A 57,671-nucleotide genomic window follows, 5' to 3' on the forward strand; every position below is an offset into this window, starting at 1 on the left:
GCTGACCCGCACGCAGATCCTGCAGCAGGCCGGTACCGCGATGCTGGCCCAGGCCAACCAGTCGCCGTCCAGCGTGATGAGCCTGCTGCAGGGCTGATCCCCTACGCCGGTTCATGCAGTACGCAAAGGCCGCCTTCGGGCGGCCTTTCTGCGTCTGTGGCGTCGGCCGGCATCGATCGGGCACCCCGGCTGGCACGGGCCTTGCAGCGGCGCATGCATCGGCGCACGCGCGTGCGCTCAAGCTTCCATTCCGGCGGCCGATAGCCATTGCAACGGCAGTGGCTCCGCCCGCCCACAGCACAAGGAACCCTCATGGCCATCGGAACCGTCGGCACTGGTCTCGACATCCCTACCCTCGTCGCGCAGCTGGTTGCCAAAGAGCGCGAGCCGCAGGAAAACCAGATCAACGCCCTGGGCACGGCCGCCACGTCGAAGCTGTCGGCCATCAGCACCATCAAGAGTGGCCTGGCCAACCTGCAGACCGCGCTGGCCACCCTGGTCAAGAGCGCCGACAACCCCGGCTACAAGACCACCCTGGGCACCGATGCCACCTTCACCGCCGCGGTGGATACCGGCGACAACGCGACCAGCCCGGTGGCCGGCACCCACCAGGTGCAGGTGCAGCAGCTGGCGCAGAACCAGAAGCTCAGTTCCAAGGCCTTCGACAAGGATGCCGCGATCGGCGGCGGTAAATTGACGATCGGCTACGGCGACACCAGCCTGGAAGTGGATATCGCCGCCGACAGCAAGCTGGCCGACGTGGCCAAGGCGATCAACAAGGCCTCGGCCGGCAAGGGCGTGGTCGCCTCGGTGGTGACCGCCGACGATGGCCAGCACCTGGTGCTGACCGCGGTGGACTCCGGCGAAGCCGGCGCGATCACGGTCACCCCGTCGGGCGGCAATGGCACCCTGGATGACTTGGCCTACGACGGCACCGCGGCCTCGAAGATGGAAGTGATGGTGGAGGCCAAGGACGCGATCGTGATCGTGGACGGCTTCACCCGCACCTCCAGCTCCAACACCATTTCCGACCTGGTGCCGGGCGTCACGCTCACGCTGACCAAGGCCAACCCGGACGTGAAGCAGACCCTGACCGTCGGCCGCGACAACAGCGCGCTGAAGGCCAACCTGACCGCCTTCGTGACCGCCTACAACGCGATCAACACCACGCTGAAGTCGGCCACCGCCTACAACACCGAAACCAACACCGCCTCGGCACTGACCGGCGATGCCATGGTGCGCGGCCTGCAGCAGCAGCTGCGCGGGCAGATGAGCCCGAACGTGAACGAACTGAAGGCGCTGGGCATCACCCTGGCCACCGACGGCACCATGAGCCTGGACAGCACCAAGCTGGACGCGGCCATCGCCAAGGACCCCGAATCGGTCAGCAACCTGTTCGGCGCCGACGGCAAGGTCGGCAAGTCGATGACCGACATGCTGAAGAGCAACCTGGATGCCACCACCGGCACCATCACCCAGCGCACCAACACGCTCAACAAGCAGATCAAGGATCTGGAAAAGCGCCTGGATGATCTGGATGCGCGCATGGAACAGGTGTCCACCCGCTACACCAAGCAGTTCACCTCGATGGAATCGCTGGTCAGCCAGATGCAGACCACCAGCGACTACCTGACCCAGCAGCTGGCCAAGAAGACCAGCAGCTGAACCCGCACGGCGGCGCTCAAGTTTGGCGCCGCCGGCGCCGATACAAACAGCAACACAATGCAGGGCCCGTGGCGGGCCCTGACGCCACCGACCGGCCACGCGCCGGGTGGCCAACCAGGAGACTCATTCAATGTACGGTTCCAGCCGTCAGTACGCAGAGCAGTACCGCAAGGTCGGGGTGAACACCGCCGTGTCCGACGCCGACCCGCACAAGTTGGTTGCACTGCTGCTGACCGGAGCGTGCGAACGCATCCGCCTGGCCGAGGCCTGCATCGAGCGCAACGACCAGGCGCGCAAGGGCAAGGCGATCGGCGAAGCCTGCGCCATCGTCGGCCACCTCAATGGTTCGCTGGACCATGAGGCCGGCGGCGAGATCGCCGGCAATCTGTCGGCGCTGTACGACTACGTGCAGCAGCGCCTGACCGAGGCCAACCTGCACAACGACGTGGTGGCCCTGCAGGAAGCGCTGCAGCTGCTGACCGAGATCGACGCGGCCTGGAATGCGATTCCGCAGGACCAGCGCCAGCGCGCTGCCGGGGCACCTGCCTGATGGACGCCGTGCTTGCCCCGCTGCATGCCGAACTGGACGCGCTGGATGCCGCACTGACCACCGCTTCGGGCGAAGACTGCGCCACGCTGCTGGGCCAGTACGACGCCAACCTGCGCAAGGCCATGGACGTGCACGGTGCCATCCTCGGCGCCGACGCACTGCAGGGCCTGCTGCAGCACCAGCACGACCTGAGCGCACGCATGCGCCTGCTGCGCGACGAAGCGGCCAGCCACCTGCAGCAGAACCGCACCTCCCTTCGCGCGGCCCATGCATATCTGCAGGCAGAATCGCTGGCATGACCCTGCTGCCGACCACCTCGCTGCACCACCCGGCCGAAAGCGAGCTGTTCGACGAAACGCTCAGCTGCGAACTGGCCCTGCCTGCCGAGTTCCAGCCCGGCAGCGGACTGGGCCGCACCGGCAGCGCCGAGGCCCTGCTGCGCAGCCTGGCCCTGGTGGAAGACAGCCGGGTGGACGAGCACGAGGAGCGCAGCGAGGCCACCCTGCAGCTGCAGCGACTGGAAGCAAAGCTGGACCTGACCATGGTGCTGCTGGGCCGTTTGGTGCGCCAGCAGGGCCACGACCTGCCGCTGCGGCCGGTGCGCTGGTCGCGCCGCGGCATCCGCCTGCAACTGGGCCCGCGCAGTGGCGCCACCCCCGGCCAGGCCGGCCTGGTGCGGCTGCAGCCCAGCGACTGGCTGCCCGACCATATCGACCTGCCGGTGGAGGTGGTGGCCGAAGCCGCCGATGGCAGTGGCGGGCATTTCCTCTGGCTGCGCTTCAGCCGCCTGGGCGATGGCCTGGAGATGGCCATGGAACGCCACCTTTTCCGTCTACACCGTCGACAGGTTGCCGAAGCGCGCCGGGCGCGCTGAACGCTGTCACGGTAGTGCGTGGCCGACGGGCCTTGGCGGGCCCGTTCAGCTAAGTTAAGGTGGACTCCCCTCACGGACCTGCTGCGTGCCTGTGCGAGTTCTCATCGTCGACGATCACACCCTGGTTCGCGCCGGCCTGGCGCGGCTGCTGCAGGGGTTTGCCGACGTGCAGCTGGTGGCCGAAGCCAGCAACGCCGAACAGGCGCTGCAACTGGCCCTGCAGCATGCACCGGACGTGGTACTGATGGACCTTTCCCTGCCCGGTCGCACCGGCCTGGAAGCGCTGAGCGACATCCGCCTGCGCGCACCCGGCACCCGGGTGGTGATGATGACCATGCATGACGATGCCGCCCATGTACGCGATGCGCTGGACCGTGGCGCGGTGGGGTTCGTGGTGAAGGATGCCGCGCCGCAGGAACTGGAACTGGCCCTGCGCGCCGCCCATGCCGGCCAGGTGTTCCTGAGCCCGCAGATCTCGGCCAAGATGCTGGCCCCCATGCTGGGCCGGGAAAAGCCCACCGGCATTGCCGCGCTGTCGCCGCGCCAGCGCGAGATCCTGCGCCAGATCGGCAAGGGCGAAAGCAACAAGGAAATCGCCGCCGACCTGGGCATCAGCGTGAAGACGGTGGAGACCCACCGCGCCCGCATGATGGAATCACTGGGCTGCCGCCGCGCCAACGATCTGCTGCTGCTGGCCGCCCGCCACCAGCACGAGCTGGAATGATCGAGCGCCGGTAAACCCGCGCCCAGGCCCGGTAGAGTCGACCGTTGGTCGACTGCTCGTCGCGCCGGTAGAGTCGACCGTTGGTCGACTGCGCTTCGCGTGATAGTCGACTTACAGTCGAGTCTACCCCCGCCCCAGGCGCCGGAATGCCGTCACCCTGACATTCAATGACGGGTTTCCACACACCAACGCCCCGGACGACCGCCCAGCGCCACCAGCAATCAACGATTTAGCCGCGGCCATCGTCAACTTCCCGCGATTGCGTAGGGAATTCCCCTACAGCGTGTCGGGAACTGAACCAAGCGCCTCAGGAACCCCCCGATTCCGGACCTGCCGGATCAAAAGCAAGATGTGTTCCACAAGGCGCCGGGGAGCGGTGCCGGGGAACCACGATGAAGGCTGCACTCTCGACCCAGCTGGGCCAACAACTACACCTGACGCCGCAGCTGCTGCAGTCGATCCGCCTGCTGCAGCTCGATGGCCTGCACCTGGAACAGGAAATCCAGCGCCTGCTCGATTCCAATCCGCTGCTGGAAATCGAAGAGGCCGAAGCCCCCGTTGCCGACGCCAGCGATGCCGCTGCCACCACGCTGGAAACCGCGGCCTTCGACGAACTGCCCGAATCGTCCATGTGGGACGTGGCCGGCACCAGCTGGCAGGACGGCGACGATGACCGCATGGCGCGCATTGCTGCCGGCGAATCGAGCGACCCGCAGCTGCGCGTGCTGCAGCGGCTGGCACTGGACCTGGACGACCGTGGCCTGGCCATCGCCGCGTTCTGGCTGGAACACTGCGACGAGGCCGGCTACCTGCAGGCCCCGCTGGCCCAGCTGCACCTGCTGGCCAGCGCCCAGTTCGATGTGGACGCCGCCGGCGTGGAAGCCATCCGCCAGCAGCTGCTGCATGGCGAACCGGCCGGCATGGCCGCGCAGGACCTGCGCGAATGCCTGCTGGCGCAGTTGTACAGCCTGCAGGGTCTGGTGCCGGCCCGCCACCTGGCCGGGCGCATTCTTGAAGGCGCCCTGGACGCCCTGGCGGCCCACGACTACCCCGCCCTGGCCCGCCAGCACGATGCCGAAGTGGAGGACGTGCGCGAAGCCGTGCGCCTGATCCTGTCGCTGCAGCCGCGCCCGGGCGACTGCCTGCAGGCCGACACCAACGTGGCCGTCGTGCCCGACGTGGTCGCCTGGCATGCCGACGAGCAGTGGAAGGTGGCGCTGAATCCGGCCACCAGCCGCCGGGTATCGATCAACAGCCAGTACGAACAGGCCCTGGCCGACACCGCCGAGGCTGCCCCGGCCCTGCGCGAGATGCTGCAGGAAGCCCGCTGGTTCAGCCGCGGCCTGTCGATGCGCTATGACACCCTGCTGCGCACCGCACGGGTGATCGTCGAGCGCCAGGCCGCCTTCCTGGTCCGCGGCGAAGAAGCCATGGCGCCGCTGACCCTGAAGGAAGTGGCCGAAGAGATCGGCATGCACGAATCCACCGTTTCGCGCATCACCACCGGCAAGTACCTGCAGACCCCGCGCGGCACCTTCGAACTGAAGCACTTCTTCGCCGTGCGCCTGGAAGGCGCCAGCGTCTCCGGGCAAGCGGTGAAGGCCATGGTGCGGCGCCTGATCGACGCCGAACCGGCCGGTCGCCCGCTGGCCGACGAGGCCATTGCCGGCCTGCTGTCGCGCCAGGGAGTGAACATTGCCCGTCGAACCGTCGCAAAATACCGAGAACAACTGGATATCGCCCCGGCCCGCGAACGGCGCCGGCTCAGCGCCAGGCAACCCCAGCTGGCCCGGGTGGGCTGAAAAGGATGTTGGACATGAACAAGCTCACAGTGCTGCTGGTCGATGACCATGAAGGTTTCATCAACGCCGCCATGCGTCATTTCCGCAAGATCGACTGGCTGCAGATCGTTGGCAGCGCCGGCAACGGCCTGGAAGCGATCGAGCGCTCGGAAAGCCTGCGCCCGCAGGTGGTGCTGATGGACCTGGCGATGCCGGAAATGGGCGGCCTGCAGGCCACCCGCCTGATCAAGTCGCAGGACGATGCACCGTACATCGTGATTGCCAGCCACTTCGACGACGTCGAGCACCGCGAACACGCGCTGCGCGCCGGCGCCGACAACTTCGTCAGCAAGCTGTCCTACATCCAGGAAGTCATGCCGATCCTGGAAGGCCTCAGGGAGGATCGATCGTGAGCGAATCGCGCATCCTGGTGCTGGACAACGATGCCGTGCGTGCCGAGCGCACCGTTGCCCTGCTGGAATTCATGGATTTCAACCCGCGCTGGGTCTCCGACGCAGCCGATTTCGACCTGGGCCGCCAGCGCCAGAACGACTGGATGGCGGTGATCGTCGGCAGCCTGGACGAAAGCCCCGCCAGCACCGCGCTGTATGCGTGGCTGGGTGGCAGCAGCCTGCCGCCGCCGGTGCTGCTGGCCGATGGCGATGCCGCCACGTTCGCCCACCAGCACGGCCTGCATGAAGCCAATATCTGGCCGCTGGAAGCACCGCTGCGCCATGCGCAGATGGAAGCCCTGCTGCGTCGCGCCAGCCTGAAGCGGCTGGATGCCGAACACCAGGCCGGCGCCGTGCAGGACCAGGGTCCGACCGGCACGGGCCCGGCGGTGACCACCCTGCGCACCATGATCGAACAGGTGGCCGCGTTCGACACCACCGTGCTGGTGCTGGGCGAATCGGGCACCGGCAAGGAAGTCGTCTCGCGTGCCATCCACCAGCGCTCGCCGCGCCGTGATGGTCCGTTCGTGGCGATCAACTGCGGCGCCATTCCGGCCGACCTGCTGGAAAGCGAACTGTTCGGCCACGAAAAGGGTGCCTTCACCGGCGCACTGACCGCGCGCAAGGGCCGTTTCGAAATGGCCGAGGGCGGCACCCTGCTGCTGGACGAAATCGGCGACATGAGCCTGCCGATGCAGGTGAAGCTGCTGCGCGTGCTGCAGGAACGCAGCTTCGAGCGCGTGGGCGGAAACCAGACCATCCGCTGCAACGTGCGCGTGGTCGCCGCGACCCACCGCGACCTGGAGACCCGCATTGCCGAAGGCAAGTTCCGCGAGGATCTGTTCTACCGCCTGAACGTGTTCCCGATCGACGTACCGGCCCTGCGCGAACGCCGCGAAGACCTGCCCGCGCTGGTGGAAACCATCGCCGCGCAGCTGGCCCGCACCGGCCGTGGCGAAGTGCGCTTCACCCCCGAGGCCCTGCAGGCACTGGCCGGTTACGAATGGCCGGGCAATGTGCGCGAACTGACCAACCTGGTCGAGCGCCTGGCCGTGCTGCACCCGGGTGGCTCGGTGCGCGTGCAGGACCTGCCGGCCCGCTACCGCGGCGACGCCGCGCTGGCCCCGGTGGCGCCCGCCCCCGCCCCGGCGCCCGTGGCCACCAGCGAAGACCGCCTGGACCTGCGCAGTTTCTCCTTCCACACCCCCGGCAGCGGCGGCCAGCCGGCGCTGGAGCATGGCATTGCCGTGAACCGCGGCAACGCGCCGGCGGCCCTGCCCGACGACGGCCTGGACCTGCGCAACCACATGGCCAACATCGAACTGGGCCTGATCAACGAAGCCCTGGAACGCACCCAGGGCGTGGTCGCCCACGCCGCCCAACTGCTGGGCCTGCGCCGCACCACCCTGGTGGAAAAGCTGCGCAAGTACGGCATCGAGCGCGAACCGGCCGAACTGGCCAGCTGACCGCCTGCAGCCGGGTCGGATCCCTCCCGAAGGGAGGGCTCTGACCCCACGCGATCCCAGAGGGGTCGGAGCCCTTTCCGTTGGAAAGGGGTCCGACCCCTTTGCATTTGCACGTTCTCCTCAAGACATCTGCAACCGGGGTCAGACCCCTCCCGCAGGGAGGGCTCTGACCCCGCGCGATCCCAAGAGGGGTCGGAGCCCTTTCCGTTGGAAAGGGGTCCGACCCCTTTTGCATTTGCACGTTTTCCTAAAGACATCGGCATTGCACTGCGGACCATGGCAGGGACACCCTACGGAGGTCCCGCCATGCATCGTTCAGCAATACTCATCGCCCTGCTCTGCCCCACCGTGGCCACCGCCGCCGACTGCACCGTGCCCGCTACGCTGGACCAGCGTCAGTTCACCAACCTCAGCGATCCACTGTATGCGCCGGACAACCCCAACGCCGGACGCGTGGTGCAGGTCAGCTTCGGCACGAGCGCTTACACGCTCGATGTACTGGGCACCGACATCCGCATCGGCGGCACCTACCACTACCAGCGCCTGGCCCCGCATGCCGCGGAAATCCACATGGTCGAAGCCCACCCCGATGGCCCAGCTCGCTACACCTTGCTACTGACCTGCCTGACCCAGCAACAGGGCCGTTTCATCTACACCCAGCACGACGGCCCCATCACGCCCCGGCAGCGCCAGAATTCCGGCCGCTGGACCCTGCAGCCATAGGCCAGAAAACCGACGCCGGTTAAATGGCGCCCTCAATGAGGTCAGAGCCCGTTGCCCCGCAACGGGATCCGACCCCGTGCTGTTCCGACAGGTCGCGGCCAAGTGTCGAAGGCGGGGTGGGTCCGGTTGCGGGGGTATCCGCGCCATGGATGGCGCGGCTAAGCCCCCATGGACGGGTTTACGGCGTCCCCCGCAACCGGACCCACCCCGCCATCCCCAGGAAACCAGCTGTTGACGTTGCTTCAGTCGAGCATGGCTCGACTCTACAGCGGGCGCGGGGTGCAACCCCGAAAAACACACCCCCACCCTCACCACACTGAATCAAAAACCGGTTTCGGCACGCCGCTTGCACTGCTTCCAGACGAACGCCCCCATCCCTGTTTCTGGAACCGTTGCAGATGTCCCACTCCGTCACTTCGATCCTTTCCCAGATCCGCTCCTATCAGACCCAGATGGGACAGCCGGCGGTCAATCCGCTGGCCGAAGCGCCGCGCAGCAATGCCCTGCCCAACGCGGTGCTGGATGCCCCGCAGGTGCAGCCGCCCAGCTTCACCGAAACCCTGCGCGGCGCGCTGTCCAGCGTGAACGACGCCCAGCAGACCTCCGGCGCCCTGGCCAAAGCCTTCGAAATGGGTGACCCCAGCGCCGACCTGGCCAAGGTCATGGTCGCCTCGCAGCAGTCCCAGATCGCCTTCCGCGCCACCGTGGAAGTCCGCAACCGTCTCGTCCAGGCCTACCAGGACGTGATGAACATGCCGCTGTAAGGATCCAACCGCATGGCACTGACGCTCTCCAAGGAATCCCTGAACGCCGAGAAGGCCGGGCAGTGGTTCGATCGGCTGCAAAGTCTGCAGATCACCCGCCGCCTGGGCCTGATGGCGATGATTGCCGTGGCGGTGGCGGCAGGCCTTGCCGTGTTCTTCTGGGCACAGAAGCCGGGCATGGTGCCGCTGTACACCGGCCTGGACCAGAAGGCCACCGCCGAAGCCACCGACCTGCTGCGCGCCGCACAGATTCCGTTCGAACTGGATCCGGCCACCGGCGGGATCGTGGTGCCGGAAAAGAACCTGCACGATGCGCGCCTGAAGCTGGCCGGCTCCGGCCTGACCGACAGCGGCAAGCTGGGCTTTGAACTGATGGAGCGCGATCCCGGCTTCGGCGTCAGCCAGTTCGTGGAAAGCGCGCGCTACCAGCACGCGATGGAAACCGAGCTGTCGCGCACCATCAATACGCTGCGCCCGGTGCGCGATTCGCGCGTGCACCTGGCCATTCCCAAGCCCAGCGCATTCACCCGCCAGCGCGATGTCGCCAGCGCCTCGGTCACCCTGGAACTGCGCGGCGGCCAGCAGCTGGAACGCAGCCAGGTCGATGCCATCGTGCACATGGTGGCCGCCAGCATTCCCGACCTGGCCCCGGAACGGGTGACCGTGGTCGACCAGAGTGGCCGCATGCTGAGCGTCAGCGACCCCAACAGCGAAGCGGCCGTCAACGCCGCCCAGTTCGAACAGGTCCGCCGCCAGGAAACCTCGTTCAACCAGCGCATCCGCGAACTGCTGGAGCCGATGACCGGCCCGGGCCGGGTGAATCCGGAAGTGAGCGTGGACATGGACTTCTCGGTAACCGAGGAGGCGCGCGAACTCTACAACGGTGAACCGCAGAAGCTGCGCAGCGAGCAGATGAGCGAGAACACCAGCACCACGCCGGGCCCGCAGGGCGTGCCGGGGGCGACCAGCAACAGCCCGCCGGGCCAGCCGGCCGCGCCGCCGACCGCGCAGACCCCGACCGAAAGCAGCAAGAACGCCACCCGCAACTACGAGCTGGACCGCACGCTGCAGCACACCCGCCAGCCGGCCGGCCGCATCAAGCGCGTGTCGGTGGCGGTGCTGGTGGACAACGTGCCGCGCGCCGGTGCCAACGGCAAGGTCGCCCCGCAGCCGCTGTCGGCCGCCGAGCTGACCCGCGTGGAAGCGCTGGTGAAGCAGGCCGTGGGCTTCAACGCAGAGCGCGGCGATACCGTGTCGGTGATGAACGCCCCGTTCGTGCGCGACACCACCCCGGTGGAAGGCCCGGCCTGGTGGGAACTGCCTTGGGTGCACGATGCCGGCCGCATGCTGTTGGGTGCGGTGGTGGTGCTGGCCCTGCTGTTCGGCGTGCTGCGCCCTGCCCTGCGCGCCATTACCGGGCAGACCAAGAAGGAAGACGAGGCTGCACTGGAACCGCACAGCGCGGACGTGCAGCTGGTGGATGACGATGGCACCCCGCTGCCGGCGCTGGGCGCCGACCGGGCCAGCCTGGGCGGGGCCGAAGCACTGGCCCTGCCGGTGGATTCATATGAGGAACGACTGCGGATGGCCCGTGAAGCCGTAAAGACCGACTCCAAGCGCGTGGCCCAGGTGGTCAAGGGCTGGGTGGCCAATGACTGAGGCACAACTGACCGGCGTACAGCGCGCTGCCGTGCTGCTGCTGTCCCTGGGTGAGCTGGACGCGGCCGAAGTGCTGCGCCACATGGAACCCAAGGAAGTGCAGAAGATCGGCATCGCCATGGCCACCATGACCGACATCACCCGCGAGCAGGTGGAACGGGTGATGGACCAGTTCAGCCAGGAACTTGGCTCGAAGACCTCGCTGGGCGTGGGTTCGGACGACTACATCCGCAACATGCTGGTGCAGGCGCTGGGCAGCGAAAAAGCCGGCAACCTGATCGACCGCATCCTGCTGGGCCGCAATACCACCGGCCTGGATGCGCTGAAGTGGATGGACCCGCGCGCGGTGGCCGACCTGGTGCGCAACGAGCACCCGCAGATCATCGCCATCGTGATGGCCCACCTGGAAACCGACCAGGCCGCCGATGCACTGAAGCTGCTGCCCGAACGTACCCGCGTGGACGTGCTGCTGCGCATCGCAACGCTGGACGGCATTCCGCCCAATGCGCTGAACGAACTGAACGAGATCATGGAACGCCAGTTCGCCGGCAACCAGAACCTGAAGTCGTCCAACATCGGCGGCGTGCAGTGCGCGGCCAACATCCTCAATTTCATGGACAGCGGCCAGGACCAGGCGATCCTGGGCGAGATTGCGCGCATCGACGCACCGTTGAGCGGCCGTATCCAGGACCTGATGTTCGTGTTCGACGACCTGGTGGACCTGGACGATCGCGAAATGCAGCTGGTGCTGCGCGAAGTGAGCGGCGAGCGCCTGGGCCTGGCCCTGCGCGGTGCCGACATCAAGGTGCGCGACAAGATCACCCGCAACATGTCCCAGCGTGCCGCCGAAATCCTGCTGGAAGACATGGAAGCACGTGGCCCGGTGCGCCTGTCCGACGTGGAAGGCGCGCAGCGCGAGATCCTGGCCATCGTCAAGCGCATGGCCGATGAAGGCACGGTCACCATCGGCGGCAGCGCGGAGGCCATGCTGTGAGCAACGTCGTGCGCTGGCTTGCCCCGGACCTGCTGGCCCAGCCCGAACCGGAGCTGGAACAGGAAGACGTGTTCGAGCTCACCGAGCCCGACCCGGAACACGAGCCGGAGCCGGTGCTGCAGCTGCCCACGCTGGAAGAGATCCAGGCGATCCAGGACAGCGCGGAAAAAGAAGGCTTTGCCCAGGGCCACAGCGATGGCTATGGCCAGGGCCAGGCCGAGGTGCGCCGCCTGGTCGCGCAGATCGAAGGCATCCTGGACAACTTCAGCCGCCCGCTGGTGCGCCTGGAAAACGAAGTGGTCGGTGCGTTGGGCGAGCTGGCCGTGCGCATTGCCGGCGCCCTGGTCGGCCGCGCCTACGAGGCCGACCCGGCCCTGCTGGCGCAGCTGGTGGGCGAAGCCGTGGACGCGGTGGGCGGCGCCACCCGCGAGGTGGAAGTGCGCCTGCACCCCGATGACATCGCCGCCCTGTCGCCGCTGCTGACCCTGTCACCGCAGCAGCGACTGGTGCCCGATACCAGCCTGAGCCGCGGCGACCTGCGCGTGCACGCCGAAGCGGTGCGCGTGGATGGCACCCTGGAAGCACGCCTGCGCGGCGCCCTGGATGCGGTGATCCGCCAGACCGGAGCCAATGCATGAACACCGATTCGCACCTGCCGCCGCCGGCCGACTGGACCGTGGCCCGCAACCTGCGCCTGGCCGGCCGCCTGGACAGCCTGCGGGTGGATACCGCGCACGGACGCGGCCTGATCCGCGAGGGCGTGCTGCGCCGCGCAGTGGGCCTGACCCTGGAAGCGGTCGGCTGCGAGGCCCCATTGGGCGCCAGCTGCAAGGTGGAAGTGGTCGACGGCGGCTGGGTGGATGCCGAAGTGGTCGGCTTTGCCGGCGAACGTACCTACCTGATGCCCAGCGCCGAGCTGCACGGCCTGCTGCCCAACGCGCGCGTGGTACCGTCCGCGCGCCGTGGTGGCGTGGAAGTGGGCGAAGGCCTGCTGGGCCGGGTAATCGACAGTGATGGCGTGCCGCTGGATGGCAAGGGCCCGATCCGCGCCGAAGGCCACGTCGGCATGGCCGGCGTGTCGATCAACCCGCTGGCACGCGAACCGATCACCCAGCCGCTGGACGTGGGCGTGCGCGCGATCAACGCACTGCTGCCGATCGGCCGTGGCCAGCGCGTGGGCCTGTTCGCCGGCTCCGGCGTCGGTAAGTCGACGCTGCTGGGCATGATGACCCGCTACACCGCCGCCGACGTGATCGTGGTTGGCCTGATCGGTGAACGTGGCCGCGAAGTACGCGATTTCGTTGAAACCACGCTGGGCGAAGAAGGCCTGCGCCGCGCGGTGGTGGTGGCCAGCCCGGCCGACCGCCCGCCGCTGGCACGCCTGCACGGCGCCTACCGCGCTACTGCCATTGCCGAATGGTTCCGCGACCAGGGCCTGAACGTGCTGCTCCTGATGGATTCGCTGACCCGTTTCGCCCAGGCCCAGCGCGAGATCGGCCTGTCGGTGGGCGAGCCGCCGACCACCCGCGGCTACCCGCCGTCGGTGTTTGCCAAGCTGCCGGCGCTGGTGGAACGTGCCGGCAACGGCGCCAAGGGGCGCGGTTCGATCACCGCGTTCTACACCGTGCTGACCGAAGGCGATGACCCGCAGGACCCGATTGCCGATGCGGCGCGCGCCATCCTCGACGGCCATATCCTGCTGTCGCGGCGGGTGGCCGACAGTGGCCTGTACCCGGCCATCGACGTGGAATCGTCGGTCAGCCGCGTGGTCACGGAAATCGCCGACGAACCCTGGCGCCTGCGCATCCGCAAGTTGAAGCGCCTGGTGTCGGCCTACTCGGCCAACCGCGACCTGATCGCCATTGGCGCCTACCAGCGCGGCAACGACGCTGCGACCGACGAAGCACTGGAACGCTGGCCGGAAATCATGGAATTCCTCGGCCAGGATGTGGCCAAGGCCGCCGATCTTCCGCACAGCCAGGCCGCGCTGCAGCGCCTGGTGGAACAAGAGAACTAAGCCATGACACAGTCCAAGCGCATCGACCCGCTGTTGAAGCGGGCGCAGGAACACGAAGACGCGGTGGCCCGCGACCTGGCCGAGCGCCAGCGCGTGCTCGATACCCATCTGTCGCGGCTGGATGAACTGCGCCGCTATGCCGAGGAGTACGCCAACGCACAGATGGCCGCCACCAGTCCGGCGCAGCTGCTCAACCGCCGTGCCTTCCTGGACCGCCTGGACAGCGCGGTGGAACAGCAGCAGCAGACCGTGGACGGCAACCGCGAAAAGGTGGAAGCCGAGCGCGCGCGCCTGATCCTGGCCAGCCGTGACAAGGCGGTGCTGGAACAGCTGGCCGCCAGCTACCGCGCCCAGGAAAAGGTAGTGACCGACCGCCGCGACCAGCGCGAGATGGATGACATCGGCGCCCGCCGCGCCCGCCTGGCGCAGGCCACCGACCCGGACAACGACCCGCAGGGAGGCCGCGCGTGATGCCTTCCCTGTTGACCGGCAACAGCACCGCCGCCGGCACCACCGGCTCCACGGGCAGCAGTGCGCGCAGCAACCGCAGCGACGCTGGCAGCGGCAGCGGTTTCGACCAGATGCTGCAGGGCGGCAGCAACACGCCTGCCGCCAGGACCGCGGGCACCCCAACGAAGCCGGCGAGCAAGGCGACCAACGCCGATGCAGGCAACGCCGACGCACGCACGCCGCCGGCCACGTCCGCGGACGCAACCGACGCCGACGCTGCAACGACCGAGGTCGCCGCCAGCACCACCGACAGCACGGCCCCGGCCACCGACAAGGATGCACCGACCGACAGCGACGACGCGCCGTGGCCGCCGCTGGGTCTGGCCGGGCTGGCGCTGATGGTGCCGCCGGTTGCCGACCCCAGCGTGCCTGCAGTGCCCACCGCGGCGGGCGCGGAGGCCGACGCCCTGCCCGGCGCCGCACCCGCTGCACTGCCCACGCTGCCCGCCGCGGCCACCGCCACCAGCACGACGCCGGCCACCGCGCCAGCGGCCACCGGCGTGGCGACGGCCGCCGCAGCCGATTCCGAGGGCGAAGGCATCGAACTGCCACTGCCCGGCACGGTGCTGGCGCAGACCGCGCTGGACGGCGCAGACGATGCAGACAGCCTGTTCGGCAGCGACCGTAGCGTGACCGCACCGCTGCAGGTGGCCCTGCCCGCCGCCCTGCAGGACCTGAAGGCCGCGCTGGCCAGCACCCCGGTGTTCACCGGCGACCCCACGCCCACCCCGGTGCTGGGCGATGAAGGCTTCGACCAGGCCATCGGCGCACGCGTCGGTTGGCTGGCGGACCAGAAGATCGGCCACGCCCACATCACCCTGAACCCGGAAGACCTGGGTCCGGTGGACGTGCGCCTGCAGATGAACGGCGACAAGGTGCACGCCAGCTTCAGCAGCCCGCACGTGGACGTGCGCCAGGCACTGGAAAGCAGCCTGCCGCGCCTGCGCGAACTGCTGGGCGAACAGGGCTTCCAGCTGGCCCACGCCGATGTGGGCCACCGCAACAGCGGTGACGGCGGAACGTCGGGCCAGAACCACGGAGGCGGCAGCGGCCGCATCGGTGACGGAGAACCGTCGCTGGGCGACACCACGGTGTCGGCGGCACAGCTGATCCGCCAGCGCGGATTGCTGGACGCCTACGCGTAACCGGTAGCGCCGGGCCATGCCCGGCGGTACCCCGATAGCCCGCCGGGCACGGCCCGGCGCTACCGACGGAAATCCGTCGCCGCCCTTCCCCACCACTGCGGCACACCCCTTGCATAGCCCTGTGAAGCAACCCCTGAGGAGCTTCACCCCGTGGCCGCAGCCGCTGACAAAACCAAGAAGACCGCCGACAAGGACAAGAGCGCCAAGCCGCGCAGTCCTCTGCTCATCACCGCCCTGGTGGCCGTTCTGGCCGCAGGTGCCGCCGGCGCCGGCGTCTGGTTCTTCACCCAGAGCAAGCACGAACCGGCCACCGCCGAAGCCCCGAAGAAGGGCGCCACCCCGGCCCCGGCCCAGTACTTCGCGCTGGAACCGGCCTTCGTGGTCAATCTGAACGGTCCGATCGACGGCCCGCGCTACCTGCAGGTGGAAGTGCAGCTGATGACCCGCGATGCCGCTGCGCTGGAGGCGATCAAGACCCATGCGCCGGCACTGCGCGCCAATCTGCTGATGCTGTTCTCGCAGGTCAGCCCCGACCAGATTGCCGACGTGGCCGGCAAGCAGAAGCTGCAGGCCGAATCGCTGGCCGCCGTGCAGAAGGTGCTGAAGGCCGAGACCGGCAGCAACGGCGCCGACGATCTGCTGTTCACCAGCTTCGTGACCCAGTAAGGGCCTACCGATGAATGACCTGCTGTCCCAGGATGAGATCGATGCCCTGCTGCATGGCGTGGACAGCGGCGCGGTCGAAACCGATCCGGAGCCGCCGTCCGGCGAAGCGCGTTCCTACGACTTCGCCAGCCAGGACCGCATCATCCGCGGTCGCATGCCCACGCTGGAAATGGTGCACGAGCGCTTCGCCCGCCTGTGGCGCATCGGTCTGTTCAACCTGATCCGCCGTTCGGCCGAGCTGTCGGTGCGCGGCATCGAGCTGATCAAGTTCAACGACTACATGCATTCGCTGTATGTGCCGACCAACCTGAACCTGATCCGCTTCAAGCCGCTGCGTGGCACCGGCCTGATCGTGTTCGAGCCGACCCTGGTGTTCGCCATCGTCGACAACTTCTTCGGCGGCGACGGGCGCTACCCCACCCGCATCGAAGGCCGCGAATTCACCGCCACCGAAATGCGGGTGATCCACCTGCTGCTGAAGCAGACCTTCGCCGATCTGCGCGAAGCCTGGGCACCGGTGATGGAAGTGGATTTCGAATACATCAACTCGGAAATCAACCCGCACTTCGCCAACATCGTGACGCCGCGCGAATACGTGGTGGTGTGCCGCCTGCACGTCGAACTCGACGGCGGTGGCGGTGACATCCACGTCACCCTGCCCTACTCGATGCTCGAGCCGATCCGCGAACTGCTCGACGCCGGCATCCAGAGCGATCGCAACGACCGCGATGCCAGCTGGGGCGTGATGCTGCGCGAACAGCTCAACATCGCCGAAGTGACCCTGTCCAGCGTGCTGGCCAGCAAGCGCATGACCCTGCGTGACCTGACCCAGCTGAAGGTGGGCGACATCCTGCCGATCGAGCTGAACACCCAGCTGCCGCTGTGCGTTGAAAACATCCCCGTGTTCACCGGCGAATTCGGCATCGCCAACGGCATGAACGCCGTGAAAGTCACCGCTACCCATCCGCCGGGGACCCGCCCGCGCGTACCCGTCATCCAGGAAGACCCGCAATGAACGATATCGACGCCCTCGAACCGACCCCGGCCCAGTTCGGCAGCCTGCAGGCCGATGAAACCCCGGGTCCGGACCTGAACCTGGACGTGATCCTGGACGTGCCGGTGACCCTGTCACTGGAAGTCGGCCGCGCCCGCCTGCCGATCCGCAACCTGCTGCAGCTCAACCAGGGTTCGGTGGTGGAACTGGAACGCGGCGCCGGCGAATCGCTGGACGTGTTCGTCAACGGCACCCTGATCGCCCACGGCGAAGTGGTGGTGATCAACGACCGCTTCGGCGTGCGCCTGACCGATGTGGTCAGCCCGAGCGAGCGGATCCGGAGACTGCGTTGAGCCTGCTGCTCGCCACCGCGCAGGCCGCTGCGAAGGCAACGCCGCAGATCGGCCAGCATGCCGCCACCGCACCGAGCCTGTTCGGTGCGGTGCTGGCCCTGCTGGCCGTGCTGGCCCTGGTGATCGGCCTGGGCTGGTTGCTCAAGCGCCTGCCCGGCAGCGGCTTCCGCCCCGCCGAAGGCATGAAGCTGGTGGCCAGCCTGACCGTGGGCGCCAAGGAACGCGTGGTGGTGGTGGAAGTGAACGGCCAGCAGCTGCTGCTGGGCGTCACCGCCGGCAGCATCACTACCCTGCACACCCTGTCCGAGCCCCTGCCGCCGCCGGCGCCGGTGCGCGTGCCGGACCTGAAGAACCTGCCGAATTTCGCCCAGCTGCTGCAACAGCGGCTGCGCAAGGACCCCTGACATGCGCGTGACCCGTTCCCGCTTTGCCACCCTGATGCCGTGGCTGATCCTGATCGCCCTGTGCCTGCTGCCCGCGCTGGCCTTCGCCGCGCCGGGCGCACCGCCGTCGCTGCCCGATGTGAACGTGGGCAAGATCGGCGGCGCGCCGGTCAGCCTGCCGCTGCAGACCCTGCTGCTGATGACGGCGATCACTTTGATTCCGTCGATGCTGCTGGTGCTGACCTCGTTCACCCGCATCATCATCGTGCTGGGCCTGCTGCGCCAGGCGCTGGGCACCGGGCAGACGCCGTCCAACCAGGTGCTGCTGGGCCTGGCCCTGTTCCTGACCGCCATGATCATGCTGCCCACCTGGGACAAGGCGTGGAGCACCGGCATGGCGCCGTACTTGAACGGCGACATCGACTTCCAGACCGCCTGGACGCTGACCACCCAGCCGCTGCGCGCCTTCATGCTGGCGCAGATCCGCGAAACCGACCTGATGACCTTCGCCGGCATTGCCGGCCATGGCACCTACGCCAGCCCCGATGCCATTCCGTTCCCGGTGCTGGTCGCCTCGTTCGTCACCAGCGAACTGAAGACCGCCTTCGAGATCGGCTTCCTGATCTTCATTCCGTTCGTGATCATCGATCTGGTGGTGGCCAGCGTGCTGATGTCGATGGGCATGATGATGCTGTCGCCGATGCTGGTGTCGGCGCCGTTCAAGATCCTGCTGTTCGTGCTTGTCGACGGTTGGGTGCTGACTGTGGGTACGTTGGCGGCCAGCTTCAATCCGGCGTGATTGAAAGACAGTCGAGCGTGGCTCGACTCTACAGAAGCAGAGCAGTCGAGCGTGGCTCGACTCTACAAGAGCAGATGGAACCCGAATGTCTCCCGAACTTGCCCTGACTGAACTGCGTGGCGGCCTGATTACCGTGCTGTGGGTGGCCGGTCCGCTGCTGCTGACCGTGCTGGTGGTGGGCGTGGTGGTGGGCGTGGTGCAGGCCGCGACCCAGTTGAACGAGCCCACCATCGCCTTCGTGGCCAAGGCCGCGGCACTCACCGCCGTGTTGTTTGCGCTCGGCAGCCTGCTGATCGGCCATCTGGTCGAATTCACCACGCTGCTGTTCCAGCGCATTCCGCACCTGATCGGCTAGGACCTGCGCCGCGATGGACGCCGCCACCCAGATGGCCGCCGACGGCCTGCAGGCCTTCGGCATGATCGGCACCGTGCTGTGGACCCTGCTGCGCTTCGGCGCGGTGGCCATGGCCATGCCCATGGTCGGTACCCGCGCCGTGCCTGCCCGCGTGCGGGTAATGCTGGCGGCGACGCTGTCGATCGCGCTGGCACCGCTGCTGCCGCCGGTACCGGACTGGACCGGGTTCGACGCCGCCACCGTACTCACCATCGCCCGCGAGCTGGCCATCGGTGTGTCCATCGGCTTCCTGCTGCGGCTGATCTTCGAAGCCGGCGCACTGGCCGGCGAGCTGGTCGCCCAGGGCACCGGCCTGGCCTTCGCACAGATGAGCGACCCGCTGCGTGGCGGCACCTCCGGTGTCATCGGGCAGTGGTTCTACCTGCTGTTCGGCCTGCTGTTCTTCACCGCCAACGGCCACCTGGCGCTGATCTCGCTGGTGGTGGACAGCTACCGCGCGCTGCCCATCGGCGCACCGCTGCCCGACCCGCATGCCTTCTTCAGCATCGCCCCCACCTTCCTGCTGACCGTGCTGCGCGGTGGCCTCACCCTGGCCATTCCGCTGGTGGTGGCCATGCTGGCGGTCAACCTGGCCTTCGGCGTGCTGGCCCGCGCGGCGCCCGCACTGAATCCGATCCAGCTGGGCCTGCCGGTGTCGCTGCTGCTGGGCCTGTTCCTGCTGGCCCTGCTGGCCGGTGAGATGGGGCCGCCGGTACAACGCATGTTCGATGCCGCGTTCGAGGCCGCCGGCGCCGTCACTCAATGAGAACTTCATCACATCTTGTTGATTGCCCTGCCCCCCCGGTCACGCGTTACAGTGAATGGGCGGCGACCAGGGGGACGCCGCACGCGGCCGACGCTGCACACGGCCGCTTGCCGTAGCCTTGCCCCACCGTAGTTTTTCCGTTGACAGGCAGGTCCGGGAGACTGACGAATGCTGGTAGGCACGTATAACCCATGGCTGGTGGCCACCTCGTTGCTGGTGGCGGTCATGGCTTCGTATACCGCTCTGGCCATGGCCGGGCGCACGGTTACCGCACCCGGCCGCGGGGCCACTTGGTGGTGGCGACTGGGCGGCGGCTTCGCCATGGGCCTGGGCATCTGGTCCATGCACTTCATCGGCATGCTGGCCTTCGACCTGCCCATTCCACTGGGCTACGACCTGCCCATCACCCTGGCATCGCTGGCGCTGGCCATCGCCTCGTCGGTGTTCGCGCTGTGGCTGGTGTCGCAGCGCACGTTGCCGCATGGCCGCCTGGCAGGCGGCGCCGTGTTGATGGGCACCGGCATTGCCAGCATGCACTACGTGGGCATGGCCGCGCTGCGCATGCAGCCGGGCATCGACTACCAGCCGGTGTGGCTGGCGCTGTCGCTGCTGGTGGCCGTGGCCGCATCGTGGACCGCGCTGTACGTGGCCTTCCGGCTGCGCGCGCAGAACACCCGCAACGTCGATCGGCTGACCGCCGCCGGCCTGCTGGGCCTGGCCATCGTGGGCATGCATTACACCGGCATGGCCGCCGCCCGCTTCCCGCAAGGAAGCGTGTGCGGTGCGGCGGTCGGCGATGGCCTGCGCAGCACCTGGCTGGCGGTAATGGTGGTGGTGCTCACCGTGGCCATCCTGGCGGTGGTGCTGGTGGTGTCCTGGCTGGAACAGCGGGTGGAAGCGCAGTTGCTGCGCCTGCGCAATTCGCTGCTCAGCACCTCGCTGACCGACGCCCAGCAGGAACTGACCCAGGCCGCGCTGCATGACCCGCTCACCCGCCTGCCCAACCGCCTGCTGCTGCAGCGCCGGATCGTGCAGGCGCTGGCCGAGGCCGAACAGGGCGGCAGCCGCTTCGCGGTGATGTTCATGGATCTGGACGGCTTCAAGCAGGTGAACGATGCCTACGGCCACCAGGCCGGCGACGCCCTGCTGGTGGCCGTGGCCGAGCGCACCCGCCAGCTGCTGCGGTCCAACGACATGCTGGCCCGGCTGGGCGGCGACGAGTTCGTGCTGGTGGTGCGCATCGAACACGACGAGGACCTGCCGACCCTGGCCCGGCGCATTCTGGAAGCGGTGGGCGGCGGCCCGCTGCTGGCCGACAACGAACTGCAGGTGACTGCCAGCATCGGCGTTGCCATCTGTCCCGACCATGCGGCCAGCGAACGCCAGTTGATGGCCTTCGCCGATGCGGCGATGTACCAGGCCAAGGAATCTGGCCGCAACGCGTTCGTGCTGTTCGCCGACTGGATGAACGACAGCGCCGAACAGCAGTTCCGCCTGCTGGCCGACCTGCGCCGGGCGATCGGTACCGACCAGTTGTTCCTGCACTACCAGCCCAAGATCCGCGTCGCCACGCAGGCCGTGGCCGGTGCCGAAGCGCTGATCCGCTGGCGCCACCCCGAACAGGGCCTGATCCCGCCGGACCGCTTCATCCGCCTGGCCGAGCGCAGCGGCGCCATCAACGATATCGGGCGCTGGGCGCTGGAACAGGCCTGCCAGCAACTGCGTCGCTGGCACGATGCCGGCCATGACAGCTGGTCGATGTCGGTGAACCTGTCCCCAGTGCAGTTCAGTTCGCCGCACCTGCTGCGCGATGTGGAAGAGATGATCGAGCGCTATGCCATCACCCCGCGCCACCTGGTGCTGGAAATCACCGAAAGCACGGTGATGCGCGATACCGACACCAGCCTGCGCCTGCTGCAGAGCCTGTCGGCGCTGGGCGTGGGCATTTCCATCGATGATTTCGGTACCGGCTATTCCAGCCTGCTGTACCTCAAGCGCCTGCCGGCCACCGAGATAAAGATCGACCACGCCTTCGTGCGCGACCTGGAACACAGCCCCGAAGACGTGGTGATCGTCTCGGCCATCGTGGCCCTGGGCCACGCGCTGGACATGGACATCGTGGCCGAAGGCGTGGAAACCGCCCCGCAGCGCGCCTATCTGGAACGGCTGGGCTGTGACTACCTGCAGGGCTACCTGCTGGGGCGGCCGGTGGACCCGGCCCGTTTCATGCAGCTGCACGACCTGCCGCGGCCGCGGGTGGAACTGGCCAACCCACCGCCGCGCTGACGCGCCGGCCGTGGTGGGTGCCAACCTTGGTTGGCACATTCCTGCCTTGCCCGCGCTGGCAATTGCCCTGCATGCGCAATACGCTTTCACGGAACATCGGTGAATGGAGTATGCGCATGTCAGGGAAGAGTTCATTTGAAAGTCCGCGCTGGCACCGTGACCTGCTCCGCTTCCTGCCGCTGAAGAGCCAGTTCGTGCTGTCCGGCAATGTGCGTGATCTGCAGGCCGGCGAGCTGCAGCCCGGCCTGGTCACCGCGCAGGGCTTCAACCAGCACCTGTGCACTACCTTGCTCGACGAGGGCTTCAGCCACGTGCTCGGCTGGGACCCGCTGGCCGGCTTCCGCGTTCTGAGCCGCGCCGGTGCAGAGCCCACCGACGGCGACGCCGTGCTGCGCGAGCTGGGGCTGACCCCGGCCAATGGCGCCGCGCCGGCCGGCATCGACCTGCTTTCCGCCACGCTGCCACGGTTGGTCAGCCGAAGCGGCGATCCCATTGCGCTGATTGTCGATTTTGCCTCGCGCTTGACCGTACGCAGCGACAATCTCAGCGCTGCCGAACACCAGTTGTTCACCCAGGCCCTGGTGCTGGCCCACCAGGCCCGCAGCCGTCCGGCCACGGCGGCGCGCAGACCCTTCTTCAACAGCATTCTGTGGATCGTGGAAAAGGAAGGCGATCTGCCCGATTGGCTGGTGGTGGCCAACCCGCGCATCCGCGCAGTTTCCGTCGCAAAGCCCGACCAGCAGGTGCGCCGCGCACTGGCGCCGGCCCTGCTGAAGGGGTTGGCCGGTGCGGCCACGGCCACGCCCGATGCCATGGCAAAAGCGGTCGATGCCTTTGTCACGGAAACCGAGGGCCTGCTGCTGCTGGACCTTACCGCCATCACCCAGCTGGCCCGGGTCGAGAACGTGGGCATGGAACAGATCAGTGACGCGGTACGCCGCTACAAGATCGGCGTCACTGAAGACCCTTGGCTTCGCATCGATCGCCCGCGCATCCGTGCAGCGCAGGGCTACGTGCAGCAGCGGGTGAAGGGCCAGGACCACGCCGTGACCCACATGCTGGACATCGTCAAGCGCGCCATGACCGGCGTCGGCGCGCGCCGCAAGGGCAACCGGCCACGCGGCGTGGCCTTCCTGGCCGGGCCCACCGGTGTCGGCAAGACCGAACTGGCCAAGACCGTCACCAGCCTGCTGTTTGGCGACGAGGGCGCGTACATCCGCTTCGACATGTCCGAGTTCAGTGCCGAGCACGCCGACCAGCGGCTGATCGGTGCCCCGCCCGGCTACGTGGGCTACGACGTTGGCGGCGAGCTGACCAATGCCATCCGCGAGAAGCCCTTCAGCGTGGTCCTGTTCGACGAGATCGAAAAGGCCCATCCGCGCATTCTCGATAAATTCCTGCAGATCCTCGACGACGGTGTGCTCACCTCGGGCCGCGGCGACCGCGTGTATTTCTCCGAGGCGCTGATCGTCTTCACTTCCAATCTTGGCATCTATCGGCAGGGCGAACACGGCGAACGGGTGGCCAATGTGCTGCCCGGCGAGGCGTTCGAACAGGTGCAGGAAAAGGTCCATGCCGAGATCGACCGCCACTTCAAGCTGGTGCTGAACCGGCCGGAGATCCTCAACCGCATTGGCGAGAACATCATTGTTTTCGATTTCATCCGCGACGAGGTCGCCGTGCAGATCTTCGAGCAGATGGTGGATGCCACCCTGCAGGACCTGCATGCCCAGCAGCTGACGGTGACCCTGGCCGCAGAAGCGCGCGCCACGCTGCAGGCGCAGTGCCTGCAGGACCTGTCCAACGGCGGCCGCGGCATCCGCAACCAACTGGAAGCGCGCCTGCTGAACCCGCTGGCACGCAGCCTGTTCGACCAGGACGCACAACCCGGCGAGCACTTCGTCATCACCGCCGTGCAGCCTGGCGGGCTGGCCGTGGAACGGGCCTGACCATGCAGGTCAGCCTGTCGCGCGTGCATTTCCCCATCACCACGCTGGGGCCGGGGCACAGGCTGGGCATCTGGTTCCAAGGCTGCAGCATCCGCTGCCCTGGCTGCGTATCGGCCGATACCTGGGGGCCGGGCCATCGCCGCATCGAGGTGGACGTGCTGCTTGAGCAGCTTGCGCCGTGGTGGCAGCAGGCCGACGGGGTGACCATTTCCGGCGGCGAGCCGTTCGACCAGTTCGATGCACTTCTGGCCCTGCTGCGCGGCCTGCGCTCGCGTGGGCCGGGCGACATACTGGTCTACAGCGGCCACGCGCTGGAAGCGTTGCAGGCGCCGTTGCGCCGTGCAGCAGGCCTGATCGACGGACTGATGAGTGACCCCTACCTGGCGGACGCCGGGCAGACCCGCGCGTTGCGTGGCAGCGACAACCAGCGGCTGAGCCTGCTGACCGACCTTGGCCGCGATCGGCTGGCCGGGCTGGAGCGCCCGCTCGCGCCGTCCGACAAGGCGCTGGACATCATGTTCGACGAGGACGGCAGCCTGTGGATGGCCGGCATCCCCCGACACAACGACCTGCTGCGCCTGCGCGGACTGCTGCGCGCGCAGGGTCATCACCTGCAGACCAGCGCGCACGCCCCCAGCGGCGAAGACGTGGAGTAACCGCATGATCCGATTCTGTCCCAACTGCCACACCGAACGCGGCCTGCATGAACTGTTCTGCGACGGTGCGATCGGTTCGCAGCCCTGCGGCTGGGACCTGGCAGGCGAGCCCATCCACGCCGACGGTTGGCGCCCGCGCACCGTGCGCACCCAGGACGACGTCGCCGAAGCGCCGCACGACACGCCGCTGGCGGCCCTCTGCAGCAACGGCCACGCACTGGAACCCGGCGACCTGCTGTGCCTGCAGTGCGGTGCCGAGCCCGCCGCCGCAGACATGGCCGCCGCACCGCCCGCGATCGAAGCTGACAGCGGCGACGGTGCCGATGCAGGCACCGGCGAAACAGTGATCGACCAGTGGCGGCTGCTGCGCCAGATCAGCAGCACCGATGGCATCCGCGAGCGTTACCACGCCGAGCACGCGCAGAGTGGACAGGTGGCGGTGCTGACCCTGTACCGCGCCGGCGCAGAGCCTGACCCGGCGGTCTACGATGTCATCCGACGACTGCCGCGCGAGCACGTGCCGGACATCATCGCGACCGGCCGCTGGGACGACCGTGCCTTTGAGGTGGTGGAAATGCTGGCCGGCGGCAGCCTGGCCGACCTCGGCAGCGTCATCGCCGATGGCGATGCGGTACGCCACGTAGTGCGCGAGCTGGGCCAGGCCCTGCATGCATTCAACGAAGCAGGCCTGCGCCACCGTGACCTGCGCCCGGCCAGCCTGCTGGTGCGCGAGCGCGCGCCGCTGGACATGGTCATCAGCGGCTTCGGCTCGGCACGCCTGTCCGAATACGATCTGGATATCGTCTCGCCGCTTGAGACCAGCCGCTACATGGCGCCCGAAGCCATCGCCGGGGGCGTCGCCGCCGCGTCGGACTGGTGGAGCCTGGGCATGATCCTGCTGGAACAGCTGACCGCAGGCCGGTGCTTCGAAGGCACCCACGCCAACGCCTACCTGATCCACGTGCTGGCCAATGGCGTACCGATTCCGGCCGACATCGATCCTGACCTGCAACTGCTGCTGCGCGGCCTGCTGGTGCGTGACCGCCACCAGCGCTGGCAGTGGCCGGAGGTGTCGGACTGGCTGGCCGGCATTGCCGTGGCCGCGCCCCCGTCGGCCACGCAGGAGCGTGATGACGGAGACGGCGCCAGCCTGCGCCTGGGCGAACGACGATTCCGGCGGCCTGCGCTCTTCGCCCTGCAGGCCGCACAGGCCGAACACTGGGACCAGGCCCGTGACAGCCTGTTGCGCGGCGTGATCGTCACCTGGGCCGACCAGGCGGGGCTTCCTCCCTCCACGGTGTCGGCCCTGCGCCAGGTGGTCCAGCACGAAGGCGTGGAAGAAGACTTCCGGCTGATGCTGGCACTGAAGATCCTCAATCCGGAGATGCCGCTGATCCACCGTGGCAGCATCGTCACCCCGGGCTGGCTGCTGGAGAACCCGCTGGAAGGTTACCGCCTGATCAGCGGCTCGGTGCCGGACCTGCTGGAACAGCTGCAGACCGATGCCTGGCTGTCGCGGCTGAAGCTGCGCGCGCAGAACGTGCGACAGCGCGCGCTGCACCAGCAGATCGACCTCATTGAAGAGGTCCTGCGTGTGTACCTGCTGTCCACCTCGCGCGCACGCCTGGCCAGCCAGTGGCAGGAGCGCCAGCGCTTGCTGCCCGATACGGACCACCCCGGGCTGGCGAGCCTGGCCGAACGCCGGCTGGTGACCGAGGAAGACCTGATCGTGCTGCTCAGCGCGGCCATCGGTCAGTTCCGCTCGGTCGAGGCCATCGTCGACGATGCCACCGCACTGGCGGCCAAGGCGGGCGTTGCCGAATGGGATGCCGCCGCGGCCACCCTGCTGCTGCAGCACCCGCGCACCGACCTGTACCGGGCTGTGGACGAACGCATCCTGGGCTTCGCCCGATGTGGCATGCCGGTCATCGACAGCTGGGCCGAGCAGTTCCGTCTGGAAAGACGCATGCCGCTGGCGCGCGCCCTGGTGGTGCTGGCCGTTCCCGGCAGCCGCTGGCAGCAGCCGCAGCGGCAGCAGTACGTTGCCCAGATCCTGGATTTCTTCGAGAAGAAGGTGGTCACTGCGGTCATGCGCGGACCGCTGGTGCGGATGAGCATCGGCAAGACCACCGCGCGGGTGGACCTGCGCGAACTGGACAGCGCGCGGCGCCCCGCCGCCGCCCTGCTCGACCACCTGATGCAGCGCAACGCGCGCGCCGTGGCAGCCGATCCGGAAGCCTTCGAGCGCAGCCCAGCGGTCGAACAACGGCTGCGTTCGCTGGTGCGGCAGAGCACCCTGTACAAGCGCGATACCGGCATCGACGGCCTGTACCTGGGCTTCCCCTTCCTGCTCAGCCGCGATCCGCGCGGTACGGCACGCGCACGCATCATTCCCCTGCTGCTGTGGCCGGTGCGACTGGAAATGGAGCTGGCCCAGCGCGGACTGGCCAACCTTGCCTTCGATGGCGAGCGCGAGGAAGTGCGGATCAATCCCGCGCTGGAAAGCATCGTGGGTGCGGACGCGTTCCGCCGCTGGCAGACATCGGCCGATGAGCTGCTGGGCCGTTCCTCGCTGCGTGCGTCTGACGTGATGGATGCCTTCGGCATGCTGGCCCGCGTCCGCTCGCGCAGCCTGACGGCACTGCCAGGCCCGGACGTGGTGGTTGATCCGGTGGGCGATGAGCTGGAATGTGCCGCCGTCCTGTTCCATGTCACCTTCATGGGCCAGGCCATTGGCGAGGACCTTCGACAGTTGAAGGTGCTGCCCCCCAACGGTACAGGCCTGGAAACCGCCCTGCGCCTCGCACCGCCTGCTGACGATACGGCAGCGGCCACCGCGCCGGCCGAACTGCAACGCTTCTTTACCGTGGCCAGCGATCCTTCCCAGGAGGCGGCGGTGCTGCAGGCCCGCCAGGGTCCAGGCCTGTTGATCGAAGGGCCGCCGGGCACCGGCAAGAGCCAGACCATCGTCAACATGGTGGGCGATGCGATCGGTCGCGGACGCAGCCTGTTGATCGTCTGCCAGAAGCACGCCGCTCTGGAAGTCGTGCACAAGCGCCTGGTGGCCGAAGGCCTGGAACAGCGCGTGGTGATGCTCAACGACGTGAACCGTGACCGGGAACCGGTGATCCGTTCCGTCCGCGAGCAGTTGGAGCGCCTGTTCGCCGAGGGCAGCGGCGACCCGGACGGCCGTGCCGCGCGCGAGCGCACTGCCGCCCGCATCGAGGCGCTGGAGGGCGACCTGGATCGCTTCCAGCACAGCCTGCACCGCATCGACCCGCTCAGCCACCTGAGCTATCGGCAACTGCTGGGCGAACTGATCGAACTGGAAAGCGGCACGCCGCCCCTGGAATTCCCCGCGCTGCGACAACGTCTGGGCGCGCTGGACATGGCCCAGCTCACCGCACTTGAAGAGCAGTGCGCCCCGCTGGTGCGCTGGTGGCTGCCAGCGCGCTACGAAGGCAGCCCGCTGGCGGACCTGCGCCCGTTTGCCGCCGACACCGCCACGCTGGACGCGTTCGCCGAAAGCCTGCAGGCCTTCATCCACGCCGAACAGCAGCGCCAGCAGACCCTGGCCGAACACCCTGCCAGCTTCGAGATCGAGGATGCGGCGCCATACCGGGCCTGGATCGATGCGCACGTGACCACGTTGCTGGCCCTGCGCGACGAACAACGCCAGCGCCTGGCGCGTTGGCTGCCGCTGTTCCGCAGCGCCAGCGCGGGCCAGCCGGTGGCGGGCGACCAGCTGATCGTTCAGTTGCGAAGGGTCGAGCAGCACCTCCGCAGCGCGCCGCACGGCAGTGCCCTGCCCGGCCTGTCGCCTGCGCTGGCCAGACGGGATGATGCCGCCCTGCGCCAACACGAACAGGACATCACCGACGTGATGGGCCGTACCCGCTGGTGGGCCCGGTTGAATCCACGCCACATCGTGCAGCGCGGCCGCCTCAACCGCCTGCTGCGCGACCCTGGTGGCAGCGCCTCTGGCGTGGGGCTGCCGGCCCTGCTGGACGCTGTGCGCCTGGCGCTGCACATGAACCCGTTGCGTCGCCAGTACAACAGCGCCCGTATGGCGTTGGGGCTGCCGGCCATGGGCGACGAGGGTGATGCCGACCTGCTGCCGCAGCTGCAGCAGGACCTCAGCGGGCTGCTGGAGGTACAGGCACTGGCGCGCGCGGTGGCACAGTCTCCCCGCGCCCAACAGACCGACACTGCCATGCTGACCGCCGACAAGGGCCAGTTGCAGGTGCTGCTGGATGACCTGGACGCCTCCCTGCTGCGGCACGCCGCACGCCAGGCCAGCCTGCAGCCGCTGGCCGCGCTCGACGACTGGCTCGACGAGCGGCTGGCCCAACAGTTGCGGCACAACGTCCTGCACAACCTGGACAACCAGCTGGCGCTGGACCGGCTGCACGGCGCGCTGCCCAGCCTGGCGGCCTACCAGCAGTTCCGTGGCCGCGCCGGCCAGCTTGATGAAGCGGCCCGCCAGCTGCTGGCGCTGCTGCGCCAGCGTGAACCGCAGTTGGACGCCTTGCCCGCCGACCAGCTGGAAGGCGCCGTGCGCCGGCTGTTGAACCGCGAAGCGCGCCTGGGCTGGAAGCATCGTATCGAGCATGCGCTGCCCGAACTGCAGTTCAGCCAGGACGAAGCCCGCGCGAAGATCACGGCACTGGCCGAGGCCGACCGGCAGATGCGCCGCCTGAACCGCGAGCTGCTGGGCAGCCACTTGGATATGGCCGCGCTGGGCACCCGCAAGCAATGGGAAGACGTTACCCGGCTGACCGGCCGCCGCTCGCGGCGCCTGCGCGAGTTCATCGAACTGGGCAGCGCACTGGGCCTGATGCACCTTCGCCCGGTCTGGCTGATGAATCCGGACGTGGCCAGTCGCGTGCTGCCGCTGCAGGTCGGCCTGTTCGATACGGTGATCTACGATGAAGCCTCGCAGATGCCCGTGGAGTACGCGCTGCCTACCCTGTTCCGGGGCAAGGTCACCATTGTCAGCGGTGACGAAAAGCAGATGCCGCCCACCGCCTTCTTCTCCAGCCGCGTGGAAAGCGATGAGGCCGAGCTGTTCGACGGCGATGAACCGGACGCCGAGGCCGACGACGCCCAGCGCGAGGCCTTCGAGGACGATTGGAACCGCCGCGAAATCAAGGACTGCCCGGACCTGCTGCAGCTGGCGCGCACCGTCCTGCCCAGCACGACCCTGCAGATCCACTACCGTTCGGCGTACCGCGAACTGATCAGCTTCTCCAACGCGTCCTTCTACGGCAACCGCCTCAACGTGCCGGTGCGCCACCCGCAGGCGCGCATCCAGCAGATCAAGCCGCTGCAGCTGATCCAGGTCGATGGCCTGTACCAGCACCAGACCAATGCGCTGGAAGCCGAACGCGTGGTGGCCTACCTGCAGGAGCTGTGGCAGGTGCCCCCCGCACAGCGCCCTTCGGTGGGCGTGGTGACCTTCAACCGCAAGCAGGCCGAACTGATCGAGGACCAGATGGAACAGCGGGCCAGCGAGGACGAACCCTTCCGCCTGGCCCTGCAGCAGGAACGCGAGCGCATCGTGCAGGGTGAGGACATGTCGGTGTTCGTCAAGAACGTAGAGAACGTGCAGGGCGACGAGCGCGATGTGATCGTGTTTTCCACCACCTTCGGCCGCAATGGCCAGGGAACGTTCCGGCGCAACTTCGGCGTGCTCGGCCAGACCGGCGGCGAGCGGCGGCTGAACGTGGCCGTCACCCGTGCCCGGCAGAAGGTGGTGATGATCACCTCGATGCCGATCAACGATGTGTCGGACCTGTTTGCCACCCAGCGCGGCCCCGCCAGCCCGCGCGACTATCTGCAGGGCTACCTGGCCTATGCGCGCGCCCTGTGTGCAGGCGAATTCGACGCCGGCACGCGCCTGCTCGGCCGCCTGCAGACCGACCGCAGCCATGTCCCCAGCGCCGCGCGCAGCGCGCAGGACGGGTTCGTCGCCATCGTGGGCGACTATCTTCGTTCGCTGGGCTGGGCGGCCAACCCGGCCAACGAGGGGGATGCGTTCGGTCTGGATTTCGCCATCGAGGACCCGCGCACCGGCCTGTACGCCATCGGCATCGAATGCGATGCACCCAGCCACGGCCTGCTGCAACGCGCCCGCGCCCGGGAAATCTGGCGCCCGGCGGTGTTGGGGCGTGCCATTCCCAGGCTGCACCGTGTGTCTTCGCAGGGCTGGTACCACGACGGTGATGGCGAGCGTGCACGACTGCGCCAGGCGGTGGAACAGGCCATGGCGCATGCCGACGCATCCAGCGACCCGCTGCCTGCGTCCACCCAGGAGGCTTCCGCATGAGTGGTCCGAAGGTGGTCCGCATCCAGTCCGAAGCCGAACTGCGCGCCCTGCGCGAGGACATGCTGCGCCTGCTCGAGCGCGAGGTGGCGCGCTGGCTGGAACGCGCCCCGCAGCTGCAGCCCGTTGAACAGGCACAGCGCACCGCGGTGCTGGCACGCCGTGAGGGTCTGCGTGCGGCCCTGGCCGGCAGTGACAACGCGCGTTATGCCCGCCAGGTGGAGGCAGAGCGGGCCTGGCTGCGTGCCGACCTCGTCGAGCGCGAGGAGCGCGCGATCGAACAGCACGTTACCCAGCGCCAACGCGGCCGCCGCCAGCAGCAGAATGCGGCGACGGTGCTCAACGCACTGCGCAGCGGCGGCGTGGCAGTGGATGCAGCGCTGTTGCAGGCCCTGACCCGGCTGGCGGAAGGCGGCACCGAAGCCGATGCCGAAGGCCTGCTGGCCCGCGCCACGCTGGCACTTGCTGCAGACGCACCGCGCGAGGCACTCAGCCCGTCACAGCGCGACCTTGCCCGGGCGCTGCGTGAGGACGGCCAGGAACCTACGGCGGCCTGGCAGGCGGCAGCCACCGAGCGTGACCCGCGACTGCAGCGCATTGACCGCCACATTGCCGAACTGCAGCTGCTGCAGGGAGCGGCACCGGCCGTTTCCTTCCACGACGCCCTGCGTGCGGCAGAAGCGGAGCCCAATACGCAGCAGCGCAACCTCCTGCTGGACAGTCTGGTGCTGGATCTGGCCAGCGCCGCGGCGACCGGCCGCCAGCAGCGCAGCCACCTCACCCACCTGCATGACCTGGCACACCTGCTGGATACGCTGGACGGGGACAACCACCGCGAGCTGCTGCGCCAGAGTGCGCAGGCCGATGCCAGCCTGTCGGCCGCCCGTCTGCAGGCCTTGGCCGAATCGTGCCAGCACGCCATCGATCACTACCACCAGGTCCAGGCCGCTGCGTCGCGCCGTGCCGTCCTGCTGGCCGGCCTGGCCGAGCTGGGCTACGAGGTGCGCGAAGGCATGGCAACGGCCTGGTCCGACCAGGGGCGCGTGGTGCTGCGTCGACCGGCCAGCCCCGGCTACGGCGTGGAACTGGGCGGCAATGCCGGCAGCGGTCGGCTGCAGATCCGCGCCGTGGCGATGCACAGCGAGCGCGACCGAACCCGCGACCGCGACGTGGAAGCCATCTGGTGCGGTGACTTTTCGCGGCTCAAGGCCCAGCTGCACGCACAGGGCAGCGACCTGCAGATCGAGCGCGCGCTGGGCGTGGGCGAAGTGCCACTGAAGGAAGTGGAGGCCAGCCCCGAGTCCGCCCGCGCGCTGCCCGATTCCGCCAGCCGCCCCCGCCAGGCCTGACCCGCCGGGCGTGGCCCGGCGCTACCACCCCTGCGCCGGCACCGCTCTGCCGTCACGGAACAGTTCTTGCACGCACCCCGGCACTCCCCGCCGTAGTGCACCGCGATGTCCGAAAACGAAGACGCAGGCGAAAAAACCGAACAACCCACAGAAAAACGCCTGCGCGATGCCCGTGAACAGGGCAACATCCCGCGCTCGCGCGAACTGGCCACCGTGGCGGTGTTCGGTGCGGCGGTCATCGCCATCATGGCCACCAGCAGCTCCATCGCCGCCGGCGGCCATGCCTGGATGCGCGCCGCGCTCAGCCCCGAACCGGCCCTGTGGCAGAACCCGCAGGCCCTGTTCGGCCACTTCGGCTGGCTGTTCCTGCGCCTGATGATGGCCTGCTGGCCACTGCTGGTGGTCTGCTTCCTGGCCAGCTTCCTGTCGCCGCTGGTGATGGGCGGGCTGCGCTGGTCGAACAAATCGCTGATGCCCGACCCCAAGCGGCTCAGCCCGATTGCCGGGCTGAAGCGCATGTGGGGTGCCGAGGCCGTGGCCGAGTTCACCAAGTCGCTGCTGCGCGTGGGCTTCGTCGGCGCCGCCGCGGCCCTGGTGTTCGCCAGCAGCTTCGATGCCCTGCGCGGGCTGCTGCACCAGCCGCTGGAATCGGCCATCGGCCATGGCCTGGCCTTCACCCTGAAGCTGCTGCTGGCCACCGCCGGCGCCATGCTGCTGCTGGGCGCCATCGATGCGCCGTACCAGCGCTGGAACTGGATGCGCAAGCTGAAGATGACCCGTGAAGAGCTGCGCCGGGAAATGAAGGAAAGCGAAGGCAGCCCGGAAGTGAAGGGGCGCATCCGCCAGCTGCAGCAGCAGATGGCCAACCGCCGCATGATGGAAGCGGTGCCCACTGCCGACGTGGTGGTGGTCAACCCCACCCACTACGCGGTGGCCCTGAAGTACGAAGGCAGCCGCATGAGCGCCCCCACCGTGGTCGCCCTGGGCGTGGACGAAACCGCCCTGCGCATCCGTGAAGTGGCCGACGGCAACAAGGTGGCCATCGTCTCGGCCCCGCCTTTGGCACGCGCCTTGTATCGGGAGGGTCAACTCGGCAAGGAAATTCCCGTGAGACTGTATTCAGCCGTCGCCCAGGTGCTGTCCTACGTCTACCAGCTGCGCAGCTGGCGGACCGGCCCGATGCCGTCCACTCCCCACATCGATGTGGATGAATTCGGCACTGGAGGCCGCCCATGAACGCCCAGACCTCTGGTTTCAACAGCCGCCGCGTGCTCGACATGATCCGCCAGGGTCTTGGCGCGCCGCTGATCGTGCTGGCCCTGCTGGCCATGGTGGTGGTGCCGCTGGCCGCACCGGTGCTCGATGCGCTGTTCACCTTCAACATCGCCATCTCGCTGATGGTGCTGCTGGCGGTGGTCTACGTGAAACGCCCGCTGGATTTCACCATCTTCCCCATCGTGCTGCTGGTCACCACCATGCTGCGCCTGGCGCTGAACGTGGCCTCCACCCGCGTGATCCTGCTCAACGGCCAGAACGGCCACGAAGCGGCCGGCAAGGTGATCGCCGCCTTTGGTGAGTTCGTGATCGGTGGCAACTACGCGGTGGGCATCGTGGTCTTCGCGATCCTGACCATCATCAATTTCGTGGTCATCACCAAGGGTGCCGGCCGCGTTTCGGAAGTGACCGCCCGCTTCATCCTGGACGCCATGCCCGGCAAGCAGATGGCCATCGACGCCGATCTGAACGCCGGTTTGCTGACGCGTGAAGAAGCCAAGGCACGCCGCGAGGAAGTGCGCGAGGAAGCCGACTTCTACGGTGCGATGGACGGCGCCAGCAAGTTCATCCGCGGCGATGCAATTGCCGGCATCCTGATCCTGTTCATCAACATGCTGGGCGGCCTGGCCGTGGGCGTGCTGCAGCATGGCATGCCCTTCGGTGAAGCGGCCGCCACCTACACCCTGCTGTCCATCGGTGACGGCCTGGTGGCGCAGCTGCCGGCCCTGCTGGTGTCCAGCGCCGTGGCCATGCTGGTCACCCGCGCCTCGCGTTCGCAGGACATGGCCCAGGCCATGACCGGCCAGGTGTTCGGCCAGTACCGTGCGCTGGCCATCACCGCCGGCATCATCGGCCTGGTCGGCCTGGTGCCGGGCATGCCCAACGTCGCTTTCCTGACGCTGGCCGCGATCCTGGGCTTCATCGCCTGGAAGCTGTACCGCAAGACCCAGCTGCCGGCCGCCGACGCCGCCGCCAAGGCCGCCGAGAACGGCCCGGTGAACGCACTGGGCCGCCCGGCCGCACCGGCACCGACCGCCGAACTGAGCTGGGACGAACTGCGCCCGGTCGATCCGCTGGGCCTGGAAGTGGGCTACCGGCTGATTCCGCTGGTGGACAGCAACCAGGGCGGCGAACTGATGGCGCGCATCAAGGGCGTGCGCCGCAAGCTGACCCAGGACGTCGGCTTCCTGATTCCCTCGGTGCATATCCGCGACAACCTGGAACTGGCCGCCAACGCCTACCGCGTGCTGGTGCACGGCGTACCGGTGGCCACGGCCGAAATCCACCCCGACCGCGAACTGGCGCTGGACCCGGGCAGCGCGCTGGGCCCGCTGGACGGCATTGCCGGCAAGGACCCGGCCTTCGGCCTGGATGCCACCTGGATCCAGCCGCACCAGCGCGCACAGGCCGAAACCCTGGGCTACACCGTGGTCGACCCGGCCACCGTGGTCGCCACCCATCTGTCGCACCTGATCCGCGAGCACGCGCCAGAACTGCTGGGCCACGAGGAAGTGCAGCACCTGCTGGCCAACCTGGGCAAGAGCGCGCCCAAGCTCGTCGAAGATCTGACGCCCAAGGCCCTGCCGCTGTCGGCGGTGGTGCGCGTGCTGCAGAACCTGCTGATCGAGCGCATTCCGATCCGCCAGCTGCGCAAGATCGCCGAGGCGCTGGTCGAGCACGCCCCGTCCAGCCAGGACCCGGCCACCCTCACTGCCGCCGTGCGCAATGCCCTGGGCCGCTTCATCGTGCAGGAAATCGCCGGAATGTCGGCGGAGCTGCCGGTGTTCACCCTCAACCCGCAATTGGAACGTGTCTTGCAGGAGTCCACGCAGGGCAACGGCGCCGCGCTGGAACCCGGACTCGCTGAGCGACTGCACCAGAGCCTGGCCGAATGTGTCAGCAAGCAGGAAGCCCGCAACGAGCCCGCGGTTGTGCTGGTACCGGGCCCGGTGCGCGCCGCGCTGGCCCGCCTGGTCCGCCACAGCGTTCCGTCGCTGTCGGTCCTGGCCTACAGCGAGGTGCCGGAAGACAAGCGCCTGAAGCTGGTCGGAACGATCAGCTGACGCCGCCCACCGAAGCGCCAGAAAACAGACACCACTCTTCAATTGCAGCAACCGACAGATTCCAAGGGGAACCCGAACCGTGCAGACCACCGACCACCCGCGTTCTCCGACCGCCAATCCGCCGTCTTCGACCCGTGATCACAGCATGAAAATCAAACGCTTCGTCGCCGCCGACATGCGCTCGGCCATGAACCTGGTGCGCAAGGAACACGGGCCCGATGCCGTGATCCTGTCCAACCGCCGGATCGAAGAAGGCATCGAAATCGTGGCCGCCGCCCATTACGACGAAGGTGTGGTGCAGCGCGCACTGGATGCCTCGCGCCGTGACGTGGCGCCGCCGCCGGCACCCAAGCCGCGCACCGCCGCCGACGCGGTCATCGCCGCGGTGACCCGCCGCCGCAGCGCCACCCCGGCGCCGGAACCGATCGCGGCCACCACCTCGGCCGTGGCCGCACTGGCCCGCGCCGCCGTCGGCGCCACCGGCCGCACCCTGGACAGCGCCGACGAGATCGTGCCGACCCGTGGCAGCACGGGCTTTGCCGACACGCTGGCCCGCGCCAGCGTCAACGAACCGGCACTGCCGGATCAGATCTTCGCCCCGTTCGCCCAGGCCATCGTCGCCCCGCCGGCACCTGCCGCTGAGGCCGCCGCGCCGGCCCCGATCAACCGCGCCCGCTTCCAGATCGATCCGCCGCACGACGAAGCGCAGGACGCCGCCGCCCTGCCGCCGCCGCTGCCGGTGACGGCCGAGGCGCCGACCGCCGCGGTGATCAGCGCTGAGCTGCCGCTGGCCGCACCGCCGCTGGCCCCGGCCGTGCTGGAAGCCGCGCCGCAGCCCGAACCCGCGCCGCAGCTGATGCCGGCGCCGGTGGTGACCGTGGTGGCCCAGGATGACGCCGAGATCCGCCAGCTGCGCCAGGAAGTGGCCGGCATGCGCCAGGTGATCGAGCGCGAGATGAACCGCTTCACCGACGAGCGCCTGCGTGGCAACGCCGTGCGCGGTGCGGCGCTGGACCTGATGGACGAGTACGGCTTCGATGCCGGCCTGGCCCGCGATGTGGCCATGCAGATTCCGGCCGAGACCGAGGCCCACCGCGGCCGCGGCCTGATGCTGGGGCTGATTTCGCGCAAACTGCCGATCGCCCCGGTCGATCCGCTGGAAGAAGGCGGCGTGATCGCGCTGGTCGGCCCCACCGGCGCCGGCAAGACCACCACCATCGCCAAGCTGGCCTCGCGCTTCGCCGAAACCCATGCCGCCCGCGATGTCGCCCTGGTCACCACCGACACCCTGCGCGTGGGCGCCCGTGAACAGCTGTACGGCTACGGCCGCCAGCTGGGCATCGCGGTGCACGAGGCCAACAGCGGCACCGACCTGGACCAGCTGCTGGAACGCCTGAAGGACTACAAGCTGGTGCTGATCGACACCGCCGGCCTGGGCCCGCGCGACCGTGCGCTGGCCGCCCAGCTGCAGTGGCTGCGCGCCGCCCGCCAGGTCCGCACCCTGCTGGTGCTGCCGGCCAACACCAGCTTCGGCGACATGGACGAGGTGGTCCGCCGCTTCGGCGCGGCCAACCTGCAGGGCCTGGTGCTGAGCAAGCTGGACGAGACCGGCCGCTTCGGCAACGCCCTGTCGGTGGCCGTGGACCACCAGCTGCCGATCACCTGGGTGACCGACGGCCAGGACGTGCCGGACGACCTGCACCGTGCATCTGCAGCCAATCTTGTACTTCGCCTTGAAGATTTGCGCCGAGCGGCCGATATGCCCTGCAACCCGGAGTTCAACCATGCCGTCGCGTGAGTACGCCAAGCTGACCACCACCTTCCCGCTGACGGCCACCCGCAGCGAGCCGCTGGGCCCTGTGCGCACCATTGCGGTGACCGGCGGCAAGGGCGGCGTGGGCAAGACCAACGTGTCGGCCAACCTGGCCGTGGCGCTGGCCGGCATGGGCAAGCGCACGCTGCTGCTGGACGCCGACCTGGGCCTGGCCAACATCGACGTGATCCTGGGCCTGAACCCGACCTTCACCCTGGCCGACCTGGTGGCCGGCCGCTGCTCGCTGGACGATGTGATCATCGAAGGCCCCAACGGCGTGCTGGTGGTCCCGGCCGCGTCGGGCCGCCGGCACATGGCCGAACTGGCCCCGGCCGAGCACGTGGGCCTGGTCAACGTGTTTTCCGAGCTGGAACGCGAGCTGGACATCATGGTGGTGGACACCGCCGCCGGCATCAACGACGGCGTGCTGACCTTCTGCCAGGCCGCGCAGGACACCGTGGTGGTGGTCTGCGACGAGCCGGCTTCGATCACCGACGCCTACGCACTGATCAAGGTGCTGTCGCGCGAACGTGGCGTGGACCGCATCCAGGTGGTGGCCAACATGGTGCGCGACCCCAACGAAGGCCGCGTGCTGTATGAAAAGCTGACCCGCGTCTGTGAAAAGTTCCTGGCCGATGTCTCGCTGAACTACCTGGGCTGCGTGCCGCAGGATGACTGGCTGCGCCTGTCGGTGCAGCGCCAGCAGCCGGTGGTGAAGGCCTACCCGTCCAGCCCGGCCGCGCTGGCGATCACCGAGATCGCCCGCCGCACCGCCCGCTGGCAGGCCCCGACCGAGCCGCGCGGTGGCGTTGAATTCTTCCTGGAACGCATCCTGAAGCAGCGCGGGGTGACCGCATGAAAGGCGCAGCCCAGTACAAAGAGGTGCAGCGCGCCTCGGCCACCGATGTCATCGTGCAGCACTCGGACCTGGTGCGGCGCATCGCCCACCACCTGGCCGCGCGCCTGCCGGCCAGCGTGGAAGTGGATGACCTCATCCAGGCCGGCATGATGGGCCTGATCGAAGCCTCGCGCAGCTACGACGCCGACCAGGGCGCTTCGTTTGAAACCTACGCCTCGATCCGCATCCGCGGCTCGATGATCGACGAGATCCGCCGTGGTGACTGGGTACCGCGCTCGGTGCACCGCCGTGCACGCGATGCCGCCGCCACCATCCGCCGCCTGGAACAGAGCAGCGGCCGCGCCGCCAGCGCTACCGAAGTGGCCGCGGCCATGGAAATGCCGCTGCCCGACTACCTGCGCCTGATGGAAGACGCCTCGCGCGGCCAGGTGCTGAGCCTGGAATCGCGCATCGAGGACCAGGGCGAGCTGGACACCATCGCCCAGGGCGGCCCGACCCCGCAGCAGGTGCTGGAACGCGGCGAATTCGGCCGCGAACTGGGCAAGGCCATCGGCCACCTGCCCGAACGCGAACAACTGGTGCTTTCGCTCTACTACGAGCAGGAACTGAACCTGAAAGAGATCGGCGCGGTGCTCGGCGTGAGCGAATCGCGGGTCTGCCAGATCCATGGCCAGGCAGTGCTGCGCCTGCGTGGCCGACTGAAAGTCTTCGAGGCGGCCGACGCCGGCCTCGAGAATTGAACAACAAAGGAACTCTGCTTTGAACAAGAACATGCGCATCCTGATCGTTGACGACTTTTCGACCATGCGTCGCATCGTCAAGAACCTGCTGGGCGATCTGGGCTTCACCAATACCGCCGAAGCCGAGGACGGGCATGCTGCGTTGTCACTGCTGCAGAGCCAGCCCTTCGATTTCGTGGTGACCGACTGGAACATGCCGGTCATGACCGGCATCGAACTGCTCAAGGCCATCCGTGCCGATGCCAAGCTGAAGACCCTGCCGGTGCTGATGGTCACTGCCGAGGCCAAGCGCGAGCAGATCATCGAGGCGGCGCAGAACGGGGTGAACGGTTACATCATCAAGCCGTTCACCGCACAGACGCTGGAAGAGAAGCTGGGCAAGATCTTCGAACGCCTGGCGGCCAGCGCCTGATGGATACCACGGTGGACAAGAGCGCCCTGGCCCTGCGCCTGCAGGAAGCACTGGATGCACTGGAAGCGGGCGACGAGAGCGCCTGGCGCCAGCGCATCGACAGCCTGGTGGCCGCACGCACCCAGCCGATGATGAGCGGCCTTTCGCGGCTGGCCCGTGAACTGGGCCAGGCCCTGGGCGAGCTGCCCACCGTGCCCGACGAGGCCGGCGAGCTGGACGACGCCTGCGCGCGCCTGGACCACGTGGTGGCCATGACCGAACAGGCTACCCACCGCACCCTGGACCTGGCCGAAGAATGCCGCGCCCTGACCGAACAGCTGCGCGCCGACGGCCTGCAGCCGGGCCAGGACGTGCAGCTGGAGCGCATCCGCCACAACCTGACCGAGATCGCCCTGACCCAGAGCTACCAGGACCTGACCGGACAGATCATCCGTCGCGTGGTCGGCATCGTCCGCCGCGTGCACGAAGGCTTCGGCGCGCTCGGCCTGCCGCCGGAACAGCATCGCACCGACCCGGAACTGGCCGGGCCGGCACTGAAGGGACTGGACCGCCACGCGGTCTCGCAGAACGACGCCGACGACCTGTTGTCGGACCTGGGGCTGTAAGCATGAGCGCGGTTGCCGACGACATCACTGCCGATTTCATCATCGAAGCACAGGAGATCCTTGATCGCCTGGGCGAACAGCTGGTGTCGCTGGAACAGGCACCGCAGGACAGCGAACAGCTCAATGCCGTGTTCCGCGGCTACCACACGCTGAAGGGCGGCGCCGGTTTCCTCGGCATCACCGCCATGGTCGAGCTGTGCCACGCCGCCGAAGAAGCGCTGGGTTCGGCCCGTGCCGGCCAGGCGGTGCTGCAGTCGCACCACTTCGACGCGGCCCAGCAGTCGCTGGACTACCTGCAGTCCATGCTCGACGCCGTTTCATCCGGCACCGAACCGGGTTACGCCCCGCCGGAACTGATCGCCCAGTTCGACGTGCATGGCGGCGCCGCGCCAGCTGCCAGCACTTCGGCGGCAGCCGCACCGGCCGCCGGCGGCAGCGATCTGATCACCGACGACGAATTCGAAGCCCTGCTGGACCAGTTGCACGGCGGCGGTGCACCGACCGCGGTGGCCCCGGCGAAGAAGGCCGACGACGGCCTGATCAGCGAAGACGAATTCGAAGCGTTGCTGGACCAGCTGCATGGCGGCGCCGCACCCGGCAGCAAGCCGGTGGCTGCAGCGCCGGCCCCCACCCCGGCACCGCGCCCGGCGCCGACCCCTGCCGCCGCGCCGGCCAAGCCCGCCGCGGCCAAGCCGCTGGCCGAGGCCGAACACACCGTGCGCGTGGACACCAAGCGCCTGGACGCGATCGTGAATCTGATCGGCGAACTGGTGCTGTCACGAAACCGCCTGAAGACCCTGCGCACCCGCTTGCGCGATGAAGAGCTGGACCGTGCGGTCTCCACCCTGGATATCGCCACCGCACGCCTGCAGTCGGCGGTCATGCGCACCCGCATGCAGCCGGTCGGCAAGGTGTTCTCGCGCTTCCCCAAGGTGGCCCGCGATGTGGCCCGTTCGTTGAAGAAGGAAGTCGATCTGGAACTGATCGGCGCCGAAACCGAACTGGACCGCAACCTGGTGGAAGCGCTGGCCGATCCGCTGGTGCACCTGGTGCGCAACGCCATCGACCATGGCGTGGAAATGCCCGACCTGCGCGAAGCGCAGGGCAAGCCGCGCATGGGCCATGTGCGTTTGTCGGCACAGCAGGAAGGCGACTACGTCAGCATTGAAGTGCAGGACGACGGCGCTGGCATCGACCCGGAAAAGCTGCGCGCCAAAGCCCGCGAGAAGGGCCTGATCGACCCGGAAGCCGCCGCCCGCCTGAGCAGCGAGGAATGCCTGCACCTGGTGTTCCTGCCCGGTTTCTCCACCAAGCAGCAGGTCACCGATATTTCCGGCCGCGGCGTGGGCATGGACGTGGTGCAGTCGCGCATCCGCGAACTGAGCGGGCAGATCCAGATCCAGTCCGAGCTGGGCCGTGGCAGCCGCTTCCTGATCCGCGTGCCGCTCACCCTGGCCATCCTGCCGACCCTGCTGGTGCAGGCCGGCGAGGATGTCTACGCCCTGCCACTGGCCCGCGTGATGGAGGTGCTGCATGCACCGCGCACCTCGCTGGGCTGGTTCGACGGGCGGGCCGTGCTCGATCGCCGTTCACACACGCTGCCGCTGATCGATCTGCGGCAGTGGCTGGATGTCACCCCGGCCGCCTCCAGCCTGCTGACCATCGTGGTGCTGCAGGCCGGCGAGGCCCGTTTCGGGCTGGTGGTAGACCAGGTGCGTGGCCGCGAAGAAGTGGTCATCAAGCCGCTGCCCAAGGCCCTGCGCGGCCTGCGTGGTTACGCCGGTGCAACGCTGATCGGCGATGGCCGCATGGCCCTGATCCTGGACGTGGACGGCCTGAGATGACGCCCGCCGGGCCCTGCCCGGCACCCCGAAAACTGTGACTACCGTCTGTACACGCGCCACCGGTGTCTCAAGTCCCATTCACACACGCCGATACCGGACCCATGGATAGACTCAGCCTCATTGGACTTTTCCTTGCCCTGGCCTCGCTGGTCGGCGGCAGCATTCTGAAGGGCGCCGGCCTGGCCTCGCTGTGGTCGCCGGCCGCCTTTGTGATCGTCATCGTCGGTACCGTGGCCGCCATCCTGCTGCACACCGCGCCGGCCGTGTTCAAGCATGCCTTCAAGATCGTGCGCTGGGTCGTGCGCCCGCCGCACAGCGACCGTCGCGAACTGATCCAGCAGATCGTGGAATGGAGCAACATCGCCCGCCGCCAGGGCCTGCTGGGCCTGGAATCGCAGGTCGAAGCACAGCGCGATCCGTTCCTGCGCAAGGGCCTGCAGCTGCTGGTGGACGGGGTGGAGCCCGAGTCGATCCGGCACATGCTGGAAATCGAACTGGGCAGCCAGGAGCACCAGGACCAGGCCGGCGCCAAGGTATTCGAAGCCATGGGCATCTACGCACCCACGCTGGGCATCATCGGCGCCGTGCTGGGCCTGATCGCGGTCATGAAGAACCTGGCCGACCCCAGCAAGCTGGGCCACGGCATCGCCGCCGCGTTCACCGCCACCATCTACGGCATCGCCTCGGCCAACCTGCTGTTCCTGCCCATCGCGGCCAAGCTGAAGGGCGTGATCGCACACAACTCGCGCGACCGCGAAATGGTCATCGAAGGCCTGATCTCGATCGCCCAGGGCGAGAACCCGCGCAACATCGAAACCAACCTTTCCGGCTTCCTGCACTGACATGGCCCGCCGCAAGCACCACGAAGAGCACGCCAACCATGAAGCATGGGCGATCCCCTATGCCGATCTGATGACGTTGCTGCTGGCATTCTTCGTTGTGATGTACGCCATTTCCTCGGTGAACGAGGGCAAGTACCGCATCATGGCCGATGCGCTGACCGATGCCTTCGGCGGCGCCCCGCGCACCATCAACCCGGTGCAGGTGGGCAACAAGCAGGTGCAGGGTGGCGGCTGGGACAGCCCGTCGGTCATCAAGTCCGGCACCAAGGTCGGCCCTTCCGCGCCGGCGCCCTCGCACGACCCCACCCTGCTGCCGTCGATGGCCTCGCAGATGCGCATGCCAGTGTCGGTGCACAACCAGGAACAGATCGCCCGCGCCGAGCGCCAGCTCAGCAGCATTGCCGATCGCCTGACCGCCGCGCTGTCGCCGCTGATCGACCGCGGCATGATCAGCGTGCGCCGCACCGAACTGTGGATCGAGGTGGAGATCAACAGTGACATCCTGTTCCCCACCGGCTCGGCGGCGCTGGACGTGCATGCACGGCAGACCCTGGCCAGCCTGGCCGAGGTGCTGCGCGATGTGCCCAACAGCGTGCGCGTGGAAGGCCACACCGACAACGTACCCATCGCCACCGCCACCTTCCCGTCGAACTGGGAGCTGTCGGCCGGCCGCGCCGCCAGCGTGGTCCACCTGTTCGCCGACCAGGGTGTGCAGCCCTCGCGCCTGGCCATGGTCGGCTACGGCCAGTTCCGCCCGCGCGATGCCAATGACAGCGCGCAGGGCCGCAACCGCAACCGCCGGGTCATGGTCATCATCCTGGCCGACACCAGCCATGCGGTGGACCCGCTGGGCGAACGCCTGAACGCCGCCACCGGCCAGACCGATGCCGCCGCGCCTGCGGGCAGCACCACCGCTGCCGCAACCGCGCGTCCGGCGCCCCCTTCCCCCCTTGCACCGGTGCAGTTGCCGCCGGTGTCGGCAGGCAGCCACGTCGGCGCCGCCGTTCCCCCTGCAATGAAGGAGTAATCCGATGCGCATCTGGGCAGTCGCCAACCAGAAGGGCGGAGTCGGCAAGACCACCACCACCCTCGCCCTCGGTCGCGGCCTGGCCGCGCTCGGCCACCGGGTCCTGCTGATCGACCTGGATCCGCACGCCTCGCTTACCCGCGCCTTCGGCGTGCCGGTCGAGCCGGCGCCGGCCGGCGTGCTGGAACTGTTCGGCGCACCACCGGCCGATCTGGCCACGCTCTGCCACCCCAGCCCGATCACCGGCCTGGATTACGTCTGCGCGCAGGCCTCGCTGGCCACGCTGGAACGCCGCAGTGCCAACCAGCCCGGACTGGGCCTGGCCCTGCAGAATGCGTTGGCCCGCCACCAGGGCCAGCATGACTACATCCTGCTGGACTGCGCGCCCACCCTGGGGCTGCTGATGATCAACGCCCTGGCCGCCGCCGACCGCCTGATCATTCCCACCCAGGCCGAACCGCTGGCCCTGCATGGGCTGGACGGCATGGTCCGCACCGGTGAAATGGTCGAGCGCTCGCGCCGCCGCCCGCTGCCGATCTCGATCCTGCCGACCCTGTTCGACCGCCGCACCCGCGCCGGCAACGAATCGCTGCGCAGCATGCAGGACCGCCATGCCGGCCGCGCCTGGGAAGACGCCATTCCGCTGGATACGCGCATCAGCAACGCCGCCGGCCTGACCCTGCCCAGCGTGGGCGAGGACTACCCGGGCCGCGGCCTGGCGGCCTACCGCCGCGCCCTCAACTGGATCCTGGGTGAGGACGAGCGCGCACTGGAGCAGGCGGCATGACCACCACCGGTGTGCTGGACGACTATCTGGACGAGCTGCTGGGCGAGGCCATCGTGGCGCCGGCGCCCGTCGCCGCGCCCGCGCCCGAACGCGAGCCGACCTGGGACGATCTGCCGGCTGAAGTGATCTACGAAACCGAAGACGTTGCGGCGGTCGCGCAGAGCGACAGCGCAGCGCTGGAGGCCGCCTTCGATGCCGTGGCCGTGGCCGCGCCCGAACGCGAGCCGACCTGGGACGATCTGCCGGCCGAAGTGATCTACGAAACCGAAGACACCGACGGTAGCGCCGGGCCACGCCCGGCGAGCGCAGCGGCGCCCGAACGCGAGCCCACCTGGGACGACCTGCCGGCCGAAGTGATCTACGAAACCGGAGACGCCGACAGCAGCGCCGGGCCACCCCCGGCGAGCGCAGCGGCGCCCGAACGCGAGCCCACCTGGGACGACCTGCCGGCCGAAGTGATCTACGAAACCGGAGACACCGACGGTAGCGCCGAGCCACCCCCGGCGAGCGCAGCGGCGCCCGAACCCGCCATCGCGCCGGCCGGCCCCGAACCGACCTGGGACGATCTGCCGGACGAAGTGATCTACGAAACCGACAGCGCCGACAGCCATGCCCTGGCGCACATCGACAGCCCTGCCCTGCAGGCCGCGTTCGAAGCGGCGGCAGAAGGCGAAACGGTGGCCGTGCCTGCCCCTGCAACGGTGGCGCCGGTTCTTCCGGCCGCCGCAGTCGCCCCGGTACCGGTCGCCCGCGCCGCAGTGGCGCCGCCGCCGCGCGTGGCCGTCAACGCCCCCGCCGGCAACCGCCCATCGAGCTGGCAGGAACTGCAATCGCAGGCCCACCAGCCGGCCAGCAGCCCACACCCGCAGGCCCGCCGCGCCGGTGAGCGCACCTCGCGCTGGCTGCGCCTGCGCTGCGGCGTGCAGGCCTACGCACTGGAACTGCTGAAGGTGCAGGAAGTGGTGCTGCCCGTGCCCCTGCTGCCGCTGCGCGGCACCGCACCGGCCATGCTGGGCATCATGAACCTGCGTGGCCAGGTGGTGCCGGTGATGGACCTGGGCCTGCACCTGGGCACCACCACCGCCGAGGACGATGCGCAGACCCGCATCGTGGTGCTGGAAGAGAACGGCGAGATCCTGGGTCTGCGCGTATCGGCCGTGGAAGACGTGGCCAACCTCACCGATTCGCAGATCGAACCGCCCGACACCGCCCGCATCTGCCAGATTTCCAACGACCTGTTCCGCGGCGTGGCGCGTATTGGCCAGCGGCCGATGATCCTGCTCGACGCGACCCGTTTGTTGGGGTGATCCCCCATCCACGCATGGCGTGGATCTACCGAACATCATCCACGCATGGCGTGGATCTACACGCCGGCATTGTCCGGGGCGATCAACACAATGATCGCCCCGGTAGATCCACGCCACGCGTGGATGGCCCTACCGCCGAAACAACCCTAAAGAACCCCGCCGGTGTGCCGTTATGGATCTCGGAACCGTTTGTCCGGAGCAATCATGAGCACTGTCGAACTGGGTGATGATCTCGGCATCGAGAGCAGCACCGAGCTCAAGAACCGCCTTTCGCCGCTGGTGGCGGAAGCTGGCGAGCTGACCCTGGACGCAAGCCAGGTCGGCCGCATCCATACCGCCAGCGTGCAGGTGCTGTGCGCCTTCGTGCAGGCCCGCCGCGAGGCCGGGCTGGACACCGGCTTCCACGGTTGCACCGCAACCTTCCGTGACGCCGCACGCCTGTTGGGCGTCACCCAGGCCCTAGGCCTGGACGTACCCCATGACAACCTGAAATCTGTGGAGAACGCTGCATGAGCGCACGTATCTTGGTGGTGGACGATTCGGCGTCAATGCGCCAGATGGTTTCCTTCGCCCTCACCTCGGCCGGTTTTTCCGTCGAAGAAGCCGAAGACGGCGCCGTGGCCCTGGGCCGCGCCAAGGGCCAGCGCTTCAACGCGGTGGTGACCGACGTCAACATGCCGAACATGGATGGCATCAGCCTGATCCGTGAACTGCGCCAGCTGCCGGACTACAAGTTCACCCCGATGCTGATGCTGACCACCGAATCGGCCGCGGACAAGAAGTCCGAAGGCAAGGCCGCCGGCGCCACCGGCTGGCTGGTCAAGCCGTTCAACCCCGAACAGCTGGTCGCCACCGTACAGAAGGTGCTGGGCTGATCGCCCGGCACTGCTGAACCGCCCCTTCCCCACGTTTCCGGATTACCTCTGCCATGAGCATGGACCTGCAACGCTTCCACGCCACCTTCTTCGAGGAGAGCCGCGAAGGCCTCGACGCCATGGAGGCCGGGCTGCTGGCCCTGGAATCGGGGCAACAGGATCCGGAAATCATCAACTCGGTGTTCCGTGCCGCCCACTCCATCAAGGGCGGCGCCGGCACCTTCGGTTTCGACACCATCGCCAGCCTGACCCACGTGCTGGAAACCCTGCTCGATGAGCTGCGCGCCGGCAAGCGGGCCCTGGAAGCCACGGCCGTGGACGCCATGCTGTCTTCGGTGGACGTGCTGCGCGCACTGCTGCGTGAAGCCGAACATGGCCAGGCGGCCGATCCGGCTGCGGTGGCAGCGGTGAAGGCACGCCTGGAAGCGGTGCTGTCGGGGCAGGCCGCGGCCAGCGCCCCGGTCGCGGCGGCCGCTGCGGTCGATGACACTCCTGAAGCCTGGCAGATCGGCTTCACCCCGGCACCGTCGCTGTTCATGAGCGGCAATGACCCGCTGCGCATCATCCGTGAGCTGGAACACCTGGGCTCGCTGCAGGTTGCTGCCCGGATGGATCGCCTGCCGGGCTTTGCCCAGCTGGACCCGCTGGAAGCGCACCTGGCCTGGGACCTGGGCCTGGTCGGCAAGGTACCGCGCAGCAAGATCGAAGACACCTTTGCCTGGGTGCTGGACGACTGCGAACTGGACATCCGTCCTGCCGCCCCGCCCAGCCTGGCCACCCAGGCACCGGCGGCGCCCGCCGCCAGCGCGGTTGCCGCACCCGCGGCACCATCCGCACCTGCCGCCGCTGCAGCCACGCCGGCTGCGGCGGAAGCCGAAACCTCGATCCGCGTCAGCGTGGACAAGGTCGACGCACTGATCAACCTGGTCGGCGAACTGGTCATCACCCAGGCCATGCTGAAGCAGGTCTCCAACGCCATCGACCCGGTACACGCCGAGCGTCTGTTCGCCGGCCTGGACCAGCTTGAGCGCAACACCCGCGACCTGCAGGAAGCGGTGATCGGCGTGCGCATGCTGCCGGTGGACGCGGTGTTCCGCCGCTTCCCGCGCCTGGTGCGCGATCTGTCCAGCCGCCTGGGCAAGCAGGTGCGCCTGCGCACCATCGGTGAAGGCACCGAACTGGACAAGGGCCTGATCGAGAAGATCGCCGATCCGCTGGTCCATCTGGTGCGCAACTCCATCGACCACGGCCTGGAAATGCCCGATGTGCGTCGCGGCGCGGGCAAGGACGAGACCGGCACCATCACCCTGGCGGCCTCGCACCAGGGCGGTCACATCGTGATTGAAGTGAGCGACGATGGCCGCGGCCTGAACCGCGACAAGATCCTGGCCAAGGCCCACGAACGCGGCCTGAGCGTGCCCGACAACCCCACCGATTCGCAGGTGTGGGATCTCATCTTCCAGCCCGGCTTCTCCACCGCCGATGCGGTCACCGACCTGTCCGGCCGCGGCGTGGGCATGGACGTGGTCCGCCGCAACATCCAGGCGCTGGGTGGCGAAGTGCAGATCGAAAGCAGCCTGGGCAGCGGCACCCGCACGCTGATCCGCCTGCCGCTGACCCTGGCGATCCTGGACGGCATGACCGTGGCGGTGGCCGGCGAAACGCTGATCCTGCCGCTGGCCTACGTGCTGGAAGCGTTGCAGCCGCAGCCGGAAGACATCCGCAGCATGGCCGGCGAAGGCCGTGTACTGCGCGTGCGCGGCGAGTACCTGCCGATCCTGTCGCTCACCGAGTACTACGGTTACGGCAACCGCCGCGCCAACAGCGAATCGCTGGTGGTGGTGGTGGAAGGCGATGGCCAGAAGATCGCACTGGAAGTGGACGAACTGGTCGGCCAGCAGCAGGTGGTCGTCAAGAACATCGAGAACAACTACCGTCGCATCGGCGGTGTATCGGGCGCCACCATCCTCGGCGATGGCCGCGTGGCGCTGATCGTGGACATCGGCGGGCTGGTGCGCTCGCTGCGGATGCCGCAGGCCGCCTGACCACCGCCCACAGCGCCGTGCGTTACCCCACCGCCGCCCACCCGGGCGGCGGTTCTGTTTCCGGCGCCAGATCCCTTTTTCCTGGGGTCAGATCCCTTTTTCCTGGGGTCAGATCCCTTTTTCCTGGGGTCAGATCCCTTTTCGCAGAAAAGGGCTCTGACCCCACCACTGTGACACCCGTCCGGCAGCTGGTTTCCCCCGCAACCACCCCCACACCCCAAGGCCCCCGCCCCACAAGGCCTGCAGGCGATCTTCCCTACGCCAGCGAATGTGACATCCGTCCATAAAGTCCCCGCGCGCAGCGCCGCTATCTCGCTTTGACGGCTTTCACCGCCCCCCCACCGGCACGACCGTTCCCTCCTGCAACCACCCCCTACGCCGCCGCACCCGCGCCGGCACCTGCCCATCCGGAGCACCCTGCATGAAGTGGTTCCACGATCTGCCCATCGCCCGCAAGCTGGCGGTGGGGTTCACCCTGACCACCCTGATGACCGTCATCCTGGGCGTGTTTGCCCTGGTGCGCCTGTCCGAGGCCAACGCGCAGCTGCGCGCCATGGCCACCAACGATATTCCGTCCGTGCAGTACCTGGGCGAAGTGCGCTCGCAGCTGGGCGAATTCCGCACCTACGAACTGGCCCAGCTGAGCATGCTGGACAAGCCGGAAAAGGTGGCCGAGTACAACACGCGCATGACCGACACCGCCAAGGTGGTGCGCGAGCAGCTGGCCGCCTATGCCGCCCTGCCCTCGGGCGAGAAGGAACGCGCCCTGTACCAGCCGGTGCAGGCCGACGTGGACGCCTACTTCGCGGCCAACGCCAAGCTGCGCGATGCTGCCACCGCCGGCGATGTGGCCCTGGCCCAGCAGGTCTCCGACGAGCAGTCGCGCCCGCTGCGGCGCAAGGCCTTCGAAGACATGAAGGCGCTCAGCGCGTATCTCACCACGCAGATGCAGGGCAAGATCGACGCCGCCAACGCCACCCATCGCAACAGCATCATCGCCATCATCAGCTGCATCGTGCTGCTGTCGCTGGTCGCTGCGGCGCTGGCGGTAGTGATCTCGCGCGCCGTCACCGGTCCGCTGGGCAAGGCCGTGCATGCCATCCAGGCGGTCTCGCGCGGCGATCTGAGCGTGACCACCCAGGCCACCAGCAATGACGAGGCCGGCCGCATGCTGGCCGCCACCAGCGAAATGACCGCCATGCTGCGGCGCTTCTCCGAACAGACCCAGCTGATGGCACAGATGCACGCCGGTCCGGATATCAGCCACCGCATTCCGGAAGATTTCCCGGGCGTGTACGGCCAGCTGGCCAGCGGCATCAACACCGTCATCTTCGAACACCTCGATGCGATCCGCGATGCCATCGACGTGCTGAACCAGTACGCCGGCGGCAACCTGACCGAAGATGCGCGGCGCCTGCCGGGCACCCGTGCGTTCCTGCACGAAGCCATGGATGCGGCCAAGTCCAGCCTGCTGGCCATCAACACGCAGATCCAGCAGCTGGCCAGCGCCGCGGCCGCGGGCGATTTCAGCCAGCGCGGCGACGCCGATCGCTTCGCGCATGACTTCCGCGCCATGATCGACAACCTGAACACCATGATGCAGGTCGCCGATGGCAACCTGGGCCAGTTGTCCACGCTGCTGCAGGCCATCGCCGAGGGCGACCTGACGGCGCGCATGGACGGCCAGTTCAACGGTGTGTTCGCCCGCATGCGCGACGATGCCAACACCACGGTCGCCCAGCTGACCCAGATCGTCGGCCAGATCCAGGCCAGCACCTCCAGCATCACCCTCGCCGCCGGCGAGATCGCCTCCGGCAACAGCGACCTGTCGCGCCGTACCGAGCAGCAGGCCGCCAACCTGGAAGAAACCGCTGCCTCGATGGAGGAACTGACCTCCACCGTGCGCCAGAACGCCGAACACGCCCGCCAGGCCAACCAGCTGGCCATCGGCGCGCACGGTGTCGCCTCGCAGGGCGGTGAAGTGGTCGGCCAGGTGGTGACCACCATGTCGGCCATCGAAGCCTCGTCGAAGAAAATCGCCGAGATCATCAGCGTGATCGACGGCATCGCCTTCCAGACCAACATCCTGGCGCTGAACGCCGCCGTGGAAGCCGCGCGTGCCGGTGAACAGGGCCGTGGTTTCGCCGTGGTGGCCAGCGAAGTGCGCACCCTGGCCCAGCGTTCGGCCGCCGCAGCCAAGGAGATCAAGGGCCTGATCGACGATTCGGTCGGCAAGGTCAACGAAGGCTCGGCACTGGTCCACCAGGCCGGCGCCACCATGGGCGAGATCGTCGCCTCGGTGCAGCGCGTGACCGACATCATGGCCGAGATCTCCGCCGCCTCGCAGGAACAGAGCGCGGGCATCGAACAGGTCAACCAGACCGTAGTGCAGATGGACGAAACCACCCAGCAGAATGCTGCGCTGGTGGAAGAAGCCACCGCCGCCGCGCGTGCCATGGAAGACCAGGCCGCACAGCTGGGTGAAGCGGTCGCGCGGTTCCGACTGGCCACCCCGGGCCCGGCCAGTGCAGCGGTCCGCGCCGTAGCGCCACCAGCGCCTGCCCCGCGCAAGGCGGCCAGCGCACCCGTTGCGCCGGTGCCGCGTGCGCGCAAGGCGGCACCGCAGCCGGCGTTGGCCGGTGAGGGTGATTGGCAGGAGTTCTGAGTGCTGGCGCCGGGTTCTGCCCGGCGCCTTTGCCCAGCGGCAGCCGAGCATGGCTCGGCGCTACAACACCGGTGCCGGGCCTGCCCCGGCGCCGCGACGCGATAGCCCTTCAGCTTCACGCCGCCCCGGCCGCTAACGAACTACGGCCCAACGCGTGCACACCCATGTCCGCCCGCCCTACTGCCCCTGCGAAACCGGTTCGTGACTGGCGCCCGCTGGCCGGGATGCTGGTAGTGGCGCTGTGGCTGGGCTGGACCCTGCCCCTGCTGTGGACGCAGTCGCGCGCCGCGGCCCCTGAACCGGGCAGCTGGAATGCCCGCGATCTGCTGGCGCAACTGCCGCACGACGTACTGGCCGCCAGCAGCCAGCAGCCGCTGCTGTTGCGCCTGCCCGACCGCTGCCCCTGTGATGGACAGGAGGTACTGCCCGCTGGCAGCGCGATACAGACCAGCACCCTGCCCCTGCCGTTCGATTGGCTGGTCCTGCACCGGCAGCGGCTGGTCTATGCCGGCCCCGCCCGGCTGGACGCCGGCTGCGGCGGCGCCCGCCCTGCGGCCGCGCCGCTGGTGAACCACCTGCTGGCAAGCCCGCAGGACCCCGTGATCCTCGCCACCCCTTGCCCCTGCCTCAAGGAGTAGTGCATGCACGCAACCTCTGCCCCTCATGCATCGCGCGTCGACCCTGCATCGCTGCCGTTCCTGCGCACCCTGTCCACCACCGCCGACCGCCTGTTCCTGGTGGTCACCGCCGGCCTGGTGCTGGCTTCGCTGGTGCTGGCCGCGCGCAGCGGGCAATGGGCCCCGTGGCTGGGTGTTGCCCTGCCCGCCCTGCTGGTCACCGCGCTGCAGGTGCACTGGCTGCCGGGCACCCGGCTCAGCCGCTGCACCGTCGCATTGGCCTGGATGGTGCTTTCGGCCACGCTCATCTACCAGACGCACGGCCAGCTGGAAACACACTTCACGGTGATCGTGCTGATTGCGCTGCTGCTGTACTACCGCGACTGGCTGCCGATCGTCGTGGCGGCCACGGCCATCGCCGTGCATCACGTGCTGTTCTATGCGCTGCAGGTGCGCGGCCTGCCCTATCCGGTGTTCGCCGCCGGCAGCGGGCTGGGCACGCTGGCCCTGCACGCCCTGTATGTGGTGGTGGAAGCCGGACTGCTCAGCCTGATGGCCGTGCAGATGCGCCGCCAGTTGCTGCTGCTGGGGCATGACCCACAGCAGCTGGCGCAGCTGGCGCGCGGCCTGGCCGACGACCAGCCGATGCCGGAGCACCTGCAGGCGGCGCAGTTTCCGCGCGATTCACTGGCCGCCGCGCTGGTGCAGACCGGCGCCCGACTGCTGCAGCGGCGCGCGACCGAACAGCACACTGCGCGCGAATCGCTGCGCATCCGCACCGCACTGGACGATGTCACCACCAACGTCATGATTGCCGACCGCGATCGCAACATCGTGTTCGTCAATCGGCCGCTGCAGCGAATGCTCGCCGCTGCCGAAGCCGACCTGCGCCGGGACCTGCCGCAGTTCAACGCCGCCGACCTGATCGGCCGCAACATCGACATCTTCCACCGCAACCCGGCCCACCAGGCACGGCTGCTGGACGAGCTGAGCGGCACGTGGCGCGCGCAGATCCGCGTCGGCGGCCGCAGCATGCGCCTGATCATCAACCCGATCATCAGCGACGAAGGCGAGCGCCAGGGCTTCGTGGTGGAATGGGCCGACCGCACCCTCGAACTGCAGGTGGAAGAAGAACTGGGCCGCATCGTCGAAGCCGCCGCGCAGGGCGATTTCAGCCAGCGCGTGGCCACGGCCGGCAAGGAAGGCTTCTTCCTGCAGCTGGCGCAGCGGCTGAACGGCCTGCTGGACGCCAACGCCTCCAGCATCGAGCAGATCTCGCAGCTGCTGTCCGCGCTGTCACGCGGCGACCTGACCGTACACATGCAGGGCGAGTTCCAGGGCGTTTATGCACGCATCCGCGATGATGCGAACAGCACCATCGCGCAACTGACCACGATCGTCGGCAGCATCCAGACCGCGTCCGGCAGCCTGACCGGCGCTGCGGCCAACCTCGCGCAGGGCAACGACCACCTGGCCGACCGCACCGAGCAGCAGGCGGCCAGCCTGGAAGAAACCGCGGCCACCATGGAAGAACTGACCGCCACCGTCCGCCAGAACGCCGAACACGCCCGCCAGGCCAACCAACTGGCCAGCGGCGCGGCCAGCGTGGCGCACCAGGGCGGCGACGTCGTGAGCCAGGTGGTCAGCACCATGGGCGCGATCGAGGCCGCATCACGAAAGATCGCCGACATCATCGCGGTCATCGATGGCATTGCGTTCCAGACCAACATCCTGGCGCTGAACGCCGCCGTGGAAGCGGCCCGCGCCGGCGACCAGGGCCGCGGCTTCGCCGTAGTCGCCAGCGAAGTACGCACCCTGGCCCAGCGCTCGGCGGCGGCGGCCAAAGAGATCAAGGGCCTGATCGCCGACTCGGTTGGCAAGGTCGACGAAGGCTCGACCCTGGTGCGGCGTGCCGGCGACACCATGGGTGAGATCGTCGCCTCGGTGCAGCGGGTGACCGACATCATGGGCGAGATCTCGGCGGCGTCGCAGGAACAAAGCGCGGGTATCGAACAGGTCAACCAGAGCATCGCCCAGATGGATGCCAACACGCGCCAGAACGCCACACTGGTGGAAGCCTCGGCCCACGCCACCCAGGGCATGAGCGAGCAGGCACAGGTGCTGGCGCACGCCGTGGCACGCTTCCAGCTGCACGAGCAGCGCCCCGTGCGCAGCCTCGATCCGGTGCGACGATCCGTGTCCCGCCTTCCCAGCTGATCCTGGCGGGTCGATGCGGGGCTACATATTCCCGGCGCGCGGCCGATACCCCCAGTAAGCCGCGCGCCAACACGCGCTGGCGCCCGCCCCAGACCCAAGATTCCATGTCCGACGGCCACGACATTGCATTGAGTGACACCCACGCGGCTGACGCCGCCGACGAGCGGTTCCTGGTCCGCAATCCCCGCCAGCTGCGCCAATTGCTGCGCTCGCTGATCGACCAGCGTTCCCTGATCAACGCCCACATCGACGGGCGCGATCGTTCTTTCCCCACCGCCCTGCTCGATATCGACGAGGACGAAGACACCCTGCTGCTGGACGGCAGTCCGCAGGAAGCATCCAACCGCGCCGCCGAGCAGGCCGACCACCTGCTGTGCTTTGCCCAGCTGGAACGGGTACTGGTGCGGTTCCGCCTGCAGGCACTGGAACGCGTGGACAACGACGGCCACGTCGCCTTCCGCGCCCACCTGCCCGACGAGCTGGTGCACCTGCAGCGCCGCGAGCTGTACCGCCTGGAAACCCCCATCACCGACTCGCCGCAGCTGAGCCTGGCCGCCGGTGAAGCCGGTGCCGACGCCCTGTCGATGCGGGTGGTGGACATCAGTGGCGGCGGCCTGGCCATCACCGTGCCCAGTGATTGCGCGCTGTTCACCCTGCAGAAGCGCTACGCCGCCACCCTATCCATGCCCGACGGCCCGGACCTGCCGATCAGCCTGGTGGTGTGCAACATGCTGCCGCAGCGCCAGCCCAACGGTATCGAGGTGAAGCGGATCGGCATGCGCTTCGACGACCTGCCGCGCGGCGGCGATAGCGCCATCCAGCGCTACATCTTCCGCATCGACCGCCAGCGCAAGGCGCGCCAGAACGGCGAGCTTTAAGGTAGCGCCGGGCCATGCCCGGCGGATCCATGACGCTTCGCCGGGCATGGCCCGGCGCTACCGGCGCGTCCACGCCATGCGTGGATGGCCTGCCCAGTAGATCCACGCCATGCGTGGATGGCGCAGGACCCCAGCTAAAGTCCCCCGCCGCGGGGCCGATATCGAGGCTGACACCGGGACTACCGGCCGAACCAGGACCCTCGATGAACGACAAGACCAGCTCCACCGCCAGCGCCGGTGGCGAATTCCTCAGCTTCACCCTCGGCGCCGAGCACTACGGCGTTGACATCCTCAAGGTGCAGGAAATCCGCGGCTACGACGCGGTCACCCGTGTGCCCGATGCCCCGGACTACATCAAGGGCGTGATCAACCTGCGCGGCACCATCGTGCCGGTCATCGACCTGCGCCTGAAGCTGCGCCTGGAAAACGCGCGCTACGACGCCTTTACCGTGATGATCGTGCTGAACGTGGAAGACCGCGTGGTCGGCATCGTGGTGGACAGCGTCTCCGACGTCATTCCGCTGGCCGCCGAACAGATCCGCCCGACCCCGGAATTCGGTGCCGCGGTGGACACCCGCTTCATCTCCGGCATCGGCACCCAGGACGACCGCATGCTCATCCTGCTGGACATCGAAACCCTGCTCGACAGCGCCGACATGGGCCAGGCAGCCCTGCTGGAAGACGCGGCGGCCTAAGGAAACGGGCGTTTTTCACAATTCGACAAACGTCCCCTTCAGTTCCCCGTCAGCTTGCCGATAGGGGGACAGAAGCCGGGTGCGCAGGAGCGCATCAGCCCGGATCGTCTGTCCACACCATCCCCGGAGAATCACCTCGATGAAGTCCCTGCTTGTGTTCGTTTCGGCTGCCCTGCTGGCCACCACTGCTGCTTCTGCCTTCGCCCAGTCGGCCGACATGATTCCGCCGGAACTGGCCCCGCGCCAGGTCGGCAAGGACGGCATGGTCTGCGGCAAGGTCGAAAAGGCCCGTTACGCCGAAGGTTCCGAAGGTCAGCCGACCTTCCTGTACATGGGCGGTGCATTCCCGCGCCACACCTTCTCGGCACGTATCGCCGGCGAGAACCGCGGCAAGTTCAGCTTCCCGCTGGAAACGCTGGAAGGCAAGACCGTCTGCGTGATCGGCAAGATCCAGCGCGACGCCTCGCGCGCTGAAATCGAAGTCAGCTCGCCGTCCAGCCTGAAGCTGGCCAACATCAAGTAATCCGCTGTCCGTCCTGCCACGCCGGCCGCTGGTCGGCGTGGTTGCTGCAAGCGGGCCCGATGCCCGCGCGCGTCTGCCTATGGAGATCGCAACGCCCATGCCGTGGATCAACAATCTGAAACTGATGCCGAAGCTCATGCTGACCTTCGGTGTCCTCCTGCTGGTGATGTTGCTGCAGGGCATCGTCGCCTATCGCGGCCTGCACTCGCTGAACAACGTCACCACCGAGCTGGCCGGCTCGCGCATGGAGAGCATCCGCCTGGCGGGCGAGATGCGCGGCATGATCGGCGAAATCCGCAATTCCGAGTACCAGCAGCTGGTGCGCGCCAGTGCCGAAGTGAAGGCCGAGGCCCATGGGCGCGTGGCCGAGCTGCGCACCAACCTGGACAAGGCGATCAAGACCTATCCCGGGCTGATCGACAACCCGCAGCAGAAAAAGCTGTTTGAAACGTTCGCCAACGACTGGAAGGACGCGCTGACGTCCTACGACAGCGTGTCTGAAATGCTGGAACTGGACCTGCCGGACGACGCCATCGATACCTTCGTCGGCGAAACCCGCACCAAGCACCGCAAGGCCACCGCCTCGCTGGAAGCACTGATCGCCGAGGACAACCGCCTGGCCCGCGCCGCCCGCGAAGAGGCCTCGAGCACCTACTCGGCCTCGGCCGTGCTGACCGTCATCGCCCTGCTGGGTGGCGCCGCATTGGGCCTGGTCCTGGTCTGGCTGTTTGCCCGCGCCCTGGTGGGCAGCGTGCGTGGCGCCGTATCCGTGGCCAACGACGTGGCCGGCGGCAAGCTGGATGGACATATCGATGTCAGCCGCCAGGACGAAGTGGGCGAGCTGATGCAGGCCATGCAGCGCATGCAGCGCGACCTGCGCGAGCGCATCGAAACCGATGCCGCCGTGGCCCGCGAGAACCTGCGTATCCGTACCGCCCTGGACTACAGCTCCACCGGCGTGTACCTGACCGACCCGAACAACACCATCGTCTACAGCAACCGCGCGCTGCAGCAGACCCTGTCGCAGTACCAGGACGAGCTGCGCCGCGACCTGCCCGACTTCGACGCCCAGGCGTCGCTGATCGGCAAGCCGGTGACCGTGCTGGAACACCGCGGCGAGATGGACCACACCCTGCTGGCCAACCTGAAGCAGCATGGCGTGGCGCGTCGCCCGATGCAGTACGGCGATGCACAGTTTGCCCAGGTCGTATCGACCATCCGCAATGAAGACGGCGACACCGTCGGCTACGTGGTGGAATGGCGTGACCGCACCCAGGAATCGCAGGTGGAAGCCGAAGTGGCGCGCGTGATCGCCCAGGCCGCCGCCGGCGACCTGTC

The 57,671-nt window shown here is 68.2% G+C and carries 51 protein-coding genes (1 of these 51 running past the window's edge); all 51 read left to right on the top strand.

Translation table 11 applies throughout. The features are described from left to right. Nucleotides 1–97 (top strand): flagellin (locus AC06FA_RS08010; RefSeq protein WP_275086515.1); only part of this gene is annotated, 97 nt, incomplete at its 5' end. A gap of 215 nt (nucleotides 98–312) precedes the next feature. Continuing rightward, on the top strand, nucleotides 313–1,665 hold the full coding sequence (gene fliD / locus AC06FA_RS08015) for a flagellar filament capping protein FliD (protein ID WP_478067847.1): 1,353 nt from the start codon (nucleotides 313–315) through the stop codon (nucleotides 1,663–1,665). A gap of 130 nt (nucleotides 1,666–1,795) precedes the next feature. Then, nucleotides 1,796–2,215: a flagellar export chaperone FliS gene (gene fliS / locus AC06FA_RS08020; protein ID WP_049460610.1), complete on the top strand. Its 420-nt coding sequence runs from the start codon at nucleotides 1,796–1,798 to the stop codon at nucleotides 2,213–2,215. Next, nucleotides 2,215–2,514, top strand: coding sequence for a hypothetical protein (locus AC06FA_RS08025; protein WP_312253330.1), 300 nt, complete (start codon nucleotides 2,215–2,217; stop codon nucleotides 2,512–2,514). The genes fliS and AC06FA_RS08025 overlap by 1 nt, the downstream gene beginning before the upstream one ends. Beyond that, entirely contained in the window at nucleotides 2,511–3,089 is a 579-nt protein-coding gene (locus AC06FA_RS08030; protein ID WP_478067848.1) for a PilZ domain-containing protein, read from the top strand. Before AC06FA_RS08025 ends, AC06FA_RS08030 begins: the two co-directional genes overlap by 4 nt. Nucleotides 3,090–3,180: 91 nt before the next feature. Next, nucleotides 3,181–3,813 carry a response regulator gene (locus tag AC06FA_RS08035; protein WP_049460605.1) on the top strand — a complete coding sequence of 211 codons (633 nt, stop codon included), beginning with the start codon at nucleotides 3,181–3,183 and terminating at the stop codon, nucleotides 3,811–3,813. Between the two features lie 392 nt (nucleotides 3,814–4,205). Then, complete coding sequence (gene rpoN / locus AC06FA_RS08040; protein ID WP_478067849.1) at nucleotides 4,206–5,615, top strand: RNA polymerase factor sigma-54; 1,410 nt, start codon at nucleotides 4,206–4,208, stop codon at nucleotides 5,613–5,615. A 14-nt stretch (nucleotides 5,616–5,629) separates the two neighbouring features. Further along, a complete protein-coding gene (locus AC06FA_RS08045; protein ID WP_049460600.1) occupies nucleotides 5,630–6,007 on the top strand; it encodes a response regulator in 378 nt (125 codons plus the stop codon). Beyond that, the gene (locus AC06FA_RS08050) at nucleotides 6,004–7,512 is read left to right on the top strand and encodes a sigma-54 dependent transcriptional regulator (protein WP_478067850.1); all 1,509 of its coding nucleotides are present in this window, start codon (nucleotides 6,004–6,006) and stop codon (nucleotides 7,510–7,512) included. The genes AC06FA_RS08045 and AC06FA_RS08050 overlap by 4 nt, the downstream gene beginning before the upstream one ends. Before the next feature lie 306 nt (nucleotides 7,513–7,818). Continuing rightward, on the top strand, nucleotides 7,819–8,235 hold the full coding sequence (locus AC06FA_RS08055) for a hypothetical protein (protein ID WP_478067851.1): 417 nt from the start codon (nucleotides 7,819–7,821) through the stop codon (nucleotides 8,233–8,235). A 398-nt stretch (nucleotides 8,236–8,633) separates the two neighbouring features. Continuing rightward, nucleotides 8,634–8,999, top strand: a complete 366-nt coding sequence (fliE, locus tag AC06FA_RS08060; protein WP_478067852.1) for a flagellar hook-basal body complex protein FliE — start codon at nucleotides 8,634–8,636, stop codon at nucleotides 8,997–8,999. 12 nt (nucleotides 9,000–9,011) lie between these two features. Continuing rightward, nucleotides 9,012–10,658, top strand: coding sequence for a flagellar basal-body MS-ring/collar protein FliF (fliF, locus tag AC06FA_RS08065; RefSeq protein ID WP_478067853.1), 1,647 nt, complete (start codon nucleotides 9,012–9,014; stop codon nucleotides 10,656–10,658). A gap of 7 nt (nucleotides 10,659–10,665) precedes the next feature. Beyond that, nucleotides 10,666–11,652 carry a flagellar motor switch protein FliG gene (gene fliG, locus AC06FA_RS08070; RefSeq protein WP_108751550.1) on the top strand — a complete coding sequence of 329 codons (987 nt, stop codon included), beginning with the start codon at nucleotides 10,666–10,668 and terminating at the stop codon, nucleotides 11,650–11,652. Continuing rightward, nucleotides 11,649–12,290, top strand: a complete 642-nt coding sequence (locus tag AC06FA_RS08075; RefSeq protein WP_108749561.1) for a FliH/SctL family protein — start codon at nucleotides 11,649–11,651, stop codon at nucleotides 12,288–12,290. The genes fliG and AC06FA_RS08075 overlap by 4 nt, the downstream gene beginning before the upstream one ends. Then, nucleotides 12,287–13,669 (top strand): FliI/YscN family ATPase, encoded by a 1,383-nt coding sequence (locus tag AC06FA_RS08080; RefSeq protein WP_312709577.1) that lies wholly within the window; start codon nucleotides 12,287–12,289, stop codon nucleotides 13,667–13,669. The genes AC06FA_RS08075 and AC06FA_RS08080 overlap by 4 nt, the downstream gene beginning before the upstream one ends. A gap of 3 nt (nucleotides 13,670–13,672) precedes the next feature. After that, nucleotides 13,673–14,140: a flagellar export protein FliJ gene (fliJ, locus tag AC06FA_RS08085; RefSeq protein ID WP_478067854.1), complete on the top strand. Its 468-nt coding sequence runs from the start codon at nucleotides 13,673–13,675 to the stop codon at nucleotides 14,138–14,140. Continuing rightward, nucleotides 14,140–15,324, top strand: coding sequence for a flagellar hook-length control protein FliK (locus AC06FA_RS08090; protein ID WP_478067855.1), 1,185 nt, complete (start codon nucleotides 14,140–14,142; stop codon nucleotides 15,322–15,324). The genes fliJ and AC06FA_RS08090 overlap by 1 nt, the downstream gene beginning before the upstream one ends. 150 nt (nucleotides 15,325–15,474) lie before the next feature. After that, nucleotides 15,475–15,990: a flagellar basal body-associated FliL family protein gene (locus AC06FA_RS08095; protein ID WP_312709574.1), complete on the top strand. Its 516-nt coding sequence runs from the start codon at nucleotides 15,475–15,477 to the stop codon at nucleotides 15,988–15,990. 10 nt (nucleotides 15,991–16,000) lie between these two features. Further along, nucleotides 16,001–17,005, top strand: a complete 1,005-nt coding sequence (fliM, locus tag AC06FA_RS08100) for a flagellar motor switch protein FliM (RefSeq protein ID WP_478067856.1) — start codon at nucleotides 16,001–16,003, stop codon at nucleotides 17,003–17,005. Further along, complete coding sequence (gene fliN / locus AC06FA_RS08105; RefSeq protein WP_108749555.1) at nucleotides 17,002–17,337, top strand: flagellar motor switch protein FliN; 336 nt, start codon at nucleotides 17,002–17,004, stop codon at nucleotides 17,335–17,337. Before fliM ends, fliN begins: the two co-directional genes overlap by 4 nt. Beyond that, nucleotides 17,334–17,741, top strand: coding sequence for a flagellar biosynthetic protein FliO (gene fliO, locus AC06FA_RS08110; protein WP_478067857.1), 408 nt, complete (start codon nucleotides 17,334–17,336; stop codon nucleotides 17,739–17,741). Before fliN ends, fliO begins: the two co-directional genes overlap by 4 nt. Before the next feature lies 1 nt (nucleotide 17,742). Beyond that, the gene (gene fliP, locus AC06FA_RS08115) at nucleotides 17,743–18,519 is read left to right on the top strand and encodes a flagellar type III secretion system pore protein FliP (RefSeq protein WP_108761945.1); all 777 of its coding nucleotides are present in this window, start codon (nucleotides 17,743–17,745) and stop codon (nucleotides 18,517–18,519) included. A gap of 85 nt (nucleotides 18,520–18,604) precedes the next feature. Next, nucleotides 18,605–18,874 carry a flagellar biosynthetic protein FliQ gene (locus AC06FA_RS08120; protein ID WP_005413254.1) on the top strand — a complete coding sequence of 90 codons (270 nt, stop codon included), beginning with the start codon at nucleotides 18,605–18,607 and terminating at the stop codon, nucleotides 18,872–18,874. Between the two features lie 13 nt (nucleotides 18,875–18,887). Continuing rightward, a complete protein-coding gene (fliR, locus tag AC06FA_RS08125) occupies nucleotides 18,888–19,679 on the top strand; it encodes a flagellar biosynthetic protein FliR (RefSeq protein ID WP_108749552.1) in 792 nt (263 codons plus the stop codon). 168 nt (nucleotides 19,680–19,847) lie between these two features. Next, a complete protein-coding gene (locus AC06FA_RS08130; protein WP_478067858.1) occupies nucleotides 19,848–21,965 on the top strand; it encodes a putative bifunctional diguanylate cyclase/phosphodiesterase in 2,118 nt (705 codons plus the stop codon). 116 nt (nucleotides 21,966–22,081) lie between these two features. Beyond that, nucleotides 22,082–23,914 carry an AAA family ATPase gene (locus AC06FA_RS08135; RefSeq protein WP_478067859.1) on the top strand — a complete coding sequence of 611 codons (1,833 nt, stop codon included), beginning with the start codon at nucleotides 22,082–22,084 and terminating at the stop codon, nucleotides 23,912–23,914. A gap of 2 nt (nucleotides 23,915–23,916) precedes the next feature. Next, nucleotides 23,917–24,570, top strand: coding sequence for a 4Fe-4S cluster-binding domain-containing protein (locus AC06FA_RS08140; protein WP_478067860.1), 654 nt, complete (start codon nucleotides 23,917–23,919; stop codon nucleotides 24,568–24,570). 4 nt (nucleotides 24,571–24,574) lie between these two features. After that, nucleotides 24,575–30,898 (top strand): AAA domain-containing protein, encoded by a 6,324-nt coding sequence (locus AC06FA_RS08145; protein ID WP_478067861.1) that lies wholly within the window; start codon nucleotides 24,575–24,577, stop codon nucleotides 30,896–30,898. After that, nucleotides 30,895–32,244, top strand: a complete 1,350-nt coding sequence (locus AC06FA_RS08150) for a hypothetical protein (RefSeq protein ID WP_478067862.1) — start codon at nucleotides 30,895–30,897, stop codon at nucleotides 32,242–32,244. The genes AC06FA_RS08145 and AC06FA_RS08150 overlap by 4 nt, the downstream gene beginning before the upstream one ends. Nucleotides 32,245–32,349: 105 nt before the next feature. After that, nucleotides 32,350–33,480 (top strand): flagellar biosynthesis protein FlhB, encoded by a 1,131-nt coding sequence (gene flhB, locus AC06FA_RS08155; RefSeq protein ID WP_108749550.1) that lies wholly within the window; start codon nucleotides 32,350–32,352, stop codon nucleotides 33,478–33,480. Then, entirely contained in the window at nucleotides 33,477–35,582 is a 2,106-nt protein-coding gene (gene flhA, locus AC06FA_RS08160) for a flagellar biosynthesis protein FlhA (protein WP_478067863.1), read from the top strand. Before flhB ends, flhA begins: the two co-directional genes overlap by 4 nt. Before the next feature lie 145 nt (nucleotides 35,583–35,727). Next, nucleotides 35,728–37,380, top strand: a complete 1,653-nt coding sequence (gene flhF / locus AC06FA_RS08165; RefSeq protein ID WP_478067864.1) for a flagellar biosynthesis protein FlhF — start codon at nucleotides 35,728–35,730, stop codon at nucleotides 37,378–37,380. Next, a complete protein-coding gene (locus AC06FA_RS08170; RefSeq protein WP_108749548.1) occupies nucleotides 37,367–38,254 on the top strand; it encodes a MinD/ParA family ATP-binding protein in 888 nt (295 codons plus the stop codon). Before flhF ends, AC06FA_RS08170 begins: the two co-directional genes overlap by 14 nt. Then, nucleotides 38,251–38,994, top strand: a complete 744-nt coding sequence (locus tag AC06FA_RS08175) for an RNA polymerase sigma factor FliA (protein WP_108749547.1) — start codon at nucleotides 38,251–38,253, stop codon at nucleotides 38,992–38,994. The genes AC06FA_RS08170 and AC06FA_RS08175 overlap by 4 nt, the downstream gene beginning before the upstream one ends. 19 nt (nucleotides 38,995–39,013) lie before the next feature. After that, nucleotides 39,014–39,406: a chemotaxis response regulator CheY gene (gene cheY, locus AC06FA_RS08180; RefSeq protein ID WP_005413247.1), complete on the top strand. Its 393-nt coding sequence runs from the start codon at nucleotides 39,014–39,016 to the stop codon at nucleotides 39,404–39,406. Next, on the top strand, nucleotides 39,406–40,011 hold the full coding sequence (locus AC06FA_RS08185) for a protein phosphatase CheZ (protein WP_108749546.1): 606 nt from the start codon (nucleotides 39,406–39,408) through the stop codon (nucleotides 40,009–40,011). The genes cheY and AC06FA_RS08185 overlap by 1 nt, the downstream gene beginning before the upstream one ends. Nucleotides 40,012–40,013: 2 nt before the next feature. Beyond that, a complete protein-coding gene (locus AC06FA_RS08190) occupies nucleotides 40,014–41,855 on the top strand; it encodes a chemotaxis protein CheA (protein ID WP_478067865.1) in 1,842 nt (613 codons plus the stop codon). Between the two features lie 101 nt (nucleotides 41,856–41,956). Continuing rightward, a complete protein-coding gene (locus AC06FA_RS08195; protein ID WP_108749544.1) occupies nucleotides 41,957–42,697 on the top strand; it encodes a flagellar motor protein in 741 nt (246 codons plus the stop codon). 1 nt (nucleotide 42,698) lies between these two features. After that, a complete protein-coding gene (motD, locus tag AC06FA_RS08200) occupies nucleotides 42,699–43,724 on the top strand; it encodes a flagellar motor protein MotD (protein ID WP_478067866.1) in 1,026 nt (341 codons plus the stop codon). A 4-nt stretch (nucleotides 43,725–43,728) separates the two neighbouring features. Continuing rightward, nucleotides 43,729–44,511 carry a ParA family protein gene (locus tag AC06FA_RS08205; protein ID WP_478067867.1) on the top strand — a complete coding sequence of 261 codons (783 nt, stop codon included), beginning with the start codon at nucleotides 43,729–43,731 and terminating at the stop codon, nucleotides 44,509–44,511. Next, the gene (locus AC06FA_RS08210; protein ID WP_478067868.1) at nucleotides 44,508–45,818 is read left to right on the top strand and encodes a chemotaxis protein CheW; all 1,311 of its coding nucleotides are present in this window, start codon (nucleotides 44,508–44,510) and stop codon (nucleotides 45,816–45,818) included. The genes AC06FA_RS08205 and AC06FA_RS08210 overlap by 4 nt, the downstream gene beginning before the upstream one ends. Before the next feature lie 204 nt (nucleotides 45,819–46,022). After that, on the top strand, nucleotides 46,023–46,331 hold the full coding sequence (locus tag AC06FA_RS08215) for an STAS domain-containing protein (protein ID WP_108749540.1): 309 nt from the start codon (nucleotides 46,023–46,025) through the stop codon (nucleotides 46,329–46,331). Continuing rightward, entirely contained in the window at nucleotides 46,328–46,693 is a 366-nt protein-coding gene (locus AC06FA_RS08220; RefSeq protein ID WP_038688521.1) for a response regulator, read from the top strand. Before AC06FA_RS08215 ends, AC06FA_RS08220 begins: the two co-directional genes overlap by 4 nt. 53 nt (nucleotides 46,694–46,746) lie before the next feature. Beyond that, complete coding sequence (locus AC06FA_RS08225) at nucleotides 46,747–48,738, top strand: chemotaxis protein CheA (protein ID WP_478067869.1); 1,992 nt, start codon at nucleotides 46,747–46,749, stop codon at nucleotides 48,736–48,738. Between the two features lie 421 nt (nucleotides 48,739–49,159). Next, nucleotides 49,160–51,403 (top strand): methyl-accepting chemotaxis protein, encoded by a 2,244-nt coding sequence (locus AC06FA_RS08230; RefSeq protein WP_478067870.1) that lies wholly within the window; start codon nucleotides 49,160–49,162, stop codon nucleotides 51,401–51,403. Between the two features lie 164 nt (nucleotides 51,404–51,567). Beyond that, the gene (locus AC06FA_RS08235) at nucleotides 51,568–52,041 is read left to right on the top strand and encodes a hypothetical protein (protein WP_478067871.1); all 474 of its coding nucleotides are present in this window, start codon (nucleotides 51,568–51,570) and stop codon (nucleotides 52,039–52,041) included. A gap of 3 nt (nucleotides 52,042–52,044) precedes the next feature. Beyond that, nucleotides 52,045–54,237, top strand: a complete 2,193-nt coding sequence (locus AC06FA_RS08240; protein ID WP_478067872.1) for a methyl-accepting chemotaxis protein — start codon at nucleotides 52,045–52,047, stop codon at nucleotides 54,235–54,237. Nucleotides 54,238–54,341: 104 nt separating this feature from the next. Next, nucleotides 54,342–55,115 carry a flagellar brake protein gene (locus AC06FA_RS08245; protein WP_478067873.1) on the top strand — a complete coding sequence of 258 codons (774 nt, stop codon included), beginning with the start codon at nucleotides 54,342–54,344 and terminating at the stop codon, nucleotides 55,113–55,115. A gap of 203 nt (nucleotides 55,116–55,318) precedes the next feature. Further along, the gene (locus tag AC06FA_RS08250) at nucleotides 55,319–55,810 is read left to right on the top strand and encodes a chemotaxis protein CheW (protein ID WP_108749534.1); all 492 of its coding nucleotides are present in this window, start codon (nucleotides 55,319–55,321) and stop codon (nucleotides 55,808–55,810) included. 139 nt (nucleotides 55,811–55,949) lie between these two features. Then, nucleotides 55,950–56,333: a hypothetical protein gene (locus AC06FA_RS08255; RefSeq protein WP_478067874.1), complete on the top strand. Its 384-nt coding sequence runs from the start codon at nucleotides 55,950–55,952 to the stop codon at nucleotides 56,331–56,333. A gap of 97 nt (nucleotides 56,334–56,430) precedes the next feature. Further along, nucleotides 56,431–57,671, top strand: the 5' portion of a protein-coding gene (locus tag AC06FA_RS08260; RefSeq protein ID WP_478067875.1) for a methyl-accepting chemotaxis protein. The gene runs 1,129 nt beyond the window's last position; the window shows 1,241 of its 2,370 coding nt (coding positions 1–1,241); it begins with the start codon at nucleotides 56,431–56,433; its stop codon lies off the right edge, out of view.

It is taken from the genome of Stenotrophomonas sp. Steno-C17, assembly GCF_056393165.1.

What these genes read in the sequence shown, in the direction of transcription:
- fliD (WP_478067847.1), top strand. Translation starts at nt 313, where the DNA reads ATGGCCATCGGAACCGTCGGCACTGGTCTCGACATCCCTACCCTCGTC.
- fliS (WP_049460610.1), top strand. Translation starts at nt 1,796, where the DNA reads ATGTACGGTTCCAGCCGTCAGTACGCAGAGCAGTACCGCAAGGTCGGG.
- AC06FA_RS08025 (WP_312253330.1), top strand. Translation starts at nt 2,215, where the DNA reads ATGGACGCCGTGCTTGCCCCGCTGCATGCCGAACTGGACGCGCTGGAT.
- AC06FA_RS08030 (WP_478067848.1), top strand. Translation starts at nt 2,511, where the DNA reads ATGACCCTGCTGCCGACCACCTCGCTGCACCACCCGGCCGAAAGCGAG.
- rpoN (WP_478067849.1), top strand. Translation starts at nt 4,206, where the DNA reads ATGAAGGCTGCACTCTCGACCCAGCTGGGCCAACAACTACACCTGACG.
- AC06FA_RS08045 (WP_049460600.1), top strand. Translation starts at nt 5,630, where the DNA reads ATGAACAAGCTCACAGTGCTGCTGGTCGATGACCATGAAGGTTTCATC.
- AC06FA_RS08055 (WP_478067851.1), top strand. Translation starts at nt 7,819, where the DNA reads ATGCATCGTTCAGCAATACTCATCGCCCTGCTCTGCCCCACCGTGGCC.
- fliE (WP_478067852.1), top strand. Translation starts at nt 8,634, where the DNA reads ATGTCCCACTCCGTCACTTCGATCCTTTCCCAGATCCGCTCCTATCAG.
- fliF (WP_478067853.1), top strand. Translation starts at nt 9,012, where the DNA reads ATGGCACTGACGCTCTCCAAGGAATCCCTGAACGCCGAGAAGGCCGGG.
- AC06FA_RS08080 (WP_312709577.1), top strand. Translation starts at nt 12,287, where the DNA reads ATGAACACCGATTCGCACCTGCCGCCGCCGGCCGACTGGACCGTGGCC.
- fliJ (WP_478067854.1), top strand. Translation starts at nt 13,673, where the DNA reads ATGACACAGTCCAAGCGCATCGACCCGCTGTTGAAGCGGGCGCAGGAA.
- AC06FA_RS08090 (WP_478067855.1), top strand. Translation starts at nt 14,140, where the DNA reads ATGCCTTCCCTGTTGACCGGCAACAGCACCGCCGCCGGCACCACCGGC.
- fliM (WP_478067856.1), top strand. Translation starts at nt 16,001, where the DNA reads ATGAATGACCTGCTGTCCCAGGATGAGATCGATGCCCTGCTGCATGGC.
- fliN (WP_108749555.1), top strand. Translation starts at nt 17,002, where the DNA reads ATGAACGATATCGACGCCCTCGAACCGACCCCGGCCCAGTTCGGCAGC.
- fliP (WP_108761945.1), top strand. Translation starts at nt 17,743, where the DNA reads ATGCGCGTGACCCGTTCCCGCTTTGCCACCCTGATGCCGTGGCTGATC.
- AC06FA_RS08120 (WP_005413254.1), top strand. Translation starts at nt 18,605, where the DNA reads ATGTCTCCCGAACTTGCCCTGACTGAACTGCGTGGCGGCCTGATTACC.
- fliR (WP_108749552.1), top strand. Translation starts at nt 18,888, where the DNA reads ATGGACGCCGCCACCCAGATGGCCGCCGACGGCCTGCAGGCCTTCGGC.
- AC06FA_RS08130 (WP_478067858.1), top strand. Translation starts at nt 19,848, where the DNA reads ATGCTGGTAGGCACGTATAACCCATGGCTGGTGGCCACCTCGTTGCTG.
- AC06FA_RS08135 (WP_478067859.1), top strand. Translation starts at nt 22,082, where the DNA reads ATGTCAGGGAAGAGTTCATTTGAAAGTCCGCGCTGGCACCGTGACCTG.
- AC06FA_RS08140 (WP_478067860.1), top strand. Translation starts at nt 23,917, where the DNA reads ATGCAGGTCAGCCTGTCGCGCGTGCATTTCCCCATCACCACGCTGGGG.
- AC06FA_RS08145 (WP_478067861.1), top strand. Translation starts at nt 24,575, where the DNA reads ATGATCCGATTCTGTCCCAACTGCCACACCGAACGCGGCCTGCATGAA.
- AC06FA_RS08150 (WP_478067862.1), top strand. Translation starts at nt 30,895, where the DNA reads ATGAGTGGTCCGAAGGTGGTCCGCATCCAGTCCGAAGCCGAACTGCGC.
- flhB (WP_108749550.1), top strand. Translation starts at nt 32,350, where the DNA reads ATGTCCGAAAACGAAGACGCAGGCGAAAAAACCGAACAACCCACAGAA.
- flhA (WP_478067863.1), top strand. Translation starts at nt 33,477, where the DNA reads ATGAACGCCCAGACCTCTGGTTTCAACAGCCGCCGCGTGCTCGACATG.
- flhF (WP_478067864.1), top strand. Translation starts at nt 35,728, where the DNA reads ATGAAAATCAAACGCTTCGTCGCCGCCGACATGCGCTCGGCCATGAAC.
- AC06FA_RS08170 (WP_108749548.1), top strand. Translation starts at nt 37,367, where the DNA reads ATGCCGTCGCGTGAGTACGCCAAGCTGACCACCACCTTCCCGCTGACG.
- AC06FA_RS08175 (WP_108749547.1), top strand. Translation starts at nt 38,251, where the DNA reads ATGAAAGGCGCAGCCCAGTACAAAGAGGTGCAGCGCGCCTCGGCCACC.
- AC06FA_RS08185 (WP_108749546.1), top strand. Translation starts at nt 39,406, where the DNA reads ATGGATACCACGGTGGACAAGAGCGCCCTGGCCCTGCGCCTGCAGGAA.
- AC06FA_RS08190 (WP_478067865.1), top strand. Translation starts at nt 40,014, where the DNA reads ATGAGCGCGGTTGCCGACGACATCACTGCCGATTTCATCATCGAAGCA.
- AC06FA_RS08195 (WP_108749544.1), top strand. Translation starts at nt 41,957, where the DNA reads ATGGATAGACTCAGCCTCATTGGACTTTTCCTTGCCCTGGCCTCGCTG.
- motD (WP_478067866.1), top strand. Translation starts at nt 42,699, where the DNA reads ATGGCCCGCCGCAAGCACCACGAAGAGCACGCCAACCATGAAGCATGG.
- AC06FA_RS08205 (WP_478067867.1), top strand. Translation starts at nt 43,729, where the DNA reads ATGCGCATCTGGGCAGTCGCCAACCAGAAGGGCGGAGTCGGCAAGACC.
- AC06FA_RS08210 (WP_478067868.1), top strand. Translation starts at nt 44,508, where the DNA reads ATGACCACCACCGGTGTGCTGGACGACTATCTGGACGAGCTGCTGGGC.
- AC06FA_RS08215 (WP_108749540.1), top strand. Translation starts at nt 46,023, where the DNA reads ATGAGCACTGTCGAACTGGGTGATGATCTCGGCATCGAGAGCAGCACC.
- AC06FA_RS08220 (WP_038688521.1), top strand. Translation starts at nt 46,328, where the DNA reads ATGAGCGCACGTATCTTGGTGGTGGACGATTCGGCGTCAATGCGCCAG.
- AC06FA_RS08225 (WP_478067869.1), top strand. Translation starts at nt 46,747, where the DNA reads ATGAGCATGGACCTGCAACGCTTCCACGCCACCTTCTTCGAGGAGAGC.
- AC06FA_RS08230 (WP_478067870.1), top strand. Translation starts at nt 49,160, where the DNA reads ATGAAGTGGTTCCACGATCTGCCCATCGCCCGCAAGCTGGCGGTGGGG.
- AC06FA_RS08235 (WP_478067871.1), top strand. Translation starts at nt 51,568, where the DNA reads ATGTCCGCCCGCCCTACTGCCCCTGCGAAACCGGTTCGTGACTGGCGC.
- AC06FA_RS08240 (WP_478067872.1), top strand. Translation starts at nt 52,045, where the DNA reads ATGCACGCAACCTCTGCCCCTCATGCATCGCGCGTCGACCCTGCATCG.
- AC06FA_RS08245 (WP_478067873.1), top strand. Translation starts at nt 54,342, where the DNA reads ATGTCCGACGGCCACGACATTGCATTGAGTGACACCCACGCGGCTGAC.
- AC06FA_RS08250 (WP_108749534.1), top strand. Translation starts at nt 55,319, where the DNA reads ATGAACGACAAGACCAGCTCCACCGCCAGCGCCGGTGGCGAATTCCTC.
- AC06FA_RS08255 (WP_478067874.1), top strand. Translation starts at nt 55,950, where the DNA reads ATGAAGTCCCTGCTTGTGTTCGTTTCGGCTGCCCTGCTGGCCACCACT.